The 42396-nt window shown below is 72.1% G+C and carries 32 protein-coding genes and 1 tRNA gene; 15 read left to right on the top strand and 18 right to left on the bottom strand.

The window, feature by feature from the left end; translation table 11 throughout:
• Positions 1-351: 351 nt before the first annotated feature.
• Complete coding sequence (locus AC08OV_RS00810; RefSeq protein ID WP_476615983.1) at positions 352-1140, top strand: methyltransferase domain-containing protein; 789 nt, start codon at positions 352-354, stop codon at positions 1138-1140.
• Here AC08OV_RS00810 and AC08OV_RS00805 read toward each other — a convergent pair.
• A complete protein-coding gene (locus AC08OV_RS00805) occupies positions 1137-2525 on the bottom strand; it encodes an amidase (protein WP_476619138.1) in 1389 nt (462 codons plus the stop codon). The two genes, AC08OV_RS00810 and AC08OV_RS00805, sit on opposite strands and share 4 nt — an antisense overlap.
• Here AC08OV_RS00805 and aroA point away from each other — a divergent pair.
• From aroA to AC08OV_RS00785, 4 genes are all read left to right on the top strand, one after another.
• A complete protein-coding gene (aroA, locus tag AC08OV_RS00800) occupies positions 2524-3864 on the top strand; it encodes a 3-phosphoshikimate 1-carboxyvinyltransferase (protein ID WP_476619137.1) in 1341 nt (446 codons plus the stop codon). The two genes, AC08OV_RS00805 and aroA, sit on opposite strands and share 2 nt — an antisense overlap.
• A 75-nt stretch (positions 3865-3939) precedes the next feature.
• The gene (gene rsgA, locus AC08OV_RS00795) at positions 3940-4926 is read left to right on the top strand and encodes a ribosome small subunit-dependent GTPase A (RefSeq protein ID WP_476619136.1); all 987 of its coding nucleotides are present in this window, start codon (positions 3940-3942) and stop codon (positions 4924-4926) included.
• A 101-nt stretch (positions 4927-5027) separates the two neighbouring features.
• On the top strand, positions 5028-5873 hold the full coding sequence (gene hisN / locus AC08OV_RS00790) for a histidinol-phosphatase (protein WP_462186211.1): 846 nt from the start codon (positions 5028-5030) through the stop codon (positions 5871-5873).
• Complete coding sequence (locus AC08OV_RS00785) at positions 5870-6589, top strand: glycerophosphodiester phosphodiesterase (RefSeq protein ID WP_476601413.1); 720 nt, start codon at positions 5870-5872, stop codon at positions 6587-6589. Before hisN ends, AC08OV_RS00785 begins: the two co-directional genes overlap by 4 nt.
• Positions 6590-6898: 309 nt before the next feature.
• On the opposite strand, the gene AC08OV_RS00780 is transcribed toward AC08OV_RS00785, so the two are convergent.
• From AC08OV_RS00780 to AC08OV_RS00765, 4 genes are all read right to left on the bottom strand, one after another.
• Positions 6899-7042, bottom strand: coding sequence for a hypothetical protein (locus AC08OV_RS00780; protein WP_476617512.1), 144 nt, complete (start codon positions 7040-7042; stop codon positions 6899-6901).
• A gap of 472 nt (positions 7043-7514) precedes the next feature.
• Positions 7515-8558, bottom strand: coding sequence for an alpha/beta fold hydrolase (locus AC08OV_RS00775; RefSeq protein WP_462186228.1), 1044 nt, complete (start codon positions 8556-8558; stop codon positions 7515-7517).
• A 249-nt stretch (positions 8559-8807) separates the two neighbouring features.
• Entirely contained in the window at positions 8808-10238 is a 1431-nt protein-coding gene (locus AC08OV_RS00770) for a gamma-aminobutyraldehyde dehydrogenase (RefSeq protein ID WP_476613271.1), read from the bottom strand.
• A gap of 31 nt (positions 10239-10269) precedes the next feature.
• On the bottom strand, positions 10270-11676 hold the full coding sequence (locus AC08OV_RS00765; RefSeq protein WP_476613272.1) for an aspartate aminotransferase family protein: 1407 nt from the start codon (positions 11674-11676) through the stop codon (positions 10270-10272).
• 192 nt (positions 11677-11868) lie between these two features.
• Between AC08OV_RS00765 and AC08OV_RS00760 the strand changes: the two genes are divergently transcribed.
• On the top strand, positions 11869-12357 hold the full coding sequence (locus AC08OV_RS00760) for an Lrp/AsnC family transcriptional regulator (RefSeq protein WP_476613273.1): 489 nt from the start codon (positions 11869-11871) through the stop codon (positions 12355-12357).
• 116 nt (positions 12358-12473) lie between these two features.
• Positions 12474-12860, top strand: coding sequence for a DUF6907 domain-containing protein (locus AC08OV_RS00755; RefSeq protein ID WP_476613274.1), 387 nt, complete (start codon positions 12474-12476; stop codon positions 12858-12860).
• A 323-nt stretch (positions 12861-13183) separates the two neighbouring features.
• On the opposite strand, the gene AC08OV_RS00750 is transcribed toward AC08OV_RS00755, so the two are convergent.
• Positions 13184-13260, bottom strand: a tRNA-Met gene (locus AC08OV_RS00750).
• Positions 13261-13337: 77 nt separating this feature from the next.
• The gene (locus AC08OV_RS00745; RefSeq protein ID WP_476613275.1) at positions 13338-16412 is read right to left on the bottom strand and encodes a UPF0182 family membrane protein; all 3075 of its coding nucleotides are present in this window, start codon (positions 16410-16412) and stop codon (positions 13338-13340) included.
• Positions 16413-16505: 93 nt separating this feature from the next.
• On the opposite strand from AC08OV_RS00745, the gene AC08OV_RS00740 reads away from it, so the two are divergent.
• Positions 16506-17012: a PPA1309 family protein gene (locus AC08OV_RS00740; RefSeq protein WP_011438157.1), complete on the top strand. Its 507-nt coding sequence runs from the start codon at positions 16506-16508 to the stop codon at positions 17010-17012.
• A 129-nt stretch (positions 17013-17141) separates the two neighbouring features.
• Here the strand turns inward: AC08OV_RS00740 and AC08OV_RS00735 are convergent, their stop codons facing one another.
• The 3 genes from AC08OV_RS00735 to AC08OV_RS00725 form a co-directional block, all read right to left on the bottom strand.
• On the bottom strand, positions 17142-18179 hold the full coding sequence (locus AC08OV_RS00735) for a YlbL family protein (RefSeq protein ID WP_462188355.1): 1038 nt from the start codon (positions 18177-18179) through the stop codon (positions 17142-17144).
• 295 nt (positions 18180-18474) lie between these two features.
• A complete protein-coding gene (locus AC08OV_RS00730) occupies positions 18475-18750 on the bottom strand; it encodes a hypothetical protein (protein ID WP_462188354.1) in 276 nt (91 codons plus the stop codon).
• A gap of 61 nt (positions 18751-18811) precedes the next feature.
• Positions 18812-19225, bottom strand: a complete 414-nt coding sequence (locus AC08OV_RS00725; protein ID WP_462188353.1) for a molybdenum cofactor biosynthesis protein MoaE — start codon at positions 19223-19225, stop codon at positions 18812-18814.
• A gap of 321 nt (positions 19226-19546) precedes the next feature.
• On the opposite strand from AC08OV_RS00725, the gene AC08OV_RS00720 reads away from it, so the two are divergent.
• The 3 genes from AC08OV_RS00720 to AC08OV_RS00710 all read left to right on the top strand — a co-directional run bounded on the left by AC08OV_RS00720 (position 19547) and on the right by AC08OV_RS00710 (position 24074).
• Positions 19547-20914 (top strand): zinc-dependent metalloprotease, encoded by a 1368-nt coding sequence (locus AC08OV_RS00720; protein WP_476613277.1) that lies wholly within the window; start codon positions 19547-19549, stop codon positions 20912-20914.
• Positions 20915-21090: 176 nt separating this feature from the next.
• A complete protein-coding gene (locus tag AC08OV_RS00715) occupies positions 21091-22344 on the top strand; it encodes a ThiF family adenylyltransferase (RefSeq protein WP_476613278.1) in 1254 nt (417 codons plus the stop codon).
• Positions 22345-22457: 113 nt separating this feature from the next.
• Complete coding sequence (locus AC08OV_RS00710; protein ID WP_476613279.1) at positions 22458-24074, top strand: ABC1 kinase family protein; 1617 nt, start codon at positions 22458-22460, stop codon at positions 24072-24074.
• A gap of 7 nt (positions 24075-24081) precedes the next feature.
• On the opposite strand, the gene AC08OV_RS00705 is transcribed toward AC08OV_RS00710, so the two are convergent.
• The 4 genes from AC08OV_RS00705 to AC08OV_RS00690 form a co-directional block, all read right to left on the bottom strand.
• Positions 24082-25656: an alkaline phosphatase family protein gene (locus AC08OV_RS00705; protein ID WP_476613280.1), complete on the bottom strand. Its 1575-nt coding sequence runs from the start codon at positions 25654-25656 to the stop codon at positions 24082-24084.
• A gap of 148 nt (positions 25657-25804) precedes the next feature.
• Positions 25805-26095 carry a WhiB family transcriptional regulator gene (locus AC08OV_RS00700; protein ID WP_011438164.1) on the bottom strand — a complete coding sequence of 97 codons (291 nt, stop codon included), beginning with the start codon at positions 26093-26095 and terminating at the stop codon, positions 25805-25807.
• 110 nt (positions 26096-26205) lie between these two features.
• Complete coding sequence (locus tag AC08OV_RS00695) at positions 26206-26481, bottom strand: hypothetical protein (RefSeq protein ID WP_476613281.1); 276 nt, start codon at positions 26479-26481, stop codon at positions 26206-26208.
• A gap of 167 nt (positions 26482-26648) precedes the next feature.
• Complete coding sequence (locus tag AC08OV_RS00690) at positions 26649-28862, bottom strand: ATP-dependent DNA helicase UvrD2 (protein ID WP_476619135.1); 2214 nt, start codon at positions 28860-28862, stop codon at positions 26649-26651.
• 46 nt (positions 28863-28908) lie between these two features.
• Between AC08OV_RS00690 and AC08OV_RS00685 the strand changes: the two genes are divergently transcribed.
• Complete coding sequence (locus tag AC08OV_RS00685) at positions 28909-29196, top strand: mycoredoxin (RefSeq protein ID WP_476619134.1); 288 nt, start codon at positions 28909-28911, stop codon at positions 29194-29196.
• 113 nt (positions 29197-29309) lie between these two features.
• Complete coding sequence (locus AC08OV_RS00680; RefSeq protein WP_476619133.1) at positions 29310-30458, top strand: GAF and ANTAR domain-containing protein; 1149 nt, start codon at positions 29310-29312, stop codon at positions 30456-30458.
• Between the two features lie 48 nt (positions 30459-30506).
• On the opposite strand, the gene AC08OV_RS00675 is transcribed toward AC08OV_RS00680, so the two are convergent.
• Both AC08OV_RS00675 and AC08OV_RS00670 read right to left on the bottom strand, forming a co-directional pair.
• Positions 30507-31853, bottom strand: a complete 1347-nt coding sequence (locus tag AC08OV_RS00675) for a M16 family metallopeptidase (protein WP_476616037.1) — start codon at positions 31851-31853, stop codon at positions 30507-30509.
• Positions 31850-33151, bottom strand: coding sequence for a M16 family metallopeptidase (locus AC08OV_RS00670; protein WP_476616038.1), 1302 nt, complete (start codon positions 33149-33151; stop codon positions 31850-31852). Before AC08OV_RS00670 ends, AC08OV_RS00675 begins: the two co-directional genes overlap by 4 nt.
• 232 nt (positions 33152-33383) lie before the next feature.
• Between AC08OV_RS00670 and AC08OV_RS00665 the strand changes: the two genes are divergently transcribed.
• Positions 33384-34754, top strand: a complete 1371-nt coding sequence (locus tag AC08OV_RS00665) for a PucR-like N-terminal domain-containing protein (RefSeq protein ID WP_476619132.1) — start codon at positions 33384-33386, stop codon at positions 34752-34754.
• 28 nt (positions 34755-34782) lie between these two features.
• Positions 34783-35574 carry an endonuclease/exonuclease/phosphatase family protein gene (locus AC08OV_RS00660; protein WP_476615021.1) on the top strand — a complete coding sequence of 264 codons (792 nt, stop codon included), beginning with the start codon at positions 34783-34785 and terminating at the stop codon, positions 35572-35574.
• Here the strand turns inward: AC08OV_RS00660 and AC08OV_RS00655 are convergent.
• Both AC08OV_RS00655 and AC08OV_RS00650 read right to left on the bottom strand, forming a co-directional pair.
• Positions 35532-38924, bottom strand: a complete 3393-nt coding sequence (locus tag AC08OV_RS00655) for an ATP-dependent helicase (protein ID WP_476615020.1) — start codon at positions 38922-38924, stop codon at positions 35532-35534. The two genes, AC08OV_RS00660 and AC08OV_RS00655, sit on opposite strands and share 43 nt — an antisense overlap.
• Positions 38921-42226 carry an ATP-dependent helicase gene (locus AC08OV_RS00650; protein ID WP_476619131.1) on the bottom strand — a complete coding sequence of 1102 codons (3306 nt, stop codon included), beginning with the start codon at positions 42224-42226 and terminating at the stop codon, positions 38921-38923. Before AC08OV_RS00650 ends, AC08OV_RS00655 begins: the two co-directional genes overlap by 4 nt.
• Positions 42227-42396: the final 170 nt, after the last annotated feature.

Genomic DNA, 42396 nt, shown 5'->3' with positions numbered 1-42396 from the left:
CGACGCGGTACGGCATCTCCAGCCGCGCCACCTGCACCCCGACAGAGGTGAGATATGCCGCAAGTTGTACGAAAAGCGGCGTGTCCGTGCCAGTCCCGGCTCCGTGCAGGAAGAGCACCGTCGACTCCGTCGTGCCGGGAGCCACCAGCAGCCGCCCGCCGTCCACAGCTGTGGGCGCTCCATCACCCGGGACCTGCCCGGGGCCGGCGGCGGTGGACGGCGAATCCGGCGCGCATCTATCCGCGCGAACGGGGAAGGACACGACGTGGTCGAGCCTGGAATCTGTCAGACTTCCGCCTTGAGTGTGTGACTTACCTCGCATCATCGCCCCTCGAAGGGTAGGAACGTTTCATGCCGCCTGGCCTCGACGCCGATCCGGGTCCGTCTCGCGGGCGAGCGAACACCCTGGTCTGCGAGGCTCCAGCCAACAGTGACGACCCATACTGGGCGTTCTACGAAGAGGTCGCGGCGGTCCAGCTCCGCGAATGGCTGCCGTCCCGGCCCGCGCGGGTGCTCGACGTCTCCGGCCCGCGGGCCCGCTTCGCCCGCCAGATGGTGAGCACCGGCCATCAGGTCGTCCGGGTGGTCACCAGCGCCCTGCCGCCCGATCCGGGGAGCGGTCCCGGGACGCTTCTGCCGGTGGTGGGAGACGCCCGCTCGCTGGACTGGTTCGCTCCCGGTTCCTTCGACGCCGTCCTCGCCGAGGCTCGGGCGCTGTCGTTCTGCCTCGCCACCGAGACCATCCTGGAGGAGATCCACCGGATGCTGCGGCCGGGCGGCCAGCTGCTGCTCTGCGTCGACTCCCTGCTGCTCGGGCTCGCCCGGCTCGCCGAACAGCACCGCTGGGCGGAACTGTCCGACGTCCCGCGGGCGGACGTGGTGCTCGTGCCGGCGGAAGACGGAACGATCACCCGGTGTTTCTGGCCTGAGGAACTTCGGGCGCTGCTGACCAGCGCAGGGCTCGACGTGGACTGGATCCGCCCGCGCACCGTGCTCTCCGCAGAGGCGGTCAAGCGTGCGGTCGCCGAGGACGTCTCGTGCTTCCCCACCCTGGTACGCACGGAGGTGGAACTCTCCGCCGAGCGTGAGGGTGAGTCCATCGGCATCCATCTCATCGCCTCGGCCCGCCGGTCCGCCTAAGATCCGGCGCGACGGTCGGTCCATGCGGGCCAGGGGGCGAGGCGTTCGAGGGCGGCCGCGATTCCCAGGAGCCGGGCCTCGTCCCCGTGCCGGCCGACGATCTGGAGGCCAACCGGGCAGCCGTCGTCGGTGAATCCGGCGGGGACGCTCACCGCGGGGTGGCCGCTGAGGTTGAACGCCCAGGTGAGGCTCACACTCCGGGTCTGGCCGGGGCCGCTGTGCGGATGCGGCCGGTTCGGCGTGGTGGGCGTGATGATCAGATCGACCCGGGCCAGGATGGCCGCGAGCCGGGCGTCGTTGTCCTCCCGCGACGCCGCGCTGCTCCGGTCACGGCGGCCGCGGTCCACCGGGGCAGTGGCCGTGGTGGTCGTGGTGGTCGTGGTGGCCGCCCGCAGCGCCGTCCACGCCTCCTCCGGATCCTCCAGCTCGACGGGGACCGCACGCCAGGTCAGCGCACCGGCGCGGACGAGACGCTCGGCGGCGGCGCGGCTGACCGCCACCACCTCCGGCTCGGGGGTGGCGAATCCGAGCGTCGCTGACCAGGCGGCACCCGGCACGCGATCCGCGCCGCGCGGGCCGGCCGCGGGGCGCGACCCGGGGTCGCCGAGGACCACCTCCAGCCAGGCCTGGGCGTCCGCGACCGTCCGGGTGATCGGACCGGGCACGGTGAACCCGGCCGGGTCCCGGGTAGGCAGCCGTCCGTTCGTGGGTTTGAGGCCGACCACTCCACACCAGGCCGCCGGGAGGCGGGTGGAGCCGGCGCCGTCGCTGGCCGTGGCGAGCGGGACGATCCCCGCCGCCACCGCCGCGGCCGAGCCGGCCGACGATCCGCCCGGGACGCGGTCGACCCGCCACGGGTTGACGGTCGGGCCACGGCTGGTGTGGCCCCAGGTCTGCCAGACGTGCGCGGCCCGCACCGGTACCGCGGTCGTTCCGATCGCGACCGCTCCCGCCGCGATCAGCTTCTGGGTCACGGGTGCGTCGACGCCCTCCCCTGCCTTGACGGCGACGGGCACGCCGGCGAGGGGCAGGTCCGCACCGCGAGCCAGGGCGCGTTGCACCGCGCTGGCCGTGCGCCCGGCTTCCTCCGGCCAGAGCTCGGTGAAGGCCCGCAGGACGCCGTCCACCGCGCGCAGGCGGGCGAACGCGGCATCGACGGCCTCCTGCGCGGCGATCTCACCGCGACGGACCAGGTCGGCCACCACCACCGCGCCGCACGACGGATAGGCACGCTCAAAGGATCTTCTCGTCGCCACCCGGCCTCCCGCCCCGCCCGACCCGACCCGACCCGACCGGCACCCGACCCGACCGGCGGGAATCGGGTGCCGGCCGGCGCAGGTCGCGAGGACGCGGTTGACCCGGGCCGTCGTCCGGCATGCTGTCATGGTGAGCATCCTGACGGGTACCGAAGCCACCGGAACGCAGTCCGATCCGTGGCCGGCTCCACTCGCACGGCAACCGGTCGAGGCCGTCGTCGCGGTGCCCGGCTCGAAGTCCGGCACGAACCGGGCACTCGTGCTCGCCGCGCTGGCGAATGGAACCTCCCGGCTGCGGGGTGCGCTGCGCTCCCGCGACACCCTGCTGATGGCCGGGGTGCTGAGGACGTTGGGTACCGAGGTATCCACCGAGGGGCCCGACTGGGTCGTCCACGGCCACCCGACGCCGAGCGCCGCACCCGCCGCGCGCGCGGAGTGCGGAAACGCGGGCACCGTGGCGCGCTTCACCCCGGCGCTGGCCACGCTGACCCGCGGCGATGTCGTCTTTGACGGAGACGCGCGGATGCGCGAGCGCCCACTCACCCCGCTGCTCGGCGCGCTGCGCGAGCTCGGCGCCGAGATCGACCGCGACCGAATGCCCTTTACCGTGCACGGCCGAGGGCGGCTGCGCGGCGGCGAGGTGATCGTGGATGCCTCCCACTCCAGCCAGCTTGTCTCGGGGCTGCTCCTCGCCTCCCCGCGCTACGACACCGGGGTGACGGTCGTCCACCGCGGGTCCCGGCTGCCATCGGCTCCCTACCTGGACATGACCGTCGCGGATCTACGGGCCGCCGGCGCCACGGTCGAGGTCGACGCCGTGCGCTCCCCCGCAGCCGGCCCGGTGGCGGGCACCCGGCGCTGGCGCGTCGAACCGGGCAGGCCGACCGCCGCGGACCGGACCATCGAACCGGACATGAACAGCGCGGCGGCCTTCCTCGCGGCGGCGGTCGCCACCGGCGGGCGGGTGGTGATCCCGGACTGGCCGGAGTCGACCGAGCAGCCCGGCCGGCTGCTGCCCGATCTGCTGGTGGCGATGGGAGGCACGGCCCGGCGCACGCCGGCGGGCCTGGAGATCATCGGTGGCGGCGCCGTCCACGGGATCGACGTCGATCTGTCCGACTTCGGGGAGGCCGCTCCGACACTGACCGCGCTCGCCGTGCTCGCCGACTCGCCGTCACGGCTACGGGGCATCGCGCACCTGCGGCTGCAGGAGACCGACCGGCTAGCCGCCCTGGCCCTCGAACTCGGTCGCCTGGGCGCACGGGTCACCGTCACCGACGACGGGCTGGCGATCAGTCCGGCGCCCCTGCACGGCGCCCGGCTCGACCCGCACGCCGATCACCGGCTGGCGATGGCCTACGCAGTGGTCGGCCTCGTGGTGCCCGGGATCGTCATCGACGACATCGCGACGACCGGCAAGACGGTGCCGGACTTCCCCCGGATGTGGACGGCGATGCTGGCCCGATGAGCGGCGCGACGCGACGCCCCCCGGGCCGGGCCGGCGGCCCCCCGGGGCCGACCGACGGCGCCGGCGGCTAGTCCGATGGCCCGCGAGCTGGACGAGGACGACGTCCGGGTCCGGCCGGGCCGGGGATCGCGCCCCCGGACCCGGGACCGGCCCGACCATGCCGAGGCGGTTGTGGCGGTAGTGGTGGGCGTCGACCGCGGCCGGTACACCTGCCGACTCGACGCGATGGCCGACCGCCTGGTCGCAGCCGTGCGCGGTGGGTCGATGCGCCGGACCTCCGTGATAGTCGGTGACCGGGTGGCCCTCATGGGGGATGTCTCCGGGGCGGCGGGCCTCCTGGCGCGCATCGTCCGCCGCGAGGAACGCACGAGCGTCCTGCGGCGCACCCCCGACGACAGCGATCCGGTGGAACGCCCGATCGTCGCGAACGCCGACGTCCTGGTCATCGTCTGCGCGGTCACCGATCCGCCGCCGCGGCCCGGCCTGATCGACCGGTGCCTGGTCGCCGCCTACGACGGCGGGCTCTCCCCGGTCCTGTGCCTGACCAAGACGGATCTCGCGGATCCGGTACCGCTGGTCGAGCTGTACCGCCCGCTCGGGCTCCCCGTCGTGACCACGCGCCCCGGTGGGGACCTGCACGCGCTGCTGGAGCTGCTGACCAATCGGGTCAGTGTGCTGTTCGGGCACAGCGGGGTCGGCAAGTCCACCCTGGTGAACCGGCTGGTGCCGGCGGCGGACCGGGCGATCGGCGAGGTCAACGCCGTGACCGGCCGCGGCCGGCACACCTCGTCGGCCGCTGTCGCACTGCTGCTGCCCCAGGGGGGCACTGTTGTGGACACCCCGGGTGTCCGGTCGTTCGGGCTCGGCGCGGTGTCCCCGGAGCGGGTGCTGCGGGCCTTCGAGGACCTCGCCGCGGCCGCCGCGCACTGTCAGCCCGGATGCGAGCACCTGGCGCCGTCCCCCGACTGCGCCCTGGACTCGGCGGTGCGGGACGGCCATGCCGACGCTGCCCGGCTGGCGAGCCTGCGCCGGCTGCTCGGCGCCCGCGGAGCATCGCCTTGATCGCAATAGATCGGGAGATTAGTCACACTCACCCCGCCACCCGGTGCCCGCCGCCCGGGACCACCGACGCGCGGTGGGGCTCGGCTCGTAGTCTCGCAGGCGTGACCCCGCCTAACCCCACCTCCGTGAGCATCGAACCGACCGCGGACTCCGACACCGTCGCCATCGCCGACGATCTGGCCCTCGCGCTCAGCCTCGCAGACGCCGCCGACCGGATCACTCTTTCCCGATTCCAGGCAGTAGACCTGCATGTCGAGTCGAAGCCGGACAACACCCCGGTCTCCGACGCCGACACCGCCGTCGAGTCCATGATCCGCGAACGGCTCGCTGTGGCCCGGCCGGGCGACGCCGTGCTCGGCGAGGAGGAGGGTCTCGTCGGATCGGGCGCCCGCCGGCGCTGGATCCTGGACCCCGTCGACGGCACCAAGAACTTCGTGCGCGGCGTGCCCGTCTGGGGCACCCTGCTCGGGCTCGAGGTGGACGACGAGATGGTCGTCGGGGTCGCGAGCGCCCCGGCGATGAGCCGACGGTGGTGGGGAGCCCGGGGCACCGGTGCCTTCACTCGCGACGCCACCGGCGACACCCGTGCCCTGAAGGTCTCCTCGGTCACCAGCCTGGGTGACGCCTTCCTGTCCTTCGCCTCCGTCGAAGGCTGGCAGACCGCCGACCGGCTGGAGGAGTTCCTCCACCTCGCCGGCCAGGTCTGGCGGACCCGCGCCTACGGCGACTTCTGGTCACACATGATGGTGGCCGAGGGCGCCGTGGACCTCGCCTGCGAACCCGAGGTGTCGCTCTGGGACATGGCCGCGCTCCAGGTCATCGTCGAGGAGGCCGGCGGCCGGTTCACCGACCTGGGCGGACGCCGGGGACCGGGACACGGCACGGTGCTCACCACCAACGGGCATCTCCACGACGTCGCGCTGCAGTCGTTCAACGGCTCTTCATGATCGGTTTTGCGCATCGTGGTTCCCCCGCCCCCGGCCAGCGGGAGAACTCCCTGCCCGCGTTCCGTCGTGCCCTGGCCGGCGGGGCGAGTGGGCTGGAGTCGGACGTCTGGCTCACCGCCGACGGCGTTCCGGTCCTGCATCATGACGGTGTGTTCGGCCCGCCCGGGCGGCGTCGGCGGATTCCCGACCTGACCGCCGACCGCCTGCCGGGGTGGCTGCCGACCCTCGCGGAGTTCTACGCGGAGCTGGGTACGTCCTTCGAGTTCAGTCTTGACCTGAAGGGCCCGCCAGGCAGTTGGGCGGACGCGGCGGCGGCCGTCGCCGCCGTCGCCCGCGAGGCCGGTGGCGGCGAGGCGGCGAGGCGGCTGTGGCTGTGCGGCGGGCTCACGGACCTCGCGAAATACCGACCGCTGGATGACGATGTCCGGCTGGTGAACTCGACGTCGATCCGCGATATCGTCGCCGGTGGCGGAATGACCGCGTACGGCGATGAACTCCGGGCCGTCGGAGTCACCGCCCTCAACCTGCGCGCGCGTGAATGGACCCCGCCCCGGGCCGGCATCGTCGGTGTTCTCCACAACCTGGGTATCGCCGTGTTCGGGTGGGATGCGCAACGAACAACCACACTGACCCGGCTAGCCGGATACGGGCTCGATGCGGTCTACAGCGACCATCTACGCCGGCTGGTACGCGTGACGGGTGCCACCCGGGCATAGCCAGCAGGGGTGCCCGGCGACGCGACTGTCGTAGGTGCGCCGAGGTCAGACGAATTGGGTAGCCAACCAGGCGAAGTCGTTGATTCAGTTGTGCGCAGAGTGACGCGGCTCCGGCACACCGTCATATCACTGCTGGTTAGGATAGCGTCGCGCAGGCTATAACCGGCGTCACCCTCGAGCGCCAGGGAAAGATCGGTTCCCCGAACCTGCGGATTGACCCACGAAAGGGATAACACTCACTCCCGCGCCGGCGGCCGACGATGGCGCACCGTGGCACTTTCTTGGCACCGGGATGGCGGGAGGCTGCACTCAGTCCTCCTCTGCGACTTTCAGCATCTGCTCCGGAAACCCGGTGCGTTCCGCCACATGCTCGACGGAGTATCCCTGTCGTACCAGGTCACGAGCCTGTTCCAGGGTCCAGCCCCGACCGGGGTCGACCCGGCGGACAACCACCTCACTCGCCTGGCGCCGTTCCTGGGGCCAGCTGAGTCGTGCACGGCGTGCCAAGGGTCGACCTCCGAGATTTGAGAGGACTTTGGTGTTACGCCACCAAGGATAGGCCATATTGACGCCGGCCTGCCCGTTGAACTCCACGATAGCGGGTGCCGAGCAGTTAATGCAGACCCGCGCCGGAAGACAGCGCATCACGCGAAGACCCTGGCCCGAACAGGCGACACGCCAAGAGGTACGAGAGTCCTTGATCCTCGGCTGGCCGGATCCATCGGTGACCGGGAAGACCTTCCGCGAGAGCGGTTCAGCCGAGAACGGCACCGACGCATCTCGCCGGGCGACTTCCCGCAAGGCATGGCTATGGATGGCCAACTGGGTCGTCGATGCATAGCGGGTCCACCCCGATGCGACGGGTCACCTCGGTGAACGTATAACGGCGGATCCCGGCCCCGCCATGGCCGGCGGCCGTGCCCGTTTATCGGCTCCGGGTGAGGCCACGACCCACGGCTTCCGCCGGGGTCGAACGCGCGCCCGACGGCTGGGCTGCGGCCCCGGATGCTTCCGTGGTCCTAGTCGAGCGGCCGTGCTCACGCAGCATCGCCCGCCACTGCTGCGGGGAGTGACTCGCCGGCCGGGTGGTCGCCAGAAAATCCTCGAGAACCGCCCGGAAGCGTTCGGGGTCAGTGTGATGGGGGAAATGCCCGGCACCGGCGAAGATCTCCAGGCGGCTCCCCGGCATCGCCTCGTGCGCCATCCACGCGTGCTCAGCCGGGATGACGGCATCCCGGTCACCCCAGACGATCAGCGAGGGCATCCCAGCGGCGAGGTAGCACCGGTCCAGCATCGTGATGGACTGCCCATGCCCGTCCACCGCCGACCGTAGCGTGCGCAGGAACGCCGCCCGCGCGGTGGGTACGCCCAGCGAGTCGAAGACGTTCAGGAGATCGTCGGCGTCCCGCCCGAGATCGGTGTGCAGCAGGCGCAGCGCGTGCATTCCGGCCCAGCCGGCGACCCGCACCGGCGGCATGCCGATCAGGGACAGCAGCGCCCCGGCTCCAGGCACGGCCGCCGCCCGCAGCGCGGGATGCAGGTGTGGCCCGACCCCGCCGGTGGCGACCAGCACCAACCGCTCGCAGCGCTCCGGGAACTGGTAGGCGAACTGCATGGCCACCCCGCCGCCCAGCGAGTGCCCGACGACCGTGGCGCGCTCGATCCCGAGGATGGTGAGCAGGTCACGCATCCCGCACGCGTAGCCGGCCACCGAGTAGTCACCGCGCGGTTTGTCCGACTCCCCGTGTCCCAGCAGGTCGGGGGCGATGACGGTGTGCCGGCGGGCCAACTCCGGGATGATCGAGGCCCAGGTGCGCGCATTGTCCCCGATGCCGTGGATGAGCAGCAGAACCGGGCCGCGCCCGGCCCGCAGATAGCACCGCCGGTACCCGTGGACCGTGACGAAGCGGGAGGTCAGCGGGCTCACCCGGGGCACGCCGTAGGCACGGCCGCCTTCGGTGCTCGTCATCCCGTCTGCCGATGCCACGACCGAGGCTGGATTCTTCCTCACTCGCCACCACCCACCCGCGACTCGCCGCCACCCACCCGCCCCGGACCGGCGATCACCCCGGCTCGAAGCACACCATCCTACTTCCACGGCCTACCCCGGGAGCCGGCCCGGGACTCGTACCCGGCTCCCCGCGCCCGACCACTCCGACCTGGCGGCCAGAACCTGGCGGCCAGAATTCGGTTCCACCCCGGTGGTCAGACCTGGTGGTCAGAACTCGATGTTGCTCATCACGTGCTTGATCCTGGTGTAGTCCTCCAGGCCGTAGACCGACAGATCCTTGCCGTACCCGCTCTTCTTGAACCCACCGTGCGGCATCTCCGCCACCAGCCGGATGTGCGTGTTGATCCATACGCAGCCGAAGTCCAGCCGGCGGGCGACCCGCAGGGCCCGGCCGTGATCGCGGGTCCAGACGCTGGAGGCCAGGCCGTACTCGACCCCGTTGGCCCAGGCGACCGCGGTGTCCTCCGAGTCAAACCGCTGCACCGTGATGACCGGGCCGAACACCTCGGACTGGATAAGCTCGTCGTCCTGGCGCAGACCCGAGATGACCGTGGCCGGGTAGAAGTAGCCCGCCCGGTCCAGCGGAGCACCGCCGGCGAGCACCTCGGTATGTTCAGGTGCCCGCTCTACGAAACCGCTCACCCGGGCCAGTTGGCCCGCGTTATTGAGGGGCCCGTAGTCGACGTCGGGCTCCTCCGGCGATCCGGTCGCCGTCTTCCCGGCCGCCTCGGCCAGGGCGGCGGCGAGGTCGTCGTGGACGCCCGGCGCGGCCAGCACCCTGGTCGCTGCCGTGCAGTCCTGGCCGGCGTTGAAGTACGCGGCCTCGGCGATCTGCCGCGCCACCACCGCCGGATCCACGTCGTCGAAGACAATGACCGGCGCCTTGCCCCCGAGTTCGAGGTGCACCCTCTTCAAGGAGTCCGCCGCGGCCCGGGCGATCTCCATCCCGGCCCGCACGCTGCCGGTCACCGAGACCATCGCCGGGCCCGGATGGGCCACCAGCGCGCGTCCGGTGTCACGATCGCCGCACACCACGTTGAGCACGCCGGGCGGGAGGAACTCCGCGGCGATCTCGGCGAGCAGCAGACTGGAGGCCGGGGTGGTGTCGGAGGGCTTGAGCACGACGGTGTTGCCCGCCGCGATCGCCGGCGCGACCTTCCAGACCGCCATCATCAGCGGGTAGTTCCAGGGCGTGACCTGGGCGCAGACCCCGATAGGCTCGCGGCGGACGCAACTGGTGTGCCCCGCCAGGTACTCGCCGGCCGACCGGCCCTCGAGCAGCCGCGCGGCCCCGGCGAAGAACCGGATCTGGTCGGCGGACGGCCCGACCTCCTCGTCCACGGTAAGCCGCAGCGGTTTGCCGGTGTTCGCGCTCTCCACCGCCGCGACCTCGTCGGCCCGGTCCTCCAGCGCGTCGGCCACCCGCAGCAGTGCCCGGGACCGCTGCGCGGGCGTGGTGTCCCGCCAGCCCTCGAACGCCGCGCTCGCGGCCCGCACGGCTGCGTCGACGTCGGCCGGCCCCGACCGGGGTGCCTGCGCCAGCAGGTCCGCCGTCGACGGGTTCAGGATGGGCATTGTCTCGCCATCGACGGCCGGGGTGGAGACGCCACCAATGAGATTGGCGAAGATCGCATCCATGTCTCTGTCCCTCCTGGGGGATCGGGCCGGCTCAGCCAACGAGGTCCCGGGCCATCTGGTCGAGGCTGTCGAGGTAACGGTCGACGTCGGCGTCGGTGTGCTGCACCGACAACGTCCATTCCTCCTCGCGCCCGGGCGCCATGAGGACGTTGCGGTTGGCGTTGTAGAGCCAGGCCAGTTCGGGCAACTCGGCGTTCTGGTGCGCCATGAACGAGGTGTAGTCACGGATCGGCGCGTCGGTGAAGTGCACGCATCCCTTCGAGCTGATGCCGACGGTGTAGCCGGGAATGCCGTGGCGGGCCAGGATCTCGTCGCAGCCGGCGGTCAACCGGCCACCCAGCCGGTCGAGGTGGGTGTAGGCGTCGGGGGTGAGCACCTCGAACAGGCTCGCCCGGGCGGCGGCCATGGTCAGCGGGTTGCCGTTGTACGTGCCGACCTGTTTCACCCGGTCCGAGGCCACGACCTCCATCAGTTCCGCCGTCGCGCCGATCGCCCCGGACGGCAGCCCGCCACCGAGCGCCTTGGCCAGGGTCACCATGTCCGGGCGCACGCCGAACCTCTCGGTGGCCCCACCGGCCGCGACACACAGCCCCGTCTTGACCTCGTCGAAGATCAGAATGACCCCGTACCGGGAGGTGATCTCCCGGACCGCCGCCAGGTAACCGGGCTCCGGCAGGACGACGCCGAGGTTCATCATCGCCGCCTCCATGATCACACAGGCGGGCAGGCGTCCCTCGGCGGCGAGCGCGGCGATCCGCCGCTCCATCGCCGGAGCGTCGTTGAAGGGGACCGGCACCGTGAGGTCGACGACTACCCGGGGGATCCCGGCACCGTAACCCAGCGAGTTCATATGCTCGGCCGGGCCGATGTCGTCGTACGGGGTCCCGATCGACACCATCACGTAATCGTGGTGCCCGTGGTACGAACCGAAGATCTTGACGATCGTGTCGCGGCCGGTGACGCCGCGGGCGATGCGGATCGCGTCCATCGTCGCCTCGGAGCCGGAGTTGACGTAGCGCCACTGCGGCAGCCCGAAGCGGCGGGCCAGCTCCTCGCTGACCACCACGGAGTCCTCGGTGGGCATCGCGAAGTGCGTACCGAGCGCCACCCGCTCGGTCACGGCCCGCACGATCGCCGGGTGGGCGTGCCCCTGCACCATCGAACCGAACCCGTTGTGGAAGTCGGCGTACTCGTTGCCGTCGACGTCCCAGACCCTCGGCCCGAGACCGCGGGTGAGGTAGATCGGCCAGGGATCACGTACCTGGTAGGACGACGGCACCCCGGAGGTCATCGACCGCACCGCCCGCGCATGCAGCGCCGCCGAGCCCCGGGTGCGGGCGTTGAGACGGGCGGACTCGCGCGCGGCCAGCTCCGCGGCTCTGGCCTGCGGCACGGCCCGGGTCACACCGCTCCCGGAAGCGATCACATTCGACACCATCCACGCATCCTTTCCACCGATCAGCCACTGAAATAGTAGACTGATCGGCAGCCTGACGATGGAATCCGTCGAAGATTGCGTGGATAAGGCTCGCTTCCCAGTTCACTCATCGACGGCCATACGATGGCGGCAGGGACAGGCCAGCGTGAACGGGCGTGGGGAACCGCCACGGAGGACCGAGGAGGACGCCGGGTGCAGTCGCGACGGTCGCCCGACCAGCGACTCAGCTCCGGCACCCTGCTGGACGATGTCAACAAGGCCATCATCGAGCAGCTGCAGCAGGACGGCCGGCGGTCCTATGCGGCCATGGCGGCGGCGGTCGGGCTCTCCGAGGCGGCCGTGCGCCAACGGGTACAGCGTCTGCTCGACGCCGGCATCATGCAGATCGTCGCCGTTACCGACCCGCTCCGGGTGGGCTTCCACCGGGAGGCGATGATCGGGGTGCGGGTCACCGGGGACACCCGCGTCGTCGCCGACACGATTGCCGCGCTGCCCGAGGTCGATTACGTCGTCCTGACGGCCGGATCCTTCGATCTCATCGTGGAGATCGTCGCCGAGAACGACGAGCACCTGCTCGAACTGATCAACGATCAGATCCGCGCCCTGCCACAGGTCCTCGCCACCGAGACGTTCGTCTACCTGCGGCTGGTCAAGCAGACCTACACGTGGGGAGCACGCTGAAACGTCCGGGTGCCGACAGCGCGGGCCGCCAGGCCGGAGGGGAAGCCGGCCGGGTCGAACATCGATAGGGCGCAGGACCTGCCGACGGGCTGCCGGGTGCGGCGACGCGGGCGGGTATGCGGTTCGGGGGTGTCACCGTTTGTACCGCCGATGGGAACAACCAAGCGGCCACAACAAGAGTCCAACATACGCAACGAACTTCAAATATCTTGGCCCGGACACACGATGGGGTGAACATGGCGCTGGTCCACCATGACCCGCAGGACGGCATTATGGTTACCCGGATCGGGCAAGCGGAGATAACGGTGCGTCCCGAGCCACCGGCGAGCGCCGGGAAGGCTCCGGTCATCCTGCTCCGGTTGGATGCGCCCATGCTCGACACCCTTGCCGCGGCCTACCTGGATCCGGACGAGGCCCGCCGGCTGGCCCAAGCGCTGGTGCGGGCGGCCGAGGCGGTGCGTCCGGCGAGCCCGTGGCGAACCCCGGGAGCCACCCCCCGCTGATCCCGGGACGGGCCGCCGCGGGAGAACCCGCCGCCGATGGCCGCCAGGCCGGGGCGGGTCCCAGGCCGCCACCGTGTGTCCCGGGCGTGGACGACCGCCGATCCGGGCCCGCGCCGCCGGGCCCCGCGCCGCGGGGTGTCGCGCCGCGGGGTGTCGCGCCGCCGGGTGTCGGCGCGCATCCCGGCCGGGCGCCCGGGTCGCCGACCGGCGGAAGGACCGGGCGGATTCCGATGAAAACGGCTCGTGATAATGATGCTCGTGATAATGATGCCTGCATAAATGCGAAAGCACCCTCGGAAAAAACTTCCGAAGGTGCTTTCGACTGGTAGCGGGGACAGGATTTGAACCTGTGACCTCTGGGTTATGAGCCCAGCGAGCTACCGAGCTGCTCCACCCCGCGTCGGTGTGTCTTCACTATACAGGGCCGCCATCGGTAGCTGTCAAACCGATGGCGGCCCCAATGTGGGACTTTCGGGACTAGCCGGGTGCCGGGGCGGCCCGGGCCCCCGGTGGACCGGGAGTGTCGCCGCCGGCCACGGTCGCCGAAGGGGACGGAGCCGGTGGCTTGGCGGCCGGTGACGCGGGGACCGGTGACGCGGATACCGATGCACCGGCCCATGGCGCCGTGGCACCGGATGATGCCGTGGCAGCGGGTGGCGTCGCCGCCGGACTCGACAGAGTACGCAGGCGACCCAGCGCATCAGCCAGCTCGCTCTGGGCCTTCCCGTAGGCGGTGAAGTCCGGCGGGCTCTTGCCCAGGGCGTCCTGCCCCGCCTGGTAAGCGCGGTCAGCGTCGCCCACGGCGTCCTGCAGCGCGGTCTGCCCCGGCGGCGGGACGCCTGTCCCGCCCTGCCCTGATCTGGGGGCCGGCGTGCTGTCCTGACCGGTGTCCGTGGTCGTGGCCCCGGTTCCGGCCCCGGCCGCCGCGGCACCGGCGCCGGCGCCGAAGACCTTCTCCAAGGCCTCACCCAGCGAGGTACCGAAACCGATGCGGTCACCGAAGGCCGCGGCGACCCCCTGCAGGGTCGGGTAGCCGGTGCTCCCCCTGGCCTGGACGTAGTAGGGCTCGACGTAGAGCAGCCCGCCGGCCACGGGCAGGGTCAGCAGGTTGCCCTCGATCGTGGTCGCTCCCCCGCTGCGCCATAGTGACAGCTGTTTGGCCACGTCGCCGTTGCCCTCGATGGCGTTCTGCACCTGGACCGGACCGTTGATCGTGTTCCCCGCCGGCAGTTTGAGCAGAGTGAACCGGCCGTAGTTGGCGGGGTCACTGGACACCGCCATGTACGCCGCGAGCTTCGAGGACCGGGCGGAGATCAACGGTGAGGTGAGGTTGTAGGACGGGCCCTTGCGCCCGGGAAGCTGGCTGTAGACGTAGAACGGCGGCTGGGGTTGCCCGCTTCCATCCGGCGAGTCGGACACATCCCAGAAGTCCTCCTGGGAGTAGAAGTCCCGCGGGTTGGAGATGTGGTACTGCCCGATCAGATCACGCTGGACCTTAAACAGGTCCTCCGGATAACGCAGGTGTGCCCGGAGGGACGGTGGGATGTCACTCTTCGGCTTCACCGTGTCCGGGAACGCCCTCATCCAGGTCCGTAGCACCGGGTCGGACTCATCCCAGGCGTAGAGGGTGACGGTGCCGTTGTAAGCGTCCACCGTCGCCTTCACCGAGTTACGGATGTAGTTGACCTGGTTCGAGGCCTGCCGGGTGCGGTTGCCGCTCTGGGTGGTCACCGAGTCGGCGGTCACGTCACCCAGAGTGCGCCGGGCGGAGTAGGGATAGCCGTCAGATGTTGTGTAACCATCGAGAATCCAGGTGATCCGGCCGTTGACGATCGCCGGGTACGGGTCTCCGTCGAGGGTGAGCCAGGGCGCTGCCTTGCTGACCCGGTCCCGCGGGTTTCGCTCGTACAGGATCCGGGAGTTCTTCGTGATGTCGCCGGAGAGCAGGATGTTCTTCTCCCCGAACCGCAGCGCGAACAGCGCCCGACGGAAGGTCGAGCCGATCGAGACCCCACCGTCGCCCTGGTAGGTCGTGGTGGCCTGGGTTTCTCCCGGCCCCGGCCCGTCGATCTCCATCTGCCTGGTGCCGACGATGGAATACGACGGCGACATCTCCCCGAAGTAGACCCGGTTCTCCTTGATACCGAAGGTACCGTCCTGCGGGAAACCGCTCACGCCGTGATCGAAGTCGGGGCGCCCCACGTCGACGGTGTTCGACGGCGCCGCGACAAATCCCTTGCCGTGGGTATAGGTCAGGTGCTCGTTGATCCAGTTGCGCTGCTGCGTTCCCAGCCCGGCCTGGTTCAGCTCCCGCACCGATACCACGTAGTCCTGGGTCGTCGGCTTCTTGTCCGCCCCTATGACGGTGTACCGGTCGACGTCGAGAGTCGGCGGGAAACCATAGTAGCCGCGGAACTGCTGGAGCTGCTGGAACGTCCGGGAGAGTTTGCTGGGGTCGAGCAGGCGGATGTTGGGGACCGTGCCGGTGTCGGCGGCGACCTCCTGAGCGGTGACGTCGGTGCTGGCGGCATAGTCCTGCGGCTCGACGTCCTGGATGCCGTAGGCGGCCCGGGTCGCCGCGATGTTGCGCGCGATGTAGGGCTCCTCGCGGGTCGCCTCGTTCGGCCGGACCTGGAACTGCTGGACAATCGCCGGGTAGATTCCGCCGATCACCACCGAGGACAGGACGAGGATGCCCGCGCCGAGCAGCGGCAGCGTCCAGCCCCGCTGGAAGATGTTGTAGATGAACAGCACCGCGCAGGCCAGCGAGATGAACAGCAGGATCAGCTTCGCCGGCAGCACGGCGTGTACATCGGTGTAGGACGCACCGGTCCCCACCCCGCGCGAGGAGAACACCGAGCCGAACCGGTCGAGGTAATACGCCCACGCCTTGAGCAGGGCGAGCAGCCCGAGCAGCACCGAGATGTGCGCCTTCGCCGCCGGGGCCACCCGTTCTCCCGGGGTCTGCATCCGGATTCCGCCGAACAGGTAGTGGGTCAGCAGGGTGACGAGCAACGACAGCAGCACCGCGGTCAGCAGGAAGCCGAGCAGGAACCGCTGGAAGGGATAGCTGAACGCGTAATAGCTGATGTCCCGGTGAAACTGCAGATCAGGGGTCCCGAAAGACTCGCCGTTCACCCACAGCAGCCACGTCCGCCACTGGCCGGCGGCGGACAGGCCCGCGGCCAGGCCGAACAGCGTCGTGACCGCGAGCAGGATCAGCAGCATGTACGGCTCGATCGCCGACCGGTACCGTTCCAGGTTCTGCTGCTCGGTCGACAACGGCCGAAGCGGCGGCCGTAGCCGGTACGCAAGTACGATGTTGGTTCCGACGATGATCGCCATTATCGCGCCGAAGAGGACGAACAGCAAAATCCGGGTGTAGAGGACTGTGGTGAACACCCCGCTGAAGTCGATCGAGCGGTAGAACAGCAGGTCAGTGTATAGCTGAGTGAAGACGGCGATGATCGTGATCGCGAGGACGATGACAAGCAGCACCGGCACGAGCACCTTGGTGCGGGTCAGCACCGGGCGGCGACTGGTGGTTGCCACAGGTTCCTCCGTGCGTCGGTGATTCGGGGCGCGTACCGCGCTAGTACGGCAACCTACGCCAAGGGCTCTGGGGAGATCGGAGAGGATGGGTCGGTGAACAGCCCGAACATCACGGAGTTGACCTCCGTCGTACTCGAGGTCGAGCGGCACGTCGCCGATTCCGGGTGGGATCAGCCCAGCCAGGTCTACGCGCTGGCCGACACCGCCGACCTGCTGGCGCGAGAACCCGCGCTGGCCCCCCACATCGGCGACTCCCCGCCTGGGTCACTGACCCCGGTCGAGCAGGAACCGCTGCCGGTGGGACGGCTCGACGAGGTGCTGGCGGGGATCGGATGGCCGCCGGAGGTGCTCGGGTGCGTGCTGGTCACCGAGCTTGTCGTCCTGCCGCCCAGCGCGGAGGAGGAGGCTCCGTACTCCGATCACGAGATCGAGTACTGGGCGGCGAACCATCCCGAACGCCAGGACGTCCGCCTCGCCGTCGGAGTCACCCGCAGTGGGCTGCACGCGTCCTGCCTGCGAGTCCGCGGAGACGACGAACTCGTCATCGATCCGGATCTGGCCGACAACCTCGTCGACGGGCTGCTCGCGACCTTCCAGTGAGTCGACCCGGCGGGCGGCGGCGCACGGCAGCCGCCCGTCCCCTTCCGGCACCGGCGCCACCGGGCACAACAGCAGCACCGGGCGCACACGGATGGCACATGGCACGGATGGGGCGCGCTTGGGGCGCGCTCAGCAGGACGGCACCGCCGCGGCCGGATTCGCCCGGAGGGCGTCGACGGCCTTCAGCGCGCCCGCCAGCGATTCAACCTTCACCAGGCGCGGACCGCCGGAGTCGATCGCGCGGGCGTCGCCGCAGTTCCCCGCGGGGACCAGGAAGATCGATGCCCCGGACACCCTGGCCCCGAGGATCTTCTGCTGGATACCGCCGATCGGTCCCACCTCACCGGCGGAGGTGATCGTCCCGGTGCCAGCGATGATCTTTCCCCCGGTCAACGCGCCGGGGGTGAGAAGGTCCACGATGCCCATCGCGAACATCAGCCCGGCACTCGGCCCGCCGACATCCGAGATACGGATACGAACCGTGAACGGGTAGGTCCGCTTCTCCGTCGTGGTGACACCGATCATGGCGCGAGCGGGGTCGTCGGTGGCGGCCCGAGTCGTGACGGTGGCCGTGGCCGTCTTTCCGTCGCGCTGATAGGTGACCGTCACGGGATGGCCCGGAGTCACCTTCCCGACCTGCCGGCGCAGCTCCTCCTGGTTGGCCACGGCCACCCCGCCGACCTTCGTGATCACATCGCCCGGCGTCAGCTTGCCGGTGGCCGGGGAGCCCGCGGGGACCCCGGCGACCACGACCGAACGGCCGGTGGGCGCGATACCGAGCTGCGCGAGCGCTGCCGCGGTCGCCTGGTCCTGCGAGTCGAGCATCGCCTGCGCGTTCTCCTGCTGGATCTGCTCCTGACTCGAACCGGGCGGCCGGATCAGCTCGCTGGGCACCACCGCCCGGTCGGAGTCGGACCAGTCCTGCAGCGCGGTGACGAGGTTGAGCCGGGGCGTCTCCTCGACCGTGGTCAGCTCGAGCTTGCCGGCGGTCGGATAGGTCCGCCGGCCTTCCACGGTGATCAAGGACGTCCCGTCGACGCTGCCGAGAGTGTCGGTGACCGGCCCGGGGGCCAAGGTGACGAACGGTACCGGCATCCACAGCCCCGCGACCACGAGAACCAAAGCCAGTACCGACGCGACCACGAGGGTCTGGGTGCGCCGGACCATGCTCACAGTCTATGTACCAGGGCTCACAACCCTCGTCCCAGCGTCCGGGAACCGAGGTTCGCCACGACGGCCCGGGGTTGCGATGATCGGTGCCGAAAGGCATTCGGTGGCCCGAAAGGCGCAGCGGAAGGCCGTGGCGGAGTCCCGGAAGGCCGCGCGGAAGGCAGCGCGGCAGGCCGGGAAGTGGGGAGTAAAGAGCGAGATCAAAAGCACGGTCGAGGGACTCGAAGGATCGCTCGGTCCTGAACCGCCGCCCGGCGGCCGGTGAGATGCCCCGGCCGCCGGACGGAGACGATCAGGTGGACTCGGACGGCGGCGCCGTGTGTCTCTCGGAGGGCGGTGCCCCGGCCGCGGCGGACCGCCCGGGATGGCCGGGATGGCCGGGTTCGTCGAGGGCGGTAACGGTACGAACCTCGTGCTGGGTGGGGATCGGTCGGGCCAGCGCGGCCATACTGCGCCGATAGCCCTCAATCGTGATCATGGCTTCGGAGGTGCGGTCGGGACGGCTGCGTAGGGCGACCCACGCAAGAGTTATGAGCACGGCGACGGGGGGGATCAACAGGAACCACATGGGAGCCTCGACGTCGAGACGGGCAAGAAGATGACTTGTTTTCTATCGTAGGGTGCCCCGATCAGCAGGCGCTTACCCATTCCGCCGCGCCATCCGCAAAAATCTGGTGTTTCCAAATGGGAACCTGCTCCTTGATGTCATCGATCAGACGACGACAGGCGGCAAAAGCCTCCGCCCGGTGGGCCGCGCCGACCGCCACGATCACGGCGGTGTCCCCGACGGCGAGGTGACCGGTACGGTGAACCACCGCGACGGCCAGCACCGGTGCGGTCGCGGCGACGTCGCCGGCGACCCGGGCGATCTCCGTGCCGGCCCGGGGATGCGCCTGATACGTCAGGTCGGTCACCCCGCGGCCCTGGTCCTGGTCCCGGACAGTGCCCACGAACAGGGCGATCCCCCCCACACCGGGGAACCGCACGGCAGCCAGGCACTCGTCCACCGACAGAGCGCCGTCCCGGATCTCGGCGAGCGTCACCCGCGCGACCGGGTCCGGCGCGGACGACGGAGACGGCGAAGGTGACGGAGACGGCGAAGGTGACGGAGACGGAGACGGTGACGGAGACGGCGAAGGTGACGGAGACGGCGAAGGTGACGGAGACGGCGAAGGTGACGAAGGATGCGCGGGTGACGCGGGAGCGGTCGGCGGGGCCCCCGCCAGAGAACACATCGGTTCCACAGCTACGACCGTAACGGTCGGGGCCAGCGCCGTTTCGCCCGTTGGGCAGAAAACGCATTACCGTGGGTTCATGTGCCAACTGTGCGTGCGACTGCCCGCCTCCCGAGGAGGCTACGGCCGATGAGTGGCAACTTCCCGTTCGGCTTCACGCCCGCTGGCGGCGGCGACGAGCCCCGACCCCCCTTCGGTGGCGGCGCCCCGTTCTTTGCCGAGCTCGAACGGCTGCTGTCCTGGCATGGCGGTCCGGTCAACTGGGAGCTGGCCCGCCAGGTGGCCGTCAGATCCCTCGGCGACACCGACTCCGCGGTGTCCACGGCCCAGCGGGAGCCGGTGGGCGAGGCGATGCGGATCGCCGACGTCTGGCTCGACGCGGTGACCTCGCTGCCGGCCGGGGCCACGGCGGCCGAGGCCTGGTCGCGGCAGGAGTGGATCGAGAAGACCCTGCCGGTCTGGCAGACCCTCTGCGACCCGATCGCCACGAAGGTCGTCGAGGCGATGCGCACTGGGATCTCCAGCGGGCTGAACCAGCTCGGTGGCGGCGGGATCGAGCTGCCGAGTGAGCTGCGCGGCGCGCTGCCCCCGGGGCTCAACCTCAGCGGGCTGATGGCCACCGGCGGCCCCATTATGCAGATGATGAACCGGGTCGGCGGGATGCTGTTCGGCGCCCAGGTGGGGCAGGCGATCGGCACCTTGGCCGCCGAGGTCGTCTCCTCCACCGAGGTCGGGCTGCCGCTCGGACCGGTCGGGACCGCCGCCCTGATCCCAGCGGGTGTCGTCGCCTTCGGTCAGGGCCTGGAGATCCCCGAGGACGAGGTACGCATCTACCTGGCGCTGCGGGAGGCCGCGTCCAACCGGCTGTTCGCGCACGTCCCCTGGCTACGCGCCCACGTCCTGGGCGCGGTGGAGGAGTACGCCCGCGGCATCGCGGTGGACACCGAGGCCGTCGGACGGGTGATGCGGATGGTCGACCCGACGGCGTTGATGAATCCTGAACGGCTGTCGGAGGCGCTCGGCGAGGACGTGTTCAGCGACGCCACCACCCCCGAGCAGAAGGCCGCGCTCGCCCGTCTCGAACTGATCCTCGCGCTGATCGAGGGCTGGGTCGATCATGTAACGGACGCCGCGGCCGCCGGTCATCTGCCGGCCGCGGGCAAACTACGCGAAATGGTGCGACGCCGTCGCGCCGAAGGCGGTCCGGGCGAGCAGACCTTCGCCACGCTGGTCGGTCTCTCCCTGCGGCCACGCAAGCTGCGGGAGGCCGCCGCCCTGTGGGAGGCGGTACGGGACGCCCGGGGTCACGAGGGTCGCGACGCGCTGTGGGCGCATCCCGATCTGCTGCCCACCGCGGCAGATCTCGCCGCCCCGGAGGCGTTCGTGTCCGGCGCGCCGTCGAGCGCGCTCGACGACCCGATCGGCGAAATCGAGAAACTCCGCGGCGCCCCACCCGCCGATGGCGGATCCGACGAACCAGACAAGCCGGACAGGTAACCCGGGCGGACCGGGGTGATCCACAGTTTCGTCCACAGCACGTCCACAGCGATCCACGGGCGTTCCCCCTTCGCCGGTCGGACGTGCCACGCTGAGGATCCGCCGGTCGCCGTGACCGGCCCATCCTGGTCCGATTCCCCGGCCTCGACCGGCCGGCGGGAACACCCGGAGGATCCATGCGCCCGATCCTCAAGCCGGGCCTGCGCCGGCTCTGGCACAACAGCTCCACCCTGCAGCTCGGCATCGACACCGCACGCGCCGTCCTCCTCGCCGATCTGGCCCCGTCGGACGCCGCCCTGCTCGACGCCCTCGACGGCAGCCGCACGCTGGAGCAGCTGCGTCTCGATGGCACTCCCGCCGGCCGGGTCCTGCTCGACCTGCTCGCCGAGGCCGGCCTGCTGGACGACGCCACGGCGCCTCCCGGTGCGGCACCGCTGCCCGCGGTCGAGCATGACCGCCTGTCGCCCGATCTGGCGGCGCTGTCCCTGGTATCAGAGGATCCGGCCGGTGCGCGCCGGGTCCTCGCCACCCGCCGGGCGATGCGTGTTCTTGTGCGCGGCGCCGGTCGCGTCGGTGCTCAGGTCGCGGCCCTGCTCGCCGCGGCCGGGATCGGCCGGGTCGTCATCGACGATCCCGAGGTGACGACCGCCGCCGACGTCTCCCCGGGCGGCCTGCGCCTCGACGATGTGGGGCGTCCCCGCTCCCTGGCCACCGGCGCGGCGGTGACCCGGGCCAGCCGGCAGGCCGCCGGGCACCGCCGGCCCGACGAGGACGGGTTCGCCGCGGACCTGATTGTGCTGGCTCCGGTCGGTCTGCCGATGATCCACCCTGGGGAGTGCCTCGACCTGGAAGGCCGGGGCACCGCCCATCTCGTGGCCGGCGTGCGGGAGACCACGGGGATCGTCGGTCCGCTCGTCGTGCCGACCGTGACCGCGTGCCTGCACTGCCAGCATCTCCACCGGTACTCCCGGAACCCGGTCTGGCCGGTGCTCGCCATGCAGATGGCCCACCGCCCGGCCGCCGGGCCGGACGCCTGCGAGATCACCCTGGCGGGTCTTGTCGCCGCGCTCACCGCCATGCAGGCCCTGGCCTTTCTGGACCTCGCCGCCTCGCCTCCACCCGCCCCACCTGACCTATCCGACCTATCCGGCGTCACGGGCCCCACCCCGGGCCAACATCCCGACAACTCGGCCTACCTGCCACCGACAGCAAGCAGCAACAATGAGACCTTCGTTACATTGACTCCCCCGCGCACAGTCCTACCGGTGACCGCCGGCCTACCGGTGACCGCCGACGGCACGCTGGAGTTCACCGTTCCCGGCTGGCGGATCCGCCGCCGCACCTGGCCGCTCCACCCCAACTGTCCCTGCCGCACCGCCCGATCGGCGGCCGCGTCGGCGGACGCTTCTTCGCCAGTGGCACCTGCGTGACCGTTCCACTCCGCGGGCGGTCGCCGCGTCGACGTCCTGGAATCATTTGGCGTCCTGGAGTCATTACGCTTGGCCGGCACCCGTGAGGACGCGGAACAGGGCACGATGGAGCGGTGTCCGAGATCCCACGGCGGGCTGTCGTCCGCACCGCCAAGCTGGCCACGCTTCCCATCGGCATAGCCGGCCGAGCCACCCTCGGCGTCGGCAAACGCATCGGTGGTCGCCCCGCCGAGGCCGTCGCCTCCGAGCTCCAGCAGCGCACCGCCGCGCAGATCTTCCGGGTACTCGGGGAGCTCAAGGGTGGCGCCATGAAACTGGGCCAGGCGCTGTCCGTCTTCGAGGCGGTGCTTCCCGACGACGTCGCCGGGCCCTATCGGGCGGCGCTGACCAGGCTGCAAGAGGCGGCGCCCCCGCTGCCGGCGGCGGTGGTGCACCGCGTGCTCGCCGAGGAGCTCGGAGCGGACTGGCGCTCGCTGTTCACGAGCTTCGACGACGTTCCGGCTGCGGCAGCCAGCATCGGCCAGGTGCATCGGGCGGTCTGGGCCGACGGCCGGGCCGTCGCGGTAAAGGTGCAGTATCCGGGAGCGGGTCCCGCTCTGCTCGCCGATCTCACCCAGCTCGGCCGGGCCGCTCGGCTGTTCGGCGCGGTCACTCCCGGGCTGGACATCAAGCCGCTGGTCGAGGAGCTCAAGGCCCGGATCGCCGAGGAGCTCGACTATCGGTTGGAGGCCGCCTGGCAGGGGGCCTTCGCCGAGGCGTACGCAGACGACCCGGACGTCGTCATCCCCTGGCCGCTGGCCGGTTCCGGCCGGGTGCTCGTGAGCGAGTGGATCGAGGGAATCCCCCTGTCCGTCATCATCGCGGACGGTACCCCGGAGCAGCGCGACGCCGCCGGTCTGCTGCTCGTGCGGTTTCTCTATTCCTGCCCGGGTCGCGCCGGTCTGCTGCACGCGGATCCGCATCCCGGCAACTTCCGCCTGCTGTCCGACGGGCGGCTCGGCGTCCTGGACTTCGGTGCCGTGAACCGCCTGCCGGACGGCCTGCCGGCGCCGATCGGCCGGCTGGCTCGACAGACCCTGGCCGGGGACGCCGACGCCGTCGAGCAGGGACTGCGCTGTGAGGGCTTCATCCCGCCGTCGGCCGAAATCCGAGCCGAGGACCTGCTGGATTATCTGGCCCCGATGCTGGAGCCGATCGCGGTGGAGGAGTTCACCTTCTCCCGAGGCTGGCTGCGCAAGGAGGCCGCCAGGCTCGGAGACTGGCGGTCGGCGGCGGCACAGCTCGGTCGCCAGCTCAATCTGCCGCCGTCGTACCTGCTCATCCACCGGGTGACACTCGGCGCGATCGGCATCCTGTGCCAACTGGGCAGCACCGGCCGCTTCCGGGACGAGATGGAGCGCTGGCAACCCGGGTTCGCCGAACCGGGGACGGCGACCGCCCGCGCGGCCGAGGACGCCAACCGGCCCGGTCGTCCCCTGCCCGCTCTCCTCGTCCAGGACGAGGTCTGGAGGTCGGCGGCCGACACTGCTGCGGCGGCGGCCGACACTGCCGCGGCGGCGGCCGACCGGGCCACCACCCCCGCGGCGCTGCCCATGCAGGCCGAGCCGGCCGAACCGAGCCGGCCTTCCACCCCGGCGAACCGCTCCGCCGCGGCTCGACCCCGGTCAGGCCGCAAGGCCGCCCCGCGCCGGGCACCGGACGAGGAGTCTTCTCCGACCCCGCAACCGTGACCGACGCTTATTGACGGGTCTGGCCCGACGGGTCAGCCCCCGGCTGCTCGACGATGTCGACGATGTCGACGCCGAGATACAGGAAACCGTATCCCTCGTCCCGGAAACGCACCCCGGCGGCGCGCAGCGCAGCCCCCCAGTCGCCCTGGCAGGTGGGATCCGCCGCCTCCGAACCGTGGTCGGCGGTCAGCAGGATCGCGGTCTCGGCCAGCAGATCCCGCTCGGCGAGCAGGTCGAGGAAGGCGCGCAACCGGGCGTCCGCGTCCCGCAGCGCGGCGCGGGCCTGCTCGGAGTACGGGCCGCCCCCGTGATGCCCGGTGTCGGTAATGGTGGTGTTCCACCACATCAGGTCCGGGGGCACCGCGTCCGCAGCCCAGAGCTGCTGGACCTGCGCGAGGCCGAGCGCGTCCACCCGGGTGGACCAGGCATAGTCGGCGCTCTCCCCTACCCAGTGGGCGGTGGCGTGCGGGTCGCCGTCGGCCGGAGGCAGGTAGTCCCCCATATCGCCGGCCCCGCCGTGGTTACCGGCGGCCCGCACGAGCCCGAAGGTCGAGTAGTCCGCACCCCGGTCGACCGGTTCGTTCACGCAGGCGCTGGTCGCCCCGGGCCGGTCGCGCACGAGGGCCTCGAACAGCGTCTCCACCCCGTCCCGAAGCTGATCGCACGCGGAATGCCAGGTCCGCACGTCGTTGACGATGACCTGCTCGCCGGTCGCCCGGTCGAAGTACACGTTGTGCAGGATGCCGTGCCGGCCCGGCCCGACTCCGGTGAGCGCGGAGGTGTGGTTGGTCAACGTGACGCTGGGGAACTCGGCGATCGCGCCACCGGTCAGGGCCGTCCCGGTGGCGAGCAGACGCGCGACCCCCGGCAGCTCGCCGGTGTGCGCGAGGTGCAGGACGTCATTGCTGTTTGCCCCGTCCCAGAGCAGGCCGACGACGTACCGGGCCCCTGGGCCCACCAGATCGGTGAGCGGCGTCCCCTCCACATCCGCCATGGTCACGCCGGCGAGGGCCGCGAGGGTGGGTCCGATGTCGATGACCCGCGCCGCGCCGGCCCGCGGGCCCCGGGCCCGCACGCCCGCGCCGGACAGGATCAGCGGAGCCCGGGACTGGCCGGCATCCAACGATCCGTGCTCACCCAGGTGGCCGCCGCGGTCGGGCCAGTAGTGCCGGGGGGTGTGTACGACGATCAGATCGGGTGAACGGCTGGGATCGGCGAAGGCGGACAGCAGTCGCCGTCCGGCGAACGGGTAGGAGTTGCGCTCGTTCGGTGGTGACGGGTCAGCGAGCGCCGCCGCGAGCGGCACGCCGTGCATCGGATCCTCCGACCCGAGCGGGTCACGCCCGAAGCGGAGCTCCCGGGGACCGTTCGGATCGGCCACCGGCAACCGCGACGAACCGATCGCGTTCGCCACGTAGAGCCAGCCGGAATCGACCCAGGCCACGAGATCCACGATCGCGGCCAGCTCGGGACTGGTGAGGACGGCAACGGCCAGAGAAAGATCGTCGGATGCGGTCAGTCCCGGCGCTCCGGCCGGACCCGCACCTGTGGACACCGGGTAGACACGCTCGCTGCTGGGCACGCCGGAACAGTACCGGGGCCGCGGGCACCACCGGAAGAAAAAGCGCGGCAACACCGGTGGGCGGGACACCGACGATCCGGTGTCCCGCCCGTGCTGGTGCGGCGATGCCACCGCCGCCCCCATGTGATCAACGGGTGGCACGGAGGGCTCAGGCGGCGACCTCTTCTTCCTTGCGCTCCTTGCGCGGACGGCCGCGGGGCCGCTTGCGCGGGACGACGCTACCGGTCACCAGCAGCTCGCCACCCCACACTCCCCAGGGCTCGGCACGGTCGAGCGCGGCGGACAGGCACGCCGCCCGGATGGGGCAGGTCCGGCAGACGGCCTTGGCGGTCTCCACGTCCGCCGGGGACTCAGCGAAGAACATGTCAGGATCTACGTCCCAGCAGGGCAGGACGAGACGATCCCGCTCGATCCGGGAAACGACCGAGGGGTCGAACACCGGTGTCACCTCCGAGACAGGTTGGTCTTCGGGTGGGATGAAGGAAGCGAAACGACAAAGGCCGCGGTCCCCATCGGGATCCGCGGCCTCGGATTCGGCTCCAGTCGGCGCTAGTCCAGGAGCGGATCGTGGGCGGATCCCCGGAAGGTGAGGTGACGGTGTGCATAGCCGGACGCCGACGCCACGCTCCCCGCCGGGTTCGGGAACGCGGACTCCTGGGCCGACAGATCATCGGCTTGGACCGTGAGGACGGCGGCGGACGTGCCACGGGGGGCGGGCGCACCGATGACGGCACCGACGACGGCATTCATGAAGGCCGCGCCGTGCCGGTTCTCCCACGGACGGGTGATCTCGGCGACAGCTCTGTCCATCACAATGCTGAACACGACGAAATCACCTCCTTCTCTGTGGGCTCCGGAGTCTGTGGGCTCGGGAGTCCGTGGGTGCCGACGGGTGTCACTCCACATGCCTGCTTCAGGCGTCCTCGGTAACGGTAGAAGCTCGGCGCGCGAACCACAACATATTTTCTGTGTCGCGCCGCGGACACTTCCAGTTACGAAGCGTCGGGCGGCGTGCCGGGCTCCAATGACTCCGCCACCGGCGGCGACCCGACCGGCGGCGGCGTGCGCCCCGCGACGAGGGCGAGTACGTCCTCCCCGTAACGGTCGAGTTTGGCCTGTCCGATGCCGGGCAGCCGCACGAGCTCGGCCACCGTGCTCGGCCGGCTCTCGGCGATCGCCTGCAGCGTGGCGTCGGTGAAGACGACGAAGGCCGGTGCCCCCTGTTCCTTCGCCCGCGCCGAACGCCACGCCCGCAGGCGCTCGAACAGCGCGGCGTCGACGTCGCCGGGGCAGCCCTCGCAGCGTCCGACCCGCGCATGCACACCCGTCAACGACCGGCCGCACGTCCGGCACCGCACCGCCGATCTGCTCCGGGACCGACCCGGGCTGGCCTCCTCCGCCTCGGCCACGGGCCTCGTGCCCTCGCCTCGCCCCCCGTGGCGGACGCCGGCCGCGGGCTCCCGGCGCATCGGGCGCAGATCGTCGAGGAACCGGGACGGCCGCCGCGACCGCCGGCCGCCCTCTGCCCGGGACAGCGCCCAGGACAGGACAAGGTGCCTGCGGGCCCTGGTCAGCCCGACGTAGAGCAGGCGACGTTCCTCAGCGATCTGCTCGGCGGTCCTAGCATGGACGAGGGGAAGCGTGCCCTCGGTCAGCCCGACGAGGAACACCGCATCCCATTCCAGGCCCTTGGCGGTGTGCAGGGTCGACAGGGTCACCCCCTGCACCGTCGGCTGATGCTCGTGGGTCGCGCGGTCGCCGAGCTCGGCGACGAAGGCCTCAAGGTCGGCCTCGGGCGAACGGGCGGCGAGATCGCCGGCCAGCCGGTGCAGCGCGGCGAGGTTCTCCCATTGTTCACGCTCGGCGCCCGAGCCCACCGTCGGCTGGTCCGCCCGCCAGCCGAGCGCCGCGAGGATGTCGGCGACGACGGCCGTGAGTCCCTCCGGGCGGTCGGTGTCGGCAGAGCGCACCGCGGCCCGCAGCAACCGCATGGCTGCGACGACCTCGCTCCGCTCGAAGAACTTCTCCCCGCCCCGGAGCAGGTAAGCGATGCCGGCCCCGCCGATCGCCGCCTCATACGCCTCGGACTGGGCATTCGTGCGATACAGCACGGCGATCTCACTCGCCGGCACGCCCTGGTCGAGCAGCCGGCGGATCCGGGACGCCACCGCGGCGGCTTCCGCCGGCTCGCTGTCGCACTCCAGCCACACCGGGGCGGGACCCTCCGGGCGGGCAGCGATGAGGCGGGCCGCCGGGGCCGCCCGCATCAGGGTGTTCGCGAGTCCGACCACCTGGGGGGTGGACCGGTAGTCCCGGATCAGACGCACCACGGCCGCGTCCGGGAACCGGCGCGGGAACCCGAGCAGGTGCTCGGGCGACGCCCCGGTGAACGAATAGATCGTCTGATGGGGGTCCCCGACGACACAGAGGCTGTCGCGCTCCCCCAGCCAGGCGTCGAGGACACGCTGTTGCAGGTCGTTGACATCCTGATACTCGTCAACGACGAAATGGCGGTATCTGGCCCTGACCTCGGCCGCGACCCAGCTGTGCTCCTCGATCATCGCCGCGGTCAGCAGCAGCAGATCCTCCATGTCAATCACACCGGCGTCGCGCTTGACCTCCTCGTACGCGGCGTAGAGCCGGGCGACCGTCTCGGGGGGGGTGGCGGTCTCCCGCCCGCTCGCCGCCGCCATCCGGGCGTAGTCCGCCGGGCCCACAAGCGTCGCCTTCGCCCACTCGACCTCCGAGGTGAGGTCGCGCAGCTCGGCCCGGTCCGGCCGCAGGTGCAGGCGGGCGGCCGCCCGCACCACGTACGGGATCTTGCTCTTCTCCACCCTGGGCAGCGCGACCCCGGCGACCGGCGGCCAGAAGTACAACAGTTGCTTGAGAGCCGCGGAATGGAACGTCCTGGCCTGCACTCCATCAACACCCATGGCCCGCAACCGGCCGCGCAGCTCTCCCGCGGCCCTGGCTGTGAAGGTCACCGCCAGGATCTGACCCGGCCCGACCCCCCCCTGAGCGACCATGTGCGCGACTCGATGGGTGATGGTGCGTGTCTTACCCGTACCGGCGCCGGCGAGGATGCAGACCGGTCCGAGCGGAGCTCCGGCCGCGACCCGCTGTTCGGGATCGAGCGCAGCGAGCAGATCGTTGCCCGACCGCACACGGGCGGCCTGGGCGGCGAGGGCAGGCGGTCCGGACATCATCCGATACGGTAGTCCCCGCCGCGCGGCGGGAACCGACGGCGCCGCGGTGGGGTTACATGAACCGTTGTGTCACCAGCGGCTTGGAGGCCCTTTCGTGCTCACGATCTACACGACTTCCTGGTGTGGCTACTGTGTTCGGCTGAAGCGCCAACTCGACCATGCCGGCGTCGAGTACACGACCGTTGATATCGAGCAGGACCCGACAGCAGAGCAACGTGTCCGCGATGCGAACAACGGGAACGCGACCGTACCGACCGTGCTCTTTCCCGATGGCACTGTGATGACGAACCCAAGCCTTCGCCAAGTCACAGAGAAGGTCACTTCTGCCGCATAACGGATACGTAGAGCAACGACATCTCGGGAGTTCTTACCTTCCCACTGCACACGCGGCCGGCTCGTGGGACGGTGTCCGTCACTGCCCGTGAAGTTTGTGGGAGAGTTCGGCCTGTGTCGTCAGTACCTTCAGAACAGGCGTGGAGCACCGTCGATGCCGCGCTGCGGGCCGCCAGTGCCCTTCACCGGATGGAGACGGCCTGTTTCGTCGTGGTATCGACGACGACCGCGAGCTATCTCCGGGTGACAGGTCCCTCCGCTGGTCTCGACGAGGGAACGCACTACCCCCGGGGGGACAGCCTGGTCGCCCGCGTGCTCGACGGCACGCCCGCCACGGCGTCCGGTCTCGGCCCGACGCACGCCGGATCCGACACGGCCGAATACCGCCAGCTCGGGATACGCAGTCATGTCACGATGCCGGTGGTCCGCGCGGACGGTCGGCTGGTGGGCCTCCTCGTCGGCCTGGACCGCAGCAAGGTGATCGTATCGGCCGACATCCTGGCCCTGCTGCGCGGGGTGGCCGATGCACTCGCGGCCACCGGGGACGTTCCCGTGCCGAGCCCGCCGACGGTCTCCGCGAACGGTCCCCGGCCGCCCGGCGGCCCGACTCCCCCGGGCCCACCGGCGGCCCCGCGCCCACCGGGGCGGATACCCACCCCGCAGACCATCGCGCGGGCGGTCCGGCCCGGGCCGCCGGGCCGGGCCGGGCCGCCGTCCGCGGCGGGCGGGACCGGGGCGGGAACCGGCCCCCGCCGGACCCCCTCGGACATGCGCCTTCGACGTACTCCCGCCGGGTGGGTCGTGGAGGGTCCCGGAGCCGAGATCCGGCCGGTCGGCGACCTCCTCTCGGCAATGGTGCTCGCCGATCTGCTGGCCGAGGATCTCGCCCCGCCCGGCCGGCCCCGCCGCCCCGATCGTGACCTGAGCGAGGTCGAGCAGCTCCGGCTGTCCGTCGTCCAGCTGGAACACGCGCTGGCCTCCCGCGTAATCGTGGAACAGGCCATCGGGGTCCTCGCCGAACGTAACCACATCCGCCCGCGGGAGGCCTTCGAGCGGCTGCGGCGCACCGCTCGCGGAATGGGACGCAGGGTGCACGATCTGGCTCGGCAGGTGGTCGATTCGGTGGGCGACCCACGCGCCGTGCTACCGGGCGAGCTCGGTGGGCGGGGCGGCAACCCACCGGGCGGTGGACCACCGGCACCGAGCCCCGGCGGCGGCGCGCCCCGCCCCGCGCCCCCGCGTCCCACCTCCACCAGGCACTGAGCACGCCCCGCCGGACCCGGGACCCCGGGACCGGGACGGGCCCGGTGCTCAGGACGCGACGATGCCCAGTGCCCCCACGGCCGCGGAAATCCTGGCCGCGTCCCCGACGAGCACCGTGATCAGCTTTGCCGGGGCGAGCAGGCCCGCCGACACCGCCTGAATGTCGCCCACGCCGACCTCGGCGAGGGCGCGCGGGTGATCACGCAGGTACTCGACCCCGATCCCGGCCCCGGCCAGCGCCGACAGCGTCGAGGCGAGACCGGCGGCGGTCGCACTGCCCAGTGCCAACGTGCCGACGGCGTATTGCCGGGCGGCGTCGAGCTCCTCCTCGCTGGGCGGTAGAACCGCCATCCGCCCGAGCTCGTAGAAGATCTCCAGCAACGCGGGCCCGGTCACCTCGGTGGCGACGTCCGCGGCGACGGTGAACCGTGACCCCGCCTGGTAGTGATCGATCGAGCTGCGCGGGGAGTAGGTGTAGCCCTTGTCCTCGCGGATGTTGTTGACCAGCCGGGAACTGAAGTAACCACCGAAGATGGTACTCGCCAGCCGCTGCGCCGGGTATCCGGGCGCGGAGCGGCCCAGGGCCGGTCCGCCCAGCCTGATGTTGGTCTGCACGGCACCCGGACGGTCGACGATGACGATCGGGCCGGTGGTGAGGGCCGGGACCGGCGGGACGGCCCGCGCGGGCCCGCCCGTCCAACCGCCGAGCGCGGCGGAGACCGCCACGAGAGCACGCGGCGCCGACACGGCCCCGACCAGGGTGAGGATCGCGGCGGCCGGGGAGATCCGTTCGGTGTGCAGGGCCCGTACGTCCTCGGGACCGACCTGTCCGACGGTCTCCGGCTCGGCGATGCCGGTGGCGTAGGGGTGGTCACCGAAGAGCCGGCCGAGCAGCGCCTCCCGGGCAATGACCGCGGGCTGGCTGCGGGCGACCGCCGTGTCCTCGACGATCCGGTCGCGTTCGCCGGCGACCTCGTCGTCCGGGTAGGTGGCACCGAGGAGCACCTCGGCCATGATTCCCAACAGGGGTTCGAGGTTCACCGCGAGGGCGGAACCGACGATGGACAGCCGGTCGGCGTCGACCCCGGTCGACAACGATCCGCCCAGGCGCTGGACCTCGGTGGCCAGGCCCACCCGGTCGAAGCGGTGTGATCCGGTGAACAGCGTCTCCGCGAGCACCTCGGCCCGGGCCTGGTGCACGGCGCCGACGCCGGCGAACGGGATCCGCAGCCGCACCTCGACCAGGGGCACACTGGCCCGCTCCACCACCAGCACCCGCAGACCGTTGTCGAGAGTGTGGTCGGTGACAGCCGGCAGCTCCGCCGGGACGGTCGGGCGCACGGCCGGGATGACCGCCGCCCGGGTGGTCGTCGAGCTCAGCGCGCTGCCGCTCATGAGGCGGCGCCGGCACGCAGCTCCAGGACCGAGCGGCCCTGGTCGAGAAGCGCCCGGGCGGCCGCGGCGACGGCCTCCCCGGTCACCGCGGACAGTTCCGCGGGCAGTTCGTTCACCAGCTCGGGACGTCCCCGTTGCAGTTCGTGCACGGCCATGGCGAGTGCCCGTCCCAGCGCGTCGTCGGACTCACGCAGCAGCGAGGACGCCACCCGCGCCTGCACCCGCTCCAGCTCGCCGTCCGCCAGGCCCTCACCCGCCAGCCGCGCCAGTTCCTCGTCGACGGCGGCGAGGACGGCGTCCGCGCTCGCGTCCTCGGACTGGCGGGCCTCCAGGGTCAGCAGCAGCGGGTCACGCTGCTCGAACGGATCCCCGAAGGTGCCGAGGTAGGTGCTCACCCCGATGACCGAACGGTCCTTCTGCACCAGGCGGCGTTCGAGCCGGCTGGCGTCGCCGTCGCTGAGGATCTCGGTAAGCAGGTAGTAGGACAGGTAGGTGGACAGGTCGTCGATCGGGTCGGGCACCCGGTAGCCGACCGCCAGGGCGGCGCGCGGCGCGAGCGGGTCGGTGAGCACCGCCCGGCGCTCGGTACTCGGCACCGGCTCGGCGAAGCTCACCCGCGTCGGCACCGAGCGGGCGGGGATGTCACCGAAGTACCGGCGGACGAAGGTAAGCGTCTCCTCCGGGTCGATGTCGCCGACGATGGTCAGCACGGCGTTGCCCGGTGCGTAGTACTTGTCGAAGAAGTCCTCGGCGTCGTCCAGGCTCGCGGCCTCGAGCTCGGAGAAATCCCCGTAGCCGTTGTGGGCGTTCGGGAAGGTGTCGAACGCGACCGGCGGCAGCTTGATCCAGGGAAATCCCCCGTAGGGGCGGTTCAGGACGTTGACCCGGATCTCCTCCTGCACCACGGCGATCTGGTTGTCCAGGTTCTGGCGAGTGATCTTCGGTGCCCGCATCCGGTCCGCCTCCAGGAACAGGGCCAGTTCGAGCGCCCCGGCCGGGAGCAGCTCGAAATAGTCCGTGTAGTCCGGGTGCGTCGATCCGTTGAAGATTCCGCCGGCGGCCTGGACATGCTTCGGATGCTCGGCCTTGCCGACGTTCTCGCTGCCCTGGAACATCAGGTGCTCGAACAGGTGAGCGAATCCGGTACGGCCCTCAGGCTCGGATCGGAACCCGACGTCGTAGTGCACCGAGACGGCCACCACCGGCGCGGTGTGGTCGGGGGCGAGCAGCACGCGCAGGCCGTTACCGAGCCGGGTCCGCTCGATCGGATAGGAGGATGCCGGCAGGGCCGACTTCATCGCGGTGGACGCGGCCGGGCCGGGTTCTCTAGGCGGGGACACAGTTGCCAACGCTACTGCCCGGCGGGCCGCGCCGGTGGCGAAGAGGACACCCATCCCAAGTCATGGCCACGGGAGGCCGTGCCCCGGCCCGCCCGGAGCCGATTCCGCCGGCCGCCGGCGACGATCACGGGCGGCCCGCCCAGAGGACGAGGTGCGGGAGATTGCGACTGTCGGGCGGCAAACTGTTCCCATGGGACAGTTTCCAGCCGGGCTGAGCGAGATCCTCGCCGCCGAGTTCGACGCTCTGGGTGAAGAGATCATCGCCGCGATCGCCCGGGAGGTTCCCGCCTACGCGCGCCCGCTGGAGGGCAAGTTCGGCCATGGGGTGCGCCGCGGAGTCGACGAGGCGTTGTTCCGCTTCCTCAGCCTGGTCGAGGCCGGTCCCCACTGCACTCTCGACCTCGCCGCCAGCCGGGAGGTCTATGTCCGTCTCGGCCGCGGCGAGGTGTACGCGGGACGGTCGTTGGACAACCTGCTGAGCGCCTACCGGGTGGGCGCCCGCGTCTCCTGGCGCCGCCTCGGGGAGGCGGCGGCCCGCCGCGGCGGGCTGGACGGCCCGGCGCTGGTGTCCCTCGCCGAGATGATGTTCGCCTACATCGACGGCATCTCCGCGGCCTCCGCCGATGGCTACGCGTCCGAGCAGTACACCGCGGCCGGTGAACTGGAGCGGCTGTGGGACCGGCTGGGCGAGATGCTGCTGTCCGGCGCGACCGGCGGGGCGATCGCGCAGGTCGCCCGTTCCGGCAGCGTGCGGCTGCCCGGCCGGCTGGCCGCCGTGCTCGTCCCCGCCCCGACCGGCTCCGCGGCCACCCACCCGGCCGGCCACCCGGCCGGCCACCCGGGCACCCACCCGGCTGATAGCGAGGCCGACCACGAGGCCGACCCCTGGGCAGGCTCGCTCCCCTCCCGGTTGCCCTCGGGCTGCCCGCGCGCCGTGCAGGGGGGAGACATCTGGGTGTTCGTCGGCTCGACCGAGCGGGCGGCCACCCGGGCGGCACTGGCGAAACAGCTCGCCGGGCTCGCCGCGGTGGTGGGACCAGCCGTGCCGTGGGGTCAGGCGGCGGCGAGCGCGGCGCGGGCGAGGTTCGCCTACGATGCCCGGAGCGCCGGGCGGCTTCGCGGCATCGCCGCGGCCGACCCCCTGTTCACCGACGAACATCTCAGCGCCCTGCTGCTGGCCAGCGACCCCGGGCTCATCACCGACCTTGCGTCCCGCCGGCTCGCTCCCCTCGACGGGCTGCCCTGCCGGACCAGGGAACGGCTGGCCGAGACCCTCCTGCACTGGCTGACCCTGCGGGGTCAGCGCGGGCTGATCGCCGAGCGGTTGCACATCCATCCGCAGACCGTCCGCTACCGGGTCAACCAGCTTCGCGAGCTGTTCGGACCATGTCTGGAGGACCCTGACACCCGCTTCGATCTCGAACTGGTGCTGCGCGCCGGGGCCGCCGAGGACGTGGCCACCGACCCGGTGAGTGCCGCGGTCCGCGAGGACACGGACGAGGGCCGGGGCCCGGGCTCCCGCCGTCTCGCGGCGGTGCGGGGTCGGTCACCCGGGCCGTGACGGACCTCGCATCCGATACGGTCCAGGCGTGCGGCTGGGCTCCTTCAACATCATGCACGGCCTGTCGCTCACGGATGGGACGGTCGAGCCCGCCCGCTTCGCCGCGGCCGTCTCCGCTCTCGACGTGGACGTCCTCGGGCTCCAGGAGGTCGATCTCGACCAGCCACGATCGGGTGGGCTGGACCTCGCCGCAGAGGCGGCGGCGGTGATCGGAGCCGGCGACGACGACTGGCGGTTCGTCCCCACCGTCTTCGGCACGCCCGGCGTGGGCTGGCGGCCGGCTGACGGGCAGCGTCGGGACGACGAGCCGGCGTACGGCATCGCTCTGATCAGCCGGCTGCCCGTCCGCGAGTGGCGGGTGATCGACCTCGGCCGGGCGCCGGTGCGGTCCCCGATCGCGATACCGGGGGGTCCGGGCAGGCGAGGACATCTGATCATGCTCGACGACGAGCCGCGGGCCGCGATCGCCGCGCGGGTGGAGTCGGCCGAGGGCCCGCTGACGGTGGTCAACACCCATCTGTCGTTCGTGCCGGGGTGGAACGCCGTGCAACTGCGCCGGCTGGCCCGCCGGCTCGCGGACGTCCCGGGGCCGCTGGTCCTGCTGGGCGATCTGAACCTGCCCGGCCGGCTACCGGCCGCGCTCACCCGCTGGCGCCGATTGGCGGTGACGCCCACCTACCCCGCGCACTCCCCGCGGGTGCAGCTCGACCATGTGCTGGCCCGCGGGCCGGTAGGCAGGATCATCGCCGTGCAGGCCCGCCGCGTGCCCATCTCGGATCACCTGGCGCTGTCCGTCGACCTCGCCGACCCGCGGGCCTGACCCGCGGCGGGCCCGGTGCTCGGACTCGCGAGCAGGTCGGCGAGCTCCTCCTCGGACAACGTCGGGGGCCGGACAACGGCGCCGGTGCGCACGTACAGGAAGGCGGCGTCGACCGCGCTCAGGTCGACGCCCCGCAGCCGGGCCCAGGCCAGCCGGTAAATCCCGAGCTGAAGATCGTCGGCCTCGGACCGGCCGGTCTTCCAGTCGACCACCTCCCAGCGACCGCCGCCGAGGTCGTAGACGGCGTCGATGCGACCGCGCACGATCCGCCCGGCAAGGCGGAGCTCGAAGGATTCCTCGATCGCGAACGGCCGCCGGGCACCGTACTCGGTACGCAGGAACGCCTGCTGCAGCGAGCGCAGATCGTCGTCGGTGAGCTCCGCGTCGGCCGCGCCGGGCAGATCCTCGGTGTCGATCAGTGCACGGTAGTCGAAGATCTCCTCAACCCAGGCGTGGAACCGGGTGCCGCGCCGGGCCGCGGCCACCGGACGGCGCGGCAGCGGCCGGACCAGCTCACGGGCGAACGCCTCCGGGTCCGCGCGCAGCCGGACGATCTGGGACGCGGTGAGGCTCGCCGGCAGGGCGACATCGGTCCGCGCGAGGCGTGCCGCGCGTTCCTCGGCGAGCAGCAGCCGGGCCTCCCGGTCGAGCTCGGCGAGCAGGGCGCGCTCGGCCGCCGTCATCCCGGCCGGATCGTCGACGAACGGTTCCCCGGCCGGTTCCGCCGACGCCCCCGGTACGCTCAGCGCGGCCAGCCGCGCCATGACCCCCTCGGCCGCGGCGAGGCGCCGGGCGTACGGCTCCGGCTCGTAGGGGATCGGCCAGGCGAACCGTTCCGGCGTCGCCAGCGCCGGGTTGGTCCGCTCCGCCGGCTCCGGCGCCCAGACATCGACCCGCCCACCGCCGGTGCGGGCGTGCTCGGCGAGCTCGTCGAGGAACACCGAGGCACCGCGTGGGGTCTTCTGGGTGGGTCCCCACCAGTGCCCGCTCGCGAACAGCAGCGACTTCGCCCGGGTGACCGCGACGTAGGCGAGCCGGCGTTCCTCCCGCTCGGCGTACTGACGGGCATCGGCCCGGAAAGCGTCCAGGGCGGCCTTCTCGGCGGAGACCGTGAACGCCGGCAGATCGTCGGCGTCGCCGCGCAGCGGGATCGGCAGCACGCCCGGGGAGGTGGTCCACTGGTCGCGCACGGTCAGGTCGGGGAACACCTTGCCGGTCAGGTTCGGGACGGCGACGACCTCCCATTCCAGGCCCTTGGAGCGATGCATCGTCATCAGGGCGATCGCGTCGGCCCCGGACGGCCCGGCGACGTCGAGACCCCGCTCGTGCTCCCGCGCCGCCCGGAGGAATCCGAGGAACGCGGGCAGGGAGTTCGTGCCGTCGGGATCGGTGAAGCCCGCGGCCACGTCCAGGAAGGCCGCGACGTTCTCCTGGCGCCGGGCCCGCACCGCCACCTCGGTCGCCGTGAGCTCCACATCCAGCCCGATCGTCGCGACCACCCGGTGCAGCAGGTCGAGCAGGCCCTCGCCGACGTGCCCACGCAGCGCGGCGATCTCGGCGGCGAGCCGGCGCACCCGGGCGCGCCCCGGCGCGGACATCTCCGGCCCGGGGTCGTCGAGGACGTCCGACAGGGCGACGACGTCGGCGGGGTCGACGTCGGCGACCGCCTCGGCGAGTGGATCGGACCGTCCCGGCAGGTCCGGATCGCCGACCGGGTCCGGGACCCGCGCCGCCTCGCGCGCGTGGCGGCCGAGCGCGGCGAGATCCCGGGGGCCGAGCCGCACCCGCGGCCCTGTGAGCAGCCGGACGAGCGCGGCGTTCGCCGTCGGCGAGTCGAGCACCTCCAGCATGGCCACGATCTCGGCGACCTCCGGGACGATGAGCAGCCCGGTCAGCCCGACGACCTCGACGGGCAGCCCGGCCGCCTGCATCGCGGTAAACAGCGCGGGGATGTCGCCACGGGCCCGGACCAGCACGGCGATGCCGCCGGGAGCGGTGCCGGCGTCGACCACCCGGCGGAGCTGGTCGGCGATCCAGGCCACCTCATCGGCCCAGCTGACGTGCAACGCGACCACCGCCTCGCCCTGCTCAGCCACGTCGGGCCGCGGGCGGAGCTCGACGACGCGGTGACGGGCCCGCAGCTGTGCGGCGACGGTGTTGGCGAGGCGGAGCAGCCGGCCGCCGCTGCGCTGGTTCACCGACAGTTCGTAGACGGCCGCGGGCGTGCCGTCGGCCCCGGGGAAGTGCGTGGGGAAGTGGTCGAGGTTCGCCACCGACGCCCCGCGCCAGCCGTAGATCGCCTGGCAGGGGTCGCCGACGGCGGTGACCGGATGCCCGCCGCCGAACAGGCCGGTGAGCATCCGCCGCTGGGCCACCGAGGTGTCCTGGTACTCGTCAAGCAGGACGACACCGGCCCGCGCCCGCTCGGCCCGACCGACCTCCGGCATGGTCTCGGCGAGCCTCGCGGCACAGGTGACCTGGTCACCGAAGTCCAGGACGTCGCGTTCCCGCCGGGCCGCCCGGTACTCCGCCACCAGAGCGGCCAACTCCCGGCGCCCCCGGGCTGCGGCCGCGCACCGGCGCAGCTCCCGGCGGACGCCCCGGGTGCCCCGCCGCTGCTCGGCGCGCCGCAGCGCCGCGTCGATCTCGGCGAGCAGCGCGCCGTCGAACGCGACGAGGCCCGCCGGATCGACCAGGTGCTCGCTCATCTCGGCGTCCAGCGCGACGAGCTCGCCGACGAGCGCTCCCAGCGAACGTGTCAGCGCCTCCACCTTCCCGCCGTGGGAACGGGCGACCCGGGCGGCGAGCTGGTAGCGGGCCGCGCCGGAGATCAGCTGGAGGTCCGGCTCCAGCCCCAGCCGCAGGGCGTTGTCGACGACCAGCCGCCCGGCGAAGGCATGGTAGGTGGCGACGGTCGGCTCCCCGTCCACCTTGCCGTCCGCGGCCGGTCCACCCGGGCCCGCCCCGGCCGACGCCTTACGCAACGCCAGCCGCACCCGACCGGACAGCTCCGCCGCCGCCTTCGTCGTAAAGGTCAGTCCGAGCACCTGGTCGGGCCGCACCTGCCCGGTGGCGACGAGCCAGACCACCCGTGCGGCCATCACCGAGGTCTTGCCGGATCCCGCGCCCGCGATGATGACCCCCGGTTCGAGCGGAGCGGTGGCCGCGGCGATCTGCTCGTCGGTGTACGGGACCTCCAGCAGGTCGCGCAGGTCATCCGGGTAGAGCCGGGGACCGGCGACGCCGTCCGCCGGGTCACCGTCGACGCCGCCGTCGAAACCGGGCAGGAACGGTTGGCGGGGAATCGTCACGTGGGCGCCCGCGCCCGGCTGCTCCACCCGCGGGTTCACTCGACCACCTGACGTCCCTCGGGCCGCGCGGGGCAGCTCGTCTGGAAGGTGCACAGCGTGCAGTGGTCGCCGGGCGTCGGCCGGAACGCCTCGGCGTCGATGGTGCGCACCGCCGCGTCGAGCACCTCGTCCATCCAGGTCGCGCCGTCGGGAGGCAGCGCATCCTGGGCCTGGACCTCCGGCGGGCCAGGCCGCTCCCCCGGCAGCCGCGGGCCGGCCGCCGCACCGCCGGCATCCCGCCGGAGCTGGACGAGCTCCGCCCCGCCAGGCACCGGCCGGGGCTGATCCGGCGCCGCGGCCGCGAGCACATCGTCGAGCGCGCCGGCCCGCACGGCGAGCTGATAGCTGCCCAGCTGGGGGTGGGTGGCGAGCTCGGCAGGAGCGACCGCGGTCCGACCGGTCTTGAAGTCTATGACGTGGACCCGGCCGGCCTCGTCCAGTTCGAGCCGGTCGATGAATCCGCGCAGCTGGACGTCCCGCCCGGCGACCCGCAGGTCGCAGGAGAACCTGACCTCCGCGTCGATCACGCACCGACCGCGCTCGGCGGCGTGCCAGTCCAGGAAGCGGGCGAGCGCCTCGCGGGCGGCCGCGCGCTCCTGATCGGAGCGCCAGCGGGCGTCGAAGTCCAGCTGCCGCCACACCGTGTTCAGCCGGGCGTCGAGCGCGGCGAGGTCGGCCGGGGCCCGCCCGGTCGTGACCTCGTCCGCCAGGGCGTGCACCACCTTGCCGAATCCCTGCGCGGTCGAGGCCGGGGTGACCGCGTGCGCCTCGTGCTCGAGGAACCACCGCAGGGAACAGGCGCCGATGCTCGACAGCGACGAGCCGGACAGCCGGATCGGCCCGGCCACCGGGACGACAGGAATATCCGACGTGGTGGGGTCGAGCAGCCCCCACCAGGTGTCCGGGTGCGCGGCCGGCACCAGGGGCCGGCCCGCCTGGTCCCGTGCCGCGGCGAGCGCGGCGAGGCGGGCCTGCGCGGCGGAGCGCATCGCGGGGCTCGAGCCCGGTTCCGTCGCCAGCCGGCGCAGGGTCGCGACCAGGCCGACCAGGGTGAGCGGCCGGACCGGGCGACCGGGCACATGCTCCACCGCTACACCCAGTTCCTCAAGGAAGCGGCTCGGCAGGCTGCCGTCGTCCTCGGGGCTGTTCACCGCGGTGACGATCAGCCGGCGCCGCGCCCTGGTCAGCGCGACGTAGAACAGCCGACGTTCGTCGGCGAGCAGGTCCTGGCGGGTCAGCGGCGGGCGCAACCCGCCCCGGGACGGCGCGTCGAGCTGCTCCGCGCCGAGCAGCGAATGCCGCTCCCGCAGGTCGGGCCAGGTGCCGTCCTGCACTCCGCAGACGGCGACGACCTCCCATTCGAGCCCCTTGGCGCGATGGGCGGTCAGCAGCCGCACCCCGCGGCGGCGCACGGACTCCCCGGCCGGCTCGAGGACGTCCCCGGCGATCTGCTGGCGGGTGAGCTCCGCGACCAGGGAGGCGACGCCACCGCCCGGCCCGCGCCGCTGGCCCAGCCGGGTGACGGCATCGAAGAGCGCCACGACGGCGTCGAGGTCACGGTCGGCCGCGCGCCCGGCGGCGCCCCCGGCCGCCGAGGCATATCGCAGCCGCGCCGGCCACTCGCTCGCCGACCACAGCGCCCACAGGGCGTCCTCCGGGGCGCCCGAGGAGTCCCGCAACGCCTGACCGGCCGTCCGCAGCAGACCGCCGACCCGCCGGACCGGCCCGGCCAGGTCGTCGGGGATCGTCGCCAGCCAGTGGTCGGGCTCGGCGATCGCCGCCCGCAACAGCTCCGCCGACGGCGCCGGATACTCGGACCCCGCGTCGCGCTCGAAGGCGCGCAGCGCCCGGCCCAGCGCCCGCAGCCCGGCCGGGTCCGCTCCACCGAGCGGCGAGGTGAGCAGGGTGCGCGCCGCGTCGACGGTGAGCGCCCCGGCCGGATCCTCCGCGCAGCGCAGCGCCAGCAGGAGCAGGGCGGCGGCCGGCTCCTGGGCGACCGGCAGGTCGTCACCGTCGACGCTGACCGGAACGCCGGCGGCGGCCAGCACGCGGCGCAACCGGCCGATCCGCTCGGCCGTGCGGACCAGGACCGCCATCGCGTCCCAGGCGACGCCGTTCTCCAGATGCTCGCGACGGAGCAGGTCGGCCACCGACTCGGCCTCCGCGCCAGCGCCCGGGAACGTGCGGGCCTGCACCTGGCCGGCGTCGGCGTCGACGCGCCCGACGAGGTCGCGGTGTGCCCGGATCGCGGCCGCCGGAAGCCCGGCGGCCGGGATCCGCCGGGCCACGTGCCGGCTCGCCGCCAGCGGGGCCGGGGCCATCCGCCGGCAGCGCCGCAGCGCGACGATCGGCGCCGGCTCGCCGTCAAGGCGGGGGAACCGGGCCGGGAAGCCCAGCAGGCCGGCGACCTCGGCCCCCCGGAAGGCGTAGATCGACTGGTCCGGGTCGCCCAGCACGACGAGGTTGCCACCACCGCCGGCCACCGCCCCCAGCAGGCGTTCCTGAGCCGGATCGGTGTCCTGGTACTCGTCGACGAAGACGTGCCGGTAGCGCCCACGCAGCCAGGCGCCCCCCTCGGCACTCTCGGCGACGACCACGGCCCGGTGGACGAGATCGGTGTAGTCGACCGCCCCCTCGAACCCGAACACGTCGAGGTACATCTCGTAGAACTCGGCGAGGGCGGCCCAGTCCGGGCGGCCGGTACGCTGGGCGAGCTGCGCCAGCGCGACCGGTTCGAGCCCGACCTCGCGGGCGCGGGCCAGCAGCGCCCGCACCTCCTCGGTGAAACCGCGGGTGCGCAGGCAACCCACGAGCGGCTCGGGCCAGACCGGCCGGCCGTCCTCGCGGGAACCCTCAATGAGATCGCGCAGCCGACTGTCCTGCTCCGGGCCGGACAGCAGCCGGAGCCCGCCCGGCGGGGCCGGCCGCTCGTGCGCGCGCAGCAGCGCCAGGCACCAGGCGTGGAACGTCCACGCCCCGGGACCTCCGCCGGCCCCACCCTCGGCACCGAGCCGTGCGATGATCCGCTCCCGCAGCTCGCCGGCAGCTCGCCGGCTGAAGGTGAGGACCAGGATCGACCGCGGATCCGCCCCGGCTTCGATCCGCGCGGCGACCGCCTCGACGAGCGTGGCCGTCTTCCCGGTGCCGGGCCCGGCGAGCACCAGCAGCGGCCCGCCGCCGTGCTCAACCACCGCGCGCTGCGCCGCATCCAGGACGAGCGGGCGCGGCGGCGCGACCGGGGCGGCGACCAGCCGGTAGCCGGGACGCGGGGCGGCGGGTGCGGGGGCAGGAAGGACGACCACGGGCAAAGCACATCACGTGGGTCCGACAACTCCACCAACTCCACCGACTCCGCCGGCCCCGCGGCGGGTCGGCGTCCGTAGCGGGTCGGCGATGGGACCGCGGTGTGTCGACGACCGGGACACTCGGTCATCACCGGGACATTCGGTCATCACCGGGACATTCGGTCATC

Source organism: Frankia sp. CeTa3Moorea (genome assembly GCF_978021225.1).
Note: the sequence above shows the minus strand (reverse complement) of the source record. Positions and strands in the feature narration are given on the sequence as shown.

Coding starts and splice junctions, on each gene's coding strand:
- AC08OV_RS00720 (WP_476613277.1), top strand. CDS start 19,547: ATGAGTGGCAACTTCCCGTTCGGCTTCACGCCCGCTGGCGGCGGCGAC.
- aroA (WP_476619137.1), top strand. CDS start 2,524: ATGGTGAGCATCCTGACGGGTACCGAAGCCACCGGAACGCAGTCCGAT.
- AC08OV_RS00665 (WP_476619132.1), top strand. CDS start 33,384: ATGGGACAGTTTCCAGCCGGGCTGAGCGAGATCCTCGCCGCCGAGTTC.
- AC08OV_RS00735 (WP_462188355.1), bottom strand. CDS start 18,179: ATGGTCCGGCGCACCCAGACCCTCGTGGTCGCGTCGGTACTGGCTTTG.
- AC08OV_RS00670 (WP_476616038.1), bottom strand. CDS start 33,151: ATGAAGTCGGCCCTGCCGGCATCCTCCTATCCGATCGAGCGGACCCGG.
- AC08OV_RS00785 (WP_476601413.1), top strand. CDS start 5,870: ATGATCGGTTTTGCGCATCGTGGTTCCCCCGCCCCCGGCCAGCGGGAG.
- AC08OV_RS00690 (WP_476619135.1), bottom strand. CDS start 28,862: ATGATGTCCGGACCGCCTGCCCTCGCCGCCCAGGCCGCCCGTGTGCGG.
- AC08OV_RS00770 (WP_476613271.1), bottom strand. CDS start 10,238: ATGGATGCGATCTTCGCCAATCTCATTGGTGGCGTCTCCACCCCGGCC.
- AC08OV_RS00805 (WP_476619138.1), bottom strand. CDS start 2,525: ATGACAGCATGCCGGACGACGGCCCGGGTCAACCGCGTCCTCGCGACC.
- AC08OV_RS00755 (WP_476613274.1), top strand. CDS start 12,474: ATGCGGTTCGGGGGTGTCACCGTTTGTACCGCCGATGGGAACAACCAA.
- rsgA (WP_476619136.1), top strand. CDS start 3,940: ATGGCCCGCGAGCTGGACGAGGACGACGTCCGGGTCCGGCCGGGCCGG.
- AC08OV_RS00775 (WP_462186228.1), bottom strand. CDS start 8,558: ATGACGAGCACCGAAGGCGGCCGTGCCTACGGCGTGCCCCGGGTGAGC.
- AC08OV_RS00715 (WP_476613278.1), top strand. CDS start 21,091: ATGCGCCCGATCCTCAAGCCGGGCCTGCGCCGGCTCTGGCACAACAGC.
- AC08OV_RS00810 (WP_476615983.1), top strand. CDS start 352: ATGCCGCCTGGCCTCGACGCCGATCCGGGTCCGTCTCGCGGGCGAGCG.
- AC08OV_RS00675 (WP_476616037.1), bottom strand. CDS start 31,853: ATGAGCGGCAGCGCGCTGAGCTCGACGACCACCCGGGCGGCGGTCATC.
- AC08OV_RS00730 (WP_462188354.1), bottom strand. CDS start 18,750: ATGTGGTTCCTGTTGATCCCCCCCGTCGCCGTGCTCATAACTCTTGCG.
- AC08OV_RS00765 (WP_476613272.1), bottom strand. CDS start 11,676: ATGGTGTCGAATGTGATCGCTTCCGGGAGCGGTGTGACCCGGGCCGTG.